Raw genomic sequence first — 57,362 nt, 5'->3', positions numbered from 1 at the left:
GCCGTCTTTCCGCGCCGCGGGGGCAGGGCGCCCGAGCTGGGCGACCCGGCCACGCTGGAATGGATCGGGCGCTTCATCGGCCGCATCCACGCGGTCGGCGCCGCGCGGCCGTTCGAACACCGCCCCGTGCTGGACGCCCAGACCTTCGGACGCGAGCCCTACGCCTGGCTGCGCAGCCACGATTTCGTGCCGCCCGAGCTGCTGGCCACGTGGTCGAGCGTGGTCGAGCAGGCCCTGGACGGCGTCGCGCGCTGCTACGAGCGGGCCGGCGACTTGCCGCTGCTGCGCCTGCACGGCGACTGCCACGGCGGCAACGTGCTGTGGACGCCCGACGGGCCGCACTTTGTCGACTTCGATGACAGCCGCATGGGCCCGGCGGTGCAGGACCTGTGGATGCTGCTGTCGGGCGATCGCCAGGAAATGGTGGGGCAAATGGCCGACGTGCTGGCCGGCTACGAGGACTTTTGCGAATTCCACCCGCGCCAGCTCTACCTGGTCGAGGCCCTGCGCACCTTGCGCCTGATCCATTACGCGTGCTGGCTGGCGATGCGCTGGGACGACCCCGCTTTCCCGGCGGCTTTCCCGTGGTTCAATACCCAGCGCTACTGGCAAGACCGCATCCTCGAGCTACGCGAGCAGGTGGCGCTGATGGACGAGCCGCCGCTGTGGCGAGCATAGGTCGAGAGAAAGTGTTGTAATTTTGTATTTTTTTTACTAATGGTAATAAAATATAAATTCTCAAAAGTATAATCACATCTCAACCATAGGAGATGTGGTCATGACACCTGTTGCCAGCAATAGCACTTCGAATAATGAGAAGCGTGCCATGGTAGCCACCATACGCTTCTTGATCGCCTGGTTATATGTCTTGGCTGGGCTGTGCCTGATACCCATGCTCGCAGTTGCATTGGTGTATATGCTGCTTGGATTCATTCCCCAAGCCCAAGAGGTCCTCTATGCGCTGACTGAAACCGGCATCGGCGCCAAGACCAACCGGGTTCGTCTAATGTGGATTGTCATCGCGCAGCTGGTTCTCGCAATGACCGTTTGGTATGCCGCCCGTCTGCTATGTACGATCGACGCGCGGCACAGTATTCCCTCCTACCTGCGCAAGCGCGAAGCGCTTGGAGCGGTCAGACTGGCTGTGACATGGGGCCCGAGACTCCTTGGGTTTGCATCGGCTGCGGCATTGTCTACGGTGTTGATTCTTGCCGCCGCGAGTGCGGTCGGGATGGACGCAATACGGCACATCTTGATTATGTTGCTCCTTGGCCCAATCCTCGTCTCGCTGAACCATTTTTTCCCTGCGCGTAAGTGGCTTACGATGTGTGTCGTGGGAGTCGTCCTCTTGCTGTTTTGCGTTTTCTTCGTCGCCAACAGTGGACGAATGGTATTTCTCCTGACGGCGGAGACTTTATTGCCGCCCTTATTACTGCTTGCGCTCGACATTCGCCGCCGCTGGTTGCGGCGATTTTCCAGAATGGAGCACCTGTCATCCATTCGCCATCGCAGCATGCGTCGCAGAGTTGTAACGCTGTTTAGCATCGGTGCCGCTGGCGCACTCGTCCTGTCCTTCATTCCTGTCGAATCTGCTAGCAAGATAGGGCCGGCTGCAGTCGTCCTGCTGACGATTAGTTTGCTCGTTTTGATGTTGACTCCGTTGACGCTGCTGATGCGTCGCTTCTTCTTCTTTACTCCTGGATGGCCTGCCTTGGCCACATTACTCATCGTTACCTTCCTGGTCTGGCGCGGGCAAATGCAATTTGGTGAGGAGACGATGGATGTACGGCCTCAGCCAGCCTCCATGGTGCCGGCTTCGCTATCCACTAACCTGCCTCAGTACCAGTTTGCCGTAAATGCGCACGGCGGCGGCTTGCGCGCAGCACTATTTACAGGGCTGGTGCTTGCCAGAATGGATGACATGACCTGCGGGCGATTCGGTGAGGGTCTTGTCGCCGCGAGCGGCGTATCGGGCGGCAGCCTTGGCATCGCCATGTACTTGGCCCTGCGCCAGGACTTCGTGGCGCGAGGTGGCTGGACCTGTACTGTTCCGGACCCCGCGAGGAACGCTCAGCTCCAGGGCCTGGTTGCGTATGCTTTAGGCAGGGATCATTTATCGCCGGTCGTTGCCAAGCTAGCCTTTCATGATCTATTTTTCCCGAACTCGACAGCCGCGCGCGGACAGGCTCTGCTCGATAGTTGGCAGGCCGGGGCGCTTGCCAGCTTCGAGCGAGATGCGCCAGATCGCCAGCCGCCCGCAGTTGGCCTTGCAAGGCGATTGACTGACCTGACTGGCGGAATAGCTGTGCCGCCGGCAGTCTATTTCAACACCACGGATGGCCTTACCGGCGAACGCGCCTGGTTCTCGACGCGCCCGGTCGCGACATTCCAGCGCATGGGTATCAAGTACGCCCGTGCAGTGTCCCGAATCACAGTGGGACAGGCCGTGTTGCACAGCGCTCGTTTTCCGTTGGTCTCGCCACCAGGGCGGTTCGTCGTAGACAACAAGGACCATGTCTTACTTGATGGGGGCTACGTCGATAATTCCGGCGCGACCACTCTTCTGGAATTCCTCGAAGCCAATACTCAGCGATTCGATTCGAAAAAGCTTTATGTACTGAACATCGACGGTAATCCACCTTCCGACGGCAGCTGCATACCATATGCCCCACCACGCCGAGAGTTGGGATTGGAGCTTTCATCGTTGTTCAAAGTCCGCAGTGCGAATGCCATGGCTGCGGCGCATGATTTACGGAGAAGCAGCTTAAAACTGAACGTCGTGGATATTCAATACAACCTTGAAAGTGCGTTCAGACAGTCGATACGTGCTGAGGTTTCCCCGGATGACCTTTGTGCGATGGTGAATCGCCAGCGCCAAGCCCCTCTCGGCTGGTTCATTTCACAGGCTGCACAGCAGGCCATGAGTCTCTCGGCCCTGAGTGGTGGCATGCAGCTATGTAGCCGACTCAACGGGCTGTGCAGCATTCCGGATGAACCGGCGTCAGCGGCAGTGCAGTAGTGTTGTCCGGGATGGATTGCACCTGATATGAGTATGGTGCGCCGGAGATGGTGTCGGCTTAGCCATGAATTGCAGGTATATCTCGGTCTAGTTCGGCGTGGCATGGTTGCGCAATTTGCCGGATAATCGAATCGATGCAGTTCAATTCGAGAATGCCTATGGAACCGACCAAGCCCCAGCCCGACGACACCGATTTCACGATCGACCTCTCCCATGCAGGGAGCGCGGTACCAGCGGCAGAGGGTGAAGCGCCGCCGGCAGCGGGACGGGCGCCCATGGAAATGCGCGAGATCCAGGAAGCCATTGCCCGCGTCGAGGCCGAGGCCAAGGCCAACGTCGCCGCCGAGAGCCGCGCCCACGCCGAGGCGCGCGCCCGTTCGCTGGCCGAGGAGCGCGCCGCCATGGACGCGGCCGCGACCGCCGCCGCCCTGGCCAGCGCCCAGGCCGCCGAACAGGCGATCGCCGCCGACCGCGACCGCCTCGAATCCCTGCGCGCCGCGGCCCAGGCCTCGAACGAGCGGGTGGAAGCGATCCGCCAGGAAACCGCCGACCTGCGCGCCCGCGTCCAGCAGGATGCCGAGACCCGCATGGCGCTCGAAACCCGCACCCGCCAGGAGGAAGAAGCGCGGCGCCGCGCAGCCGCCCAGGTCGAGGTGCAGGCCGAGATGGCGGCGCAGGCGGCGCGGGCCGCCGAGGAATTGCTGGTCCAGACCGAGCAGGCGCGCCTGCAGGCGGCCGAGCGCATGGCGGCGGTCGAGGCGGCCAAGGAAGAAGTGCTGCACAACGCCAGCGCCGATGCGCGCGTGGCGATCCTGGCGCGCGAGCGCGAACGCGCCGAACGCGCCGCCCGCCATACCGCCGAGAAGCTGGCCCAGGCCGAAGCCGAGGCCCTGGAACTGACCCAGCAGCGCGAGCGCGCCGACCAGGTCGCGCTGGCCTCGAGCTTCGCGCGCGCGGCGGCCGAGGCGCGTGCGCTGGAAGAGGCGCGCGCCCTGGCCCACATCGAACAGGAACGCGAGGCGATCGCGCTGGCCCAGGCCGAGTCCGAGCGCGTCGCCGCCCAGTCGCTGCGCATGCGCCTCGAGACCGAAAAGGAAATCCGCGACGCCGCCACCCACCGCGAGCGCCTGGAGCAGATGGCCGCCGCCAGCGCACAGGCGCGGCGCGAAGCCGAGACCCGCATCCTGGCCGCCACCGAGGCGCGCATCGAGGCCGACCGCAGGCTGCGCGAAGTGTCCGAAGAACGCGCCCTGGCCGAGGAAGAAGCGAGCCGCCAGGCCCAGGCCCGGCTGGACGCCGAGACCGCCGCGGCCGGCCATGCGCGCGAACGCGCCGCGGCCGACGACGCCGCGCGCGAAGCTGCGCTGCAGCAGGCCGAGGAAGAGCAGCGTGCGCGCGCCCTGGCCGAGGAACGCGCTGCCCTGGCGCGGGAAGCTGTCGAAGTGAAAGCGCGGGAAAACGCGGCCGACGAAGCGGCAATGTCGGCCGTGCGGGAGCAGGCCGCGCTCCAGCAGCAGGCGGACGAGGCCGCGCAGCGCCGCGCGCAAGGCGCGCAGGATCTGCTGCAGGCCGAACGCGAGCGCGCCGCCGCGGAGGAAGCGGCCCTGGCGCGCGAGCAGGAACAATTGCAGCTCGAACGCGAGCTGGCCCAGGCCGCGGAGCGCCGCGCCCATGCCGCCAGCGAGACGGCGGCCCGGCTGCGCGAACAGCTGGACGCCGAACGCCGCGCCGAAGCGGCGCAACAGTCGGCGCTGGAAGCCCAGCGCGAACAGGCGCGCCATGCCATCGAGGAAGCGGAGCAGGCCGAGGCGGCGGCCGCCGCCCAGCGCAGCCACGCGCGCAAGGCTGCCGACCTGGCCTCGCAGCAGGCCGAGCGCGCCGCGCTCGAACGCCGCCAGCTGGATTTGCTGGAGGCGTCCATCGCCTCCGAACGGACCAGCACCGAGGCGGCGCGCGAATCGCTGGCCCAGGTCGAGCGCAAGCTGGAAGCCCAGCGCCAGCAGGCGCAAGCCGATTCCCGCGCCACCGACGCCGCCGCCGCGCGCCTGGCCTCCGAACAGGCCGCCGCCCAGGCCGCGCTGGCCCGCGCCGCCGCCGAGGAAGAACAGGCACGCCTGGCGCGCGAACGCGAAGCGGCCGAGCTGGCCGGATTGCAGGCGGCGGTCGAGAAACGCGACGCCCAGCGCGCGCTGCTGGAACACGCCCAGCGCCACGCCGACATGCAGCGCAAGGCGGCGGAGGCGACGCAGCGGATGATGGAAGCGCGCAAGGAGCTGGCGGACCTGGAGGCGCAGCGTGTCGACGAGTTGGGCGCGACCGAGAAGGCGCTGGGGGAACGCAAGGCGGAGGCGGAGCACCGGGTGGCGTCGGTGAATATCACGCGCGAGGTGCTGGGAAGGTTCAAGCAGCCGGCGTCGGCGACGCAGGCGGCGACCAGGTTGGCGGATGTGATTGCTAGTCAGCGGAAGAACGAAGAGTAGGTGGTTTATTACGAAAGTCAAATTAGGCGGAACAATGCCAGTGGCATTGTTCCAGCCTGCGCCGAAAGTCGTAGGCCCCATTGGGGCGTACGACGGTCTTGGGGCTAACGCAGCGTCGCGCTCAAACTTCCATTACGTATTAACAGCAGCACGTCATCCCGGCGACGGCCGGGATCCAAGTTCCCGTGATATGCCACGCATATCAAAAGTACCTCATCAATACCTGCAGCGAATCACAACCCTTGATTCGCCCCCACCGGATTCACCGGCCCCGTCACCGCCTTCGAGGCAAAATACTCTGTCTCCCCAAAGCACGACGTCGGCACCCCCACGTGCTGTTCATACGAAATCTGCACCCGCTGCCCCATCGCATTCTGCAACTGCTTCACCACCGCCTCATCCCGCACCGTGAATGCGAAGCGCTCCGGAATCGCCCCCGGCATGCTCGACAGCAGGATCTCGCCTTCCCAGGTCTTGCACAGCCAGCCCTTCTTGGAAAACTTCTGCAGGTAGCCCGCCCGTTCGCCTTCCGAGTACGACCAGCTCAGGGTGAACCAGGTATACAGCGCGAACAGCACGATGATGGCCGCGAGGACGGACAGGAGGAGGGCGGTGGCGCGTTTCGGCATGGTCTTAGGCATGGCAGGCGGTTCGGTTAGGGTTGTCAGGATGGCAGCAGCTGCGGCCGGGCACATTCTGCCATGCCCGGCTTGATTCGCAAAATTACGCCGCCTGCCCCTCCATGCGCTTGCGATAGCGCACCGACGACCACAGCGACACCAGGATGAAGGCCAGCCCCGACAGCCCCGTGAACCATTCCGGGATGTGGTAGTGCACGCTGGCGAACATGATCAGGGCCAGGATGCCGATCGCATAGTGGGCGCCGTGTTCCAGGTAGACGAACTGCTCGAGCGTGCCCTTGTAGACCAGGAACACCGTCATCGAACGCACGAACATGGCGCCGATCGCCAGGCCGAGCATGATGATGACGACGTCGTTGGTGATGGCGAAGGCCCCGATCACGCCGTCGAAGCTGAACGAAGCGTCCAACACCTCCAGGTAGAGGAAACCGCCGATGCTGCCCTGGGAGATCATCTTGCCGACCGTCGGGTCGTGTTCCTCCTTTTCCAGCAAGCCGCTGATCCACTGCACGCCGATATACACCAGCACCCCGCTGACGCCGGCGATCAGGACCGGAAGTTTGCGGGCCGGTTCCATCAGGTACATGGCGCCGCACACGGCCGAGAGGGTCAGCAGCACGGCCAGCCCCTCGGTGCCGTACTGGCCGACCTTTTCCTCGAGCCAGCCGAGCCAGTGCAATTCCTTCTCTTCGTCGAAGAGGAAGTTCAGGAACACCAGCATCAGGAAGGCGCCGCCGAAGGCGGATACTTCGGCATGCTTCTCGGTCAGGTGGCGCGAATATTCAGTCGGGTTGTCGATCGCCATATGCCAGACCTCGACCAGGCCCAGGCTCGTCGCCGCCGAGACGATCACGAGGGGGAACAGCAGGCGCATGCCGAACACCGCCACCAGGATGCCGACCGTGAGGAATAATTTGCGCCAGAACTCGTTCCAACCGCGCAGCACCGAGGCGTTGACGACCGCATTGTCGAAAGAAAGCGACACTTCCAGCACGCCGAGGATGGCGGTGATCCACAAGGCCTGTAGCATTCCGGCGACGCCGCGGTGCTCGTACCCCCACCAGCCGGCCAGGGCCATCAGGATGACCGTGACGATGAACGACAGCCGGAAATGCCGCATACAACCCCCTTGTGATTATTTATGTGTCTTACCAACATCATAACGTTCCGGCCCCGGCCGCGGCGCGAGAATGCTTCGGAAAAAGTATCTGTATTAGCTTGCTTCTGAGATAATTCTGGCCGGCATTAAATCACCTGGAAGAGACAATGGATTTTGCGTATCTCGTCACACCCGTGCTGACCTGGATGGTGGTCGGTCCGATCAAGTTCCTGATCACCAGCGTGCGCCAGCGCCGCTGGGCCTTCAATTTGGTGGGCAACGGCGGCTTCCCCAGCAACCATAGCTCCGTCGTCAGCAGCATGGCGACCCTGATCGCCCTGCGCGAAGGCATCGGCCACCCGGCCTTCGGCGTGGCGGTCACGCTCGCCTTCATCGTCATGATCGACGCCAACAGCCTGCGCCAGCACGTCGGCCGCCAGGCCAGCGCGATCAACCGCCTGGCCAGGGAAACGACCGGCCACACGGTGCTGCGCGAGCGCATGGGCCACACCCTGGTCGAGATCGGCGGCGGCATCGCGACCGGCATCGGCATGGGCTTCCTGGTCCACGCGATTTTCGGCTGACCCATCTACATACGGAACAGGGGCGAACAAGCCGGACGTCCGCCCCGTCCGCAAGCTGTCCGGAATCGGACGCATTTCATCCATTCCGAATGCAGTTCGTCGCCCCATACCGCATTTCATCCCTCGATTTCCGCAGTATGCAGAGTCGTCAATTGACGCTCCCAGGGCACTCCTGAATACTGCGCGCTGGCTGTTCATATCTGCGTCTTTTACAAGAACTACACTGAGTCCATTCTCTGGAGAACCACATGCTGCGCAAAACACTACTCGTCCTTGCCATCGCCACGGCGCTCGCCGCCTGCAGCAAGGAGCCTGCCAAGCCGGGCGCCGATGGGGCAAAGGCCACCGCCAAGGCCGACGCGAAGGACAAGCGCCCGACGCAGCTGCAGGTCGCGCCGGAAGACGTGCTGACCATCCAGAGCGATACGCTCACCAGCGGCCCGGTGGTGACCGGTTCGATCCAGCCGGAGCGCAAGGCCGACCTGCGCGCCGAAGTCTCGGCCGTGGTGCTGCAGGTGCTGAAAGAGAATGGCGACCCGGTCAAGCGCGGCGACGTGCTGGCGCGCCTGGATGAAACCGCGATCCGCGACACCGTTTCGTCTGCCGACGAAGCCGTGCGCGCCGCCAGCCAGGCGCTGGACCAGGCCAACCGCCAGCTCGAGCGCATGAAGACCCTGCGCGCCTCCGGCATGACCTCGGCCGTCGGCCTGGACGAAGCCGAAGTGCGCCGCAACTCGCTGCAGAGCGAATTGTCGGCCGCGAAAAGCCGCGCCGCCACCGCGCGCCAGCAGCTGAACCGGACCGTGGTGCGCGCGCCCTTCGACGGCATCGTCTCGGAGCGCAAGGTCTCGGCCGGCGACACCGCCACCATCGGCAAGGAACTGGTCAAGGTCATCGATCCGAACAGCATGCGCTTCCAGGGCCGCGTCTCGGCCGACTCGATCGCCTCGGTCCGGATCGGCCAGAAAGTGAACTTCCGCGTGAACGGCTATGGCGACCAGCAGTTCGCCGGCGTCATCAAGCGCATCGACCCGGCCGCCAACGCCGTCACCCGCCAGGTCGAAGTCGTGATCGAATTCGCCGACAAGGCCCAGCCGAAAGTGGCCGGCCTGTACGCCGAAGGCCGCGTCGACGCCGCCTCGACCGACGCCCTGATGCTGCCCGAAGCCGCGCTGGTGAAAGCCGGAGACAAGGCCTATACCTGGCGCATCAAGGACAAGAAATTGAGCAAGGTCGACCTGGTGGTCGGCGCGCGCGACCCGCGCACCGGCAACGTCGAGATCAAGCAGGGCCTGGCCCAGGGCGACGTCGTGCTGCGTTCCCCGACCTCGAACCTGAAGGATGGCCAGACGGTCGAAATGGCGACCGCGCGTGTCGCCAGCGCCGCCACCGGCGCCAGCGCCGTGCAGGGCAAATAAGGAAAAACAACCATGTTCCTGTCCAATTTTAGTGTGAAGAAGCCCGTCGCCACGATCGTGCTGATCGTCGCGATGATGGCGATGGGCCTGCTGGCCCTGTCCAAGCTGAAGGTCAACCAGAACCCGGACGTCGAATTGCCGATGATTTCGGTCGACATCCCCTACCCGGGCGCCTCGCCCGAGACGGCCGAGCGCGAGATCACCAACCGCATCGAGAAGCAATTGCTGGCGGTGCAGGGCGTGACCGAAGTCAACTCGAATTCCTACGAAGGCGGCGTCTCGCTCTGGATGGAGTTCGACTTCGACCGCAACCTGATCGAAGCGTCGGATGACGTGCGCAACGCGATCGCCGCGGTGCGCTACAAGCTGCCGGTCGAGATGCGCGAGCCGATCCTGCGCCGCATCGACACCTCGGCCGAGCCGGTGATGCAGCTGGCCCTGTCGTCCAGCAAGCAGAGCCATGCGGATATTTCCCGCTACGCCGAGGACGTGCTGGCCGACCGCTTCCGCGCCATCGAAGGCGCCTCCACCGTCACGGTGAATGGCGCCCTGCGCCGTGAACTGTCGGTGCTGCTGCGCGCCGAGAAGCTGCGCGAATTCGGCGTCTCGGTGTCGGACGTGTCGAACGCCCTGCGCACCCAGAACACCAATGCGCCGGTGGGCAAGCTGCGCAGCGAACTGGACGAGAAGGGCATCCGCCTGGTCGGCCGCATCGAGCGTCCGGAAGATTTCTCGCAGGTCGTGGTCAAGCGTAACGGCGACCAGATCGTGCGCCTGAACCAGGTCGCCGAGATCAAGGACGGCTACGCCGACATCAACAGTCTCTCGATGCGCAGCGGCAAGCCGAACGTCGGCATCATGATTTCCCGCGCCCGCGACGCTTCGACCGTGTCGCTGGCCAAGAAGGTCCACAAGGTGGTTGAGGAAGTCAACAAGGAACTGCCTGAAGGCACCAAGCTGGAAGTCACCCGCGACGGCGGCGAAGACGCCCAGAGCAGCCTGAACAACGTGATCGAAGCGCTGGTGCTGGGCGCCATCCTGACCATCTTCGTCGTGTACGCCTTCCTGAATTCCTGGCGCTCGACCCTGATCACCGCGCTGTCGCTGCCGACCTCGGTGCTGGCCGCCTTCATCGCAGTCTGGCTGTGCGGCTTCACCCTGAACTTCATGACCCTGCTCGGCCTGTCGCTGGCGATCGGCGTGCTGATCGACGATGCGATCGTGGTGCGGGAAAACATCGTGCGCCACATGGAAATGGGTTCCGACCGCCGCACCGCGGCGCTGGAAGGCACCGCCGAGATCGGCATGGCGGTGGCCGCGACCACCTTCTCGATCATGGCCGTGTTCATCCCGGTCGCCTTCATGCCCGGCATCTCGGGCGAGTGGTTCGGCCCGTTCGCGCTCACGGTGACGTGCTCGGTGATCGTGTCGCTGTTCATTTCCTTCACGCTCGACCCGATGCTGTCGGCCTACTGGGGCGACCCGCCGGGCCACCACAGCGCCCCGAAGAAGGGTCTCGGTAAAATGCTGGACCGCTTCAACCACTGGTTCGACCACCAGGCCGACCGCTACGGCCGCGTGATCGCCTGGGCGCTGCACCACCGCATCTGGATGGCCGTGCTCGCCGTGCTCAGCTTCGTTGTCGCGATCGGCCTGCACATGGCGTTCGGCGGATCGAGCTTCCTGCCGAAGGCCGACAACGGCGCCATCATGGTCGAGATCCGCGTGCCGGCTTCGTCGAGCGTGGAGTATTCGCGCCGCAAGGTGGAAGCGGCGGCCGAGCTGGCGCGCCAGATCAAGGAAACCAAGGACACCAATTCCAACGTCAACCTGAGCGGCGGCCGCGTCTATGTCGACATCGGCAAGCGCCGTTCGCGTGACCGCACCGCGGCCGAAGTCGCTGCCGAGCTGCGCGACAAGGTCAGCCGCCTGGTGGGCGCCGAGTACACCGTGATCGACGACCTGAGCGGCGGCGGCAAGCCCGTGCAGGTGCAGTTCACCGGTCCGGATTCGCGCAAACTGATGGAACTGACCACCGCCTACATGGACAAGCTGCGCGAAGTGCCGGGCGCGGTCGACGTCACCCTGTCGGAGCAGGATCCGAAGAACGAGCTGCAGATCGTGCTCGACCGCGGCCTGGCCAACGCCATGGGCATCTCGATCAACGACGCCGCCCAGTCGCTGCGCGTGGCCTTCGCCGGCATCGAAGTGGGCGACTGGGTCGACCCGAGCAACGAGACCCGCGACGTCGCCGTGCGCCTGCACCCGGACGACCGCGTCAGCACCGAAAGCATCGAGCGCCTGCCGATTTCGGTCAGCGGCACCGGCATGATGGTGCCGCTCGAGCAGATCGCCACCATCACCATGGGCAAGGGTCCGGCCGGCATCCGCCACCGCGACGGCGAGCGCATGATCACGGTGTCGGCGAATGCCCAGGGCCGTTCGGCGGGCGAAGTGACGTCCGACGCCATGAAGCTGGCCAAGACCTTCGACTTCCCGCCGGGCTATGGCCTGAAGCTGGGCGGCGCTGGCCAGGACCAGCAGGAAGTGTTCACCGCGATGGGCATCTCGCTGCTGTCGGGCATTGGCCTGATGTACCTGATCCTGGTGATGCAGTTCGGTTCCTTCACGGCGCCGCTGGGCGTGATGCTGTCGCTGCCGCTGTCGCTGATCGGCGTGGTGCTGGCGCTGCTGCTGACCAAGAACACCCTCAACCTGATGAGCCTGATCGGCGTCATCATGCTGATGGGCCTGGTGGCGAAGAATGCGATCCTGCTGCTGGATGCGGCGCGTGAGCTGGAGAAGGAGGGCGTGGACCGCGAGGAAGCGCTGATGGCGGCCGGCCGCAAGCGCCTGCGTCCGATCCTGATGACGACCTTCGCGCTGATCGCCGGCATGCTGCCGGTGGCGCTGGCCCTGGGCGACTCGGGCGAGTTCTACCAGCCGCTGGCGATCGCCATCATCGGCGGGACGATCACCTCGACCTTCCTGACCCTGCTGGTGGTGCCGACCTTCTACGACAGCATCGAGATCGCCCGCGACCGCATGTTCGCGAAGTTCAACCGCCGCGCCGAGCGCTACAACGTGGCGCTGGCCTTCCTGATGACCTTCGTCGAAGCGATCCTGACGATCATCCTGGTGCGCTTCGTGTTCCGCATGGTCGTGCTGCTGCTCGGCTTCGCCACCGGCCGCCGTCGTGGCGGCAAGGGCAAGGCAGTGCCGGTCTGAGCGGAGGGGCCGCGGCCCCGCTTGCAAGTTCGAACGGCCAGCTGACGCTGGCCGTTTTTCTTTATGGAAATGCCGATCGTTGCATATGCACGATAATTTGCCGGATTTGAGGCGGATAGCATGCGTTTCCCATACAATACGGCTGGGTCAATTCCCGTTCGTCAACATCTCATTCCTTCATGCCCCATTCCCGCCACCTTCCCGCCGCCCCTGCATCCGACCTGAACTGGCTCTCCGGCGGCGGCGAGATGGGCGCCCTGATCCGCTCGATGGACTGGTCCGCCACGCCGCTGGGGCCGCTCGACACCTGGCCGCAGAGCCTGCGCACCACGGTCAGCCTGTGCCTGTCCTCGACCTTCCCGATCCTGGTGTGCTGGGGCGAGAACGACATCCAGATCTACAACGACGCCTACCGTCCGATCTGCGGCGACCTGCACCCGGCCTCGATGGGCGGGGCCTTCAAGGAAGTCTGGGCCAGCGCGCTGCCGGTGGTCGGCGCCGCTTTTGACCCCGCCCACGAGGGCGAGGGCGTGTACATCAAGGACCAGCGCATGTTCCTCGACCGCTACGGCTATCTCGAGGAAGCTTTCATGACCTTCTCGTTCTCGCCGATCCGCGACGAGTCGGGCGAGGTCGGCGGTGTGTTCCACCCGATCACCGAAACCACCGGCCTGGTGCTGAGCGCGCGCCGCACCCAGTGCCTGCGCGACTTGACGGCAAGCCTGGCCGACGCCCGCACCATGGACGAGATCGGGCGCGACCTGGAATTCCACGGCGAGCAGATGGGCCTGGACGTTCCCTATACGCTGTTTTACCAGGCCACGGAAGAGGGCGAGCTGGTGCTGCGCGGCCGCGCCGGCATCGGCGCCGACAGCGCACTGGCGCCGGCCCGCGTGGCCCTGGGCGATGCGTCCTGGCCCTTTGCCGCGGTGGCGGCCAGTGGCCAGGCGCAGCCGGTGACCGGCCTCGCCGGCCGTATCGGCGCCGGCTGTTGCGGACCGTATGAAGAGCAGCCGGATGCGGCGGTGGTGCTGCCGATCCTGCTGCCCGGGCAGCCGGAGGCCTTCGGCTACCTGGTGGCCGGCGTCAGCGCGCGGCGCGCGCTGGATGCGGCCTACCTGGATTTCTACGACCGCCTGGGCGCGGCGGTGGCCACCGCGGCCGGCAACGTGCTCGCTTACGAGCTTGAGCAGCAACGCGCCGAGGAACTGGCGCGCATCGACCGCGCCAAGACCGCCTTCTTCTCCAATGTCTCGCACGAGTTCCGCACCCCGCTGACCCTGATCCTGGGGCCGCTCGACGACGCCCTGAACGACACCGCGGAGGCGCTCGGCCCGCAGCAGCGGCGCCGCCTCGACCTCACGCACCGCAACGCGCTGCGCCTGCTCAAGCTGGTCAACTCGCTGCTCGACTTCTCGCGCATCGAAGCGGGCCGGGTGCAGGCCAGCTACGCGCCGGCCGACCTGGCGCGCCTGACACTCGACCTGGCCGGCGTGTTCGAGTCGACCATGGCCAAGGGCGGCCTGTCCTATGAGGTGGAAGCCGAGGACCTGGGCGAGCCGGTCTGGGTCGACCGCGACATGTGGGAAAAGATCGTCTTCAACCTGCTGTCGAACGCTTTCAAGTTCACCCTCGAGGGCGGTGTCACGGTGCGCCTCGAACGGGTCGGCGACATGGCCCGCCTGACGGTGTGCGACACTGGCTCCGGCATCCCGGAAAGCGAGCTGCCGCGCGTGTTCGAGCGCTTCCACCGGGTCGAGGGCGCAACCGGGCGCAGCTACGAGGGCACCGGCATCGGCCTGGCCCTGATCCAGGAACTGGTTCGCCTGCACGGCGGCAGCATCGCGGTCAGCAGCACCGTGGGCGAGGGCACCCGTTTCGAGGTCAGGCTGCCCTTCGGCCACGCCCATCTGCCGCTGGAACGCATCGCCGCCGGGGACGAGGACTCGGCGGCGCCGGCCACGCGCACCGGCGCCGCTTTCGTCGAGGAAGCGCTGCGCTGGCTGCCGGAGGCCGGCGAGGCGCCTGCGGCGCCGCAGCCGGTGCCGGCCCAAGCCTCGGCGCCGGCGCTCCCGCCGCTCGCCGACCGGCGCGCGCCGCGTCCGCGCATCCTGGTCGCGGACGACAACAACGACATGCGCGCTTACCTGAAAAGCCTGCTCGAGCCGCATGCCGACGTCACCGTCTGCGCCGACGGCGCGGCGGCCTTGGCGCTGATCGAACAGAACGTGCCCGACCTGCTGCTCACCGACGTCATGATGCCGGTGCTGGACGGCTTCGGCCTGCTGGCGCGGATCCGCGCCGACGAGGCGCTGCGCGGCCTGCCGGTGATGCTGCTGTCGGCGCGCGCGGGCGAAGAGGCCAAGGTCGAGGGCCTGCAGGCCGGCGCCGACGACTACATGGTCAAGCCTTTCGCCGCGGGCGAGCTGCTGGCGCGGGTGCGCAGCCAACTGGCGCAGGCCGATGAACGGCGCCGCCAGGCCCTGGAGGCGGTCTCGCGCGAGCAGTACTTCCGCGCCCTGGTCGACGCCTCGCCGGTGATGCTGTGGACCACCGACGCCGACGAGCAGTGCACCTACCTGAGCCAGCGCTGGTACGACTTCACCGGCCGCCGGCCGGAGCAGGACCTGGGCCGCGGCTGGCTCGAGAACGTCCACCCCGACGACCTGGAACGCACCGTGCGCGCCTACCTGGAGGCGGCCGAGGCGCGCTCCCCGGTGGCGCTCGACTTCCGCCTGCGCCGCCACGACGGCAGCTACCGTTGGGTGATCGACAACGGCCTGCCGCGCGTCGACGAACAGGGCCGGCATGCCGGATACGTCGGCACCGTGATCGACGTGCACGAGCGGCGCCTGCTGCAGGAGCGCTTCGAGGGCGTGGCGCGCGCCGGCGACATCGGGGTCTGGTACGCCGATGCGCCGTTCAAGCGCTTCCAGCTCAACGTCGAGATGGCGCGCCACCTGGGCGTGGGGAGCAGCGGCCATGCGGACATCCGGGAACTGCTGGGGGCGATCGAGCCCGCCGACCGGGCGCGGGTGGAGGACAGCATGCGCCGCGCACTGGCCGAGGGCAGCGGCCTGGACGTCGAATTCCGCACCGGCCCCGCGCACGGCGGGCGCTGGCTGCGCGCAATCGGCTGGTACGCCAGGGGCGAAGCGCGCGACGGTCACGGGCAGCGCTTCGACGGCGTCACCCTCGACGTCGGCACCCACAAGGAGGCCGAGCAGGAACTGCGCCGCCTGGCCGAGGAGCTGCGCGAAAAGAACCGCCAGCAGAGCGACTTCCTGTCGACGCTCGCCCACGAGCTGCGCAATCCGCTGGCGCCGATCCGCGCCGGCATCGAGCTGATGCAGGCCGGCGGCACGGCGGCCCGCCAGCGCGACGTGCAAGGCATGATGCGGCGCCAGGTCGAGCACATGGTGCGCCTGGTCGACGACCTGCTCGACATGGCGCGCCTGTCCGAAGGCAAGGTCACGCTGCGCCTGGAAGCGGTGCGGCTGGACGCGGTGGTGGACGAGGCCGTCGCCATGTGCATGCCGCTGGTAACGGCGCGCGGCCACCGCCTGGCGCTGCGCCTGCCGCCCGCGCCGCTGACCCTGGTGGCCGACCGCCACCGCCTGGCCCAGGTGCTCAGCAACCTGGTCAACAACGCGGCCAAGTACACGCCGCACGGCGGCGACATCACGGTCGAGGCGCGGCTGGAGGCGGGCGAGCTGCGCATCGACGTGGCCGACACCGGCATCGGCATCGCGCCCGAGGTGCTGCCGACCGTGTTCGACATGTACGCGCAGGGCAGCGCCAGCGAGGCGATGGGCGACGGCGGCCTGGGCGTGGGCCTGAACCTGGTCCAGCGCCTGGTCGGGCTGCACGGCGGCCGGGTGGCGGCGGCCAGCGCCGGCGAAGGGCAGGGCAGTTGCTTCACGGTCTGGCTGCCACTGCCGGATGCGGCGCCCGCGCTTGAGCCCGCGCCGCTGCCCGCCCTGGACGCGCAGCGCGATACGCCCGCACAGGGGCTGCGCGTGCTGGTCGTCGACGACAACCACGACGCCGCCGACATCCTCGCCTCGCTGCTCGAGATCGGCGGCCACACGGTGCAGGTCGCGCACGACGCCGCCGGCGCGCTGGCCGCCGTCCGCCGCGAAGCGCCGCAGGTGGTGTTCCTCGACATCGGCCTGCCTGACATGAGCGGCCACGACGCCGCGCGCCTGCTGCGCCGGGCCGAGGGCATGGGCGCGGCGATGCTGGTCGCCCTGACCGGCTGGGGCGCCGAGGAAGACCGCCGCAAGTCGCGCGAGGCGGGCTTCGACCACCATCTCACCAAGCCGGCGGAGTTCGACGCGGTGGAGCGCCTGCTCGCGGAAGCGCAAGCGCGCGCACTGGCGATGGCCAGCTCCCGAGAATAGCCGCGCACCGTACGGATCCTGGTGGGCAAGCTGTCCGACTGGCTGCGCGCGCGAATGGCCGCGGATCATACGTGCCACCAAAAACAAAAGCCAGCACGAAGGCTGGCAATCGCTGCATCCCGGACGGAATGCGAGAGTACTGCGGCGGGAAGCCGTCTTCCGGCCGGGCTGGAAGTCCCGGAGCCCGCGTGACGGGCTCCGTTTCTTGCCATGCGGACGGCTTATTGGCCGGTGGTGCCGGTACCGGTGGTGCCGGTGGTGCCCGAGGTGCCAGAGGTGCCGGTGCCGGTGGTGCCGGTGGTACCGGTGCCGGTGGTGCCGGTTGCGCCCGTGCCCATGGTGCCGGTAGCTGCCGGATCGGTGGTGGTGGTGCCGGTCGGCGGGGTGGTGGTGGCCGGATCGGTCATGGTGCCGGTGGTGCCGGTGGTGCCGGTGCCGGTCGCGCCGGTGCCGGTGTCACCCGTGGTGCCGGTGGCGCCCGAGGTGCTGCTCGGGGTGGTCGCCGAGGTGTCCGGCGTGGTGGTCGTGGTGTCGGTCGCCGGCTCGTTCTTGCGGCAGGCGCCCAGCAGGGAGGCCAACACGGCAGCAGTCAGCAGGATTTTCGGTGCTTTGGTCAGTGCGTTCATTGTTTAAACTCCTCGTTTCACGTCTATCTTGTGCCACAGGTTCCAGTGAGGCGGTGGAATGCCCGTGACGCCAGGGTTAGGTCCTCCGAGGGTTCGTAAACCCAGCAGTGGAACCATCAGGGAACCGACGCAATACGCGGCCCCGGTTCGGTACATGAATCAGGCGAACCTTGGACCGTCATCCGGCCGGCCAGTTCACAAGATTCAGTTACCGCGTACTCCTTTCCGCTCTATGACTATGTGCAAAATTCTCCTTTTTTCACACCCTCGCCGTTGCGGAAATCGCTGAGAAACAGGTACTACACACCCATTCCCCAACCCACCGGCGCAGGCCGGATGGTTTCCTGCTCGCCGGCACGTTCGCCGGCGATGTGTTCCAAAAGCGCTGGAATCTCCTGGGAGATTTCGCGCGCCAGATAGCCGAGTGCGCCCATCCGTTGGGCCAGCCGTTCGCCGGAGCGCGCATGCAGCGCCACGCCCCAGCACGCGGCCTGGTCGAGCGCGGCGCCGCGCGCTGCGAGACCGGCGATGACGCCTGCCAGCACGTCTCCCGAACCGGAGATCGCGAGGCCCACATTGCCGCCCTCATGCTGATACAACGTTCCATCCGGCGTTGCGATGACAGTGCGCGCGCCTTTCAGTACGACCACCGCATTCCAGGCCTGCGCCGCATCCAGCGCGCACGGGTCGGGCTCGGCGCAGATGGCGTCCTTGCCGACGCCGGTCAGGTGCGCCATCTCGCCCGCGTGCGGGGTCAGGATCACCGGGCGCTCGAAACGCCAGGCGCGGTCTTGCGGCCAATCGGCCGGCGGGTGCAGCAGGGCGCCCATGGCGCAGGCGTCCAGCACCACGGTGGATCCCGCGGCCTCGAAGCGCGGCAGCAGCGCGTGCACCAGCTCGGCGGTCAGCGGCTCGTCGCGCATGCCGGGCCCGATCAGGATGGCATCCACGCGCTCGGCCAGGGGGTCGAGCGCCGCCACGGCGTCGAGCGTGATGCCGGCGCTGTCATGTTCCTGCAGCCCGATCACGCGCGCCTCGGGCATGGCCAGCGCCACCAGCTGGGCCACGCTCTGCCCGGTGGCGATGGTCAGCTTGCCGGCGCCCGCACGCAGCGCCGCGGTGGCCGCCAGGATGATGGCGCCCGGCATCTCGCACGAGCCGCCCAGCACCAGCACGTGGCCGCGGATTTCCTTGTCGCCCTCGACGGCCGGCATCGGCACCGCCCAGCTGCGCAGCAGAGCGGTATCGACGTCGTGCACGGCGGTGGCGCGGGTTGGCGTGTCCATGGTGTCGGTGGCGTACTCGGTTAGGCCTTGGGCGCGGCGGGCAGGTCCTTGCTCGCGGTGACCGGCGTGCCGGTCGCTTCGAGCGGCGCCACGAAGTTCACCAGGCGCAGCGCCAGGTGCCCGCCCTTGCCGAGGCTGGGGTCGAATTCGTAGGAGGTGACCGAGCAGTTCGGCACGTCGCCGGCGCGGTCGAACTCGAGGATGGTTTTCTCGCTGAGGCGTTCGAACAGGTAGCGGAAGCAATTGACCGTGACTTGATGTGCGACGATCAGCACGCGCTCGCCGCAGTACTCGCGGGTGAGGGTATCGATCACGTTGCGCAGGCGCAGGATCACGTCGCACCAGCTCTCGCCGCCGGGCGGGCGGAAGTAGAACTTGCCGACGTGCTGGCGCTGTTCGTACAGCTCGGGATGATAGTGGGCGATGCCGTGGGTGGTGAGGCGGTCGAGGATGCCGAATTCCTTCTCGCGCAGGCGCTCGTCGGATTCGACCACGAGGCGCGAGCGGTCCAGGCGCTGCATCATGATGTTGGCGGTTTCAAAAGCGCGCACGTAGGGCGAGTGCAGGACCACGGTCGGCTGCAGTTCCGGCGGCAGCGCCGCGAACCAGGAGCCGAGCGCCTGCGCTTGCCGTTCGCCGAGTTCCGACAGCGGCACGTCGACGTCGCGGTCGGCGATGTCGATGCGGTGTCCGGCGGCTGCTTCCGCCAGATCGCGTGCGACATTGCCTGCGCTCTGTCCGTGCCTGACCAGCCAGACTTCCTGCGGCCACTTTTGTTCCATCACCAGTCCGTCGTCGATGTTGACATGGCGTCATCATAGACGGATTCCGCAGCCGCAAAGCGCACGATTGCGGCCCTTCCGGACCGGCTCGCCATAGCGTCGGAAGGGTCTTACAAGCCCACGTTTTTCTCTTCCATTTAGTGGAAGTTCCCGCGTGGGAGGGCGCTTACACGGCGCGTTCTTCGGCATCCAGGTTGATCTCGGCGTCGCTCTCGAATACCCGCATGTCCTGCTGGCCGAGCACGCGGCCGGTAACGGTGCCGGCGGCGATCGAGCCGCTCACGTTGAGCGCGGTGCGGCCCATGTCGATCAGTGGCTCGACCGAGATCAGGAGGCCCGCCAGCGCCACCGGCAAGTCCATCGCCGACAGCACGATCAGCGCCGCGAAGGTGGCGCCCCCGCCGACCCCGGCCACGCCGATCGAGCCGAAGGCGATGATCGCCAGCAGCGGCAGCAGGAAGGACGCCGTCATCGGATCGATGCCGACGGTTGGCGCGATCATCACCGCCAGCATCGCCGGATAGATGCCGGCGCAGCCGTTCTGGCCGATGGTGGCGCCGAAGGAGGCGGCGAAGTTGGCGATGCCTTCCGGCGTGCCCAGGCGCGCGGTCTGGGTCGCCACGCTCATCGGAATGCTGCCGGCGCTGGTGCGCGAGGTGAAGGCGAAGGCCAGCACCGGGAAGATTTTCTTCGCATAGCGCAAGGGGTTCAAGCCGCTGCCGGTCACCATCAGCAAGTGCACGCAGAACATCAGCGCCAGTGCGCAATAGGAGGCGGCGACGAAGCTGGCCAGGCCGAGGATGTCCTGCAGGCTCGAGCTCGACACCACCATCGCCATCAGGGCGAACACACCGAACGGCGTCAGGCGCAGCACCAGGGTCACCATGCGCATGATGATGACGTGGGCCACGTGCACGAAACCGCTGAAGGACTCGAACACTTCCGGCTTCTTGCCGGCGATGCCGGTGGCCGAGATGCCGATGAAGATCGAGAACACCACCACCGCGATGGTCGAGGTCTTGCGCGCCCCCGTCATGTCGAGGAAGGGATTGGCCGGAATAAAGGAGAGGATCATGCTCGGCAGCGAGATTTCCTTGGCCGTCGCCAGATTGCCCTGCAGGTATTCACCGCGCGCCACTTCCGCGGCCGAGGCGGTGAGGCCCACGGCGGTGAGACCGAAGACCTTGGCCATCAGGATGCCGATCGCTGCGGCGATGACCGTGGTGACGAGCAGGATGCCGATGGTCAGGGTGCTGATGGCGCCGAGCGAGGAGGCATTGCGCAGCTTGAGGATGGCCTGCACGATCGAGACCATGATCAGGGGAATGACAATCATCTGCAGTAGCTTCACGTAGCCGCTGCCGAGCACGTCGAGCCAGGCATTGGTGGAGACGACCGCGGGCGCGCCGGCGCCGTAGAAGGCCTGCATCGCCGCACCCAGCACCACGCCCACGCCGAGGCCGGTGAAGACGCGCTTGGTGAAGGAGACGTGGTTCGCCTGCAAGCGGTAGAGCAGCACGCAGACGGCCAGGGCGACGGCCAGGTTGAGTATCACGGGGAGATTCATTGGAGCCTTTTCTTAGCAGCTCATGCGCTGCGGAAATCAATGAGACATTTTATAGGCAAACCGGCATCGCCGTGGATGGTGGGTTTGGCATATGAACATGCCAAAAATGTATTGGAAAATATCGGCGTGCTAATGCTTTGTGGCAATTGAACGACGCCAGCTTATGGCCGGGCGCAATCCTGCTGGTCAATCCGCCCCATGCGTGACAAGCTTGATCAAGATGTTTGTTTCCAGCCATTCTTATAAGAGCCTTCATGTTCAAGCACATCACCATCAAGACGCGGCTGATCTTCGTGATCGCCTTCCTCGCAGCTGAACTCATCATCGGCGCCACCGTCGGCATCGTCAATCTCGGCACCGCCAATGCGGAGCTGAAGAACCTGTACGACAATCGCCTGGTCGCGCTTGGCCAGATCAGCCGTGTGGTGCAACTGATCACGACCAACCAGATGAATGTGGCCAAAGCCGTCAGCGCAACCGATGCGGCGCAGCGCGACGCGCTGCTGGCGGAAGTCGACAGCAATATCGGCGTCGTGACGACGACCTGGAAAGCCTACGAGGCCACCGAGCTCACCGCCGAGGAAGCAGCGCTGGCGTCCAAGTTCGTCGAAGCGCGCAAGGCCTTCCTGGAGAAGGGCCTGAACCCGGCGCTTGCCGCCGTGCGTGCCGGCGACACCGCGCGCGCCGTCGAACTGCTCACGGGCGAGATGTCGCGCCTGTTCCAGCCAGTCAGTAGCCTCGGCAACCAGCTGATCGACCTGCAGAACCGCGTGGCGAAAGCCGACTACGAGCACTCGCAGTCGACCTATGAGCTGGTGCGCCTGGTCTGCCTGGCGGGCCTGGCCTTCGGCCTGGTGATGGCAGCCCTGGTCGGCTGGCTGCTGGTGCGCGCCATCGTGCGTCCGATCGAGCGCGCCGTGGAAATCGCCGGCGAGGTAGCGAGCGGCGACCTGACCCAGAAGATCGAGGTCGACTCGCGCGACGAGACCGGCCGCCTGCTGCAGGCGCTGAAGGACATGAATGCGTCGCTGGTCAAGATCGTCACGCAAGTGCGCGGTGGCACCGACACCATCGCTACCGCCTCCGGCGAGATCGCAGCGGGCAACCTCGACCTGTCGAGCCGCACCGAGCAGCAGGCCGGTTCGCTGGAAGAGACCGCCTCGTCGATGGAAGAACTGACCTCGACCGTCAAGCAGAACGCCGACAACGCGCGCCAGGCCAATGTGCTGGCGGCCTCGGCCCAGCAAGTGGCGGGCAAGGGCGGCGAAGTGGTGGAGCAGGTGGTCAAGACCATGGGCGCCATCAACAGCTCGGCGACCCGGATCGTCGACATCATCGCCGTCATCGACGGCATCGCCTTCCAGACCAATATCCTGGCGCTGAACGCGGCGGTGGAAGCCGCCCGCGCCGGCGAGCAGGGCCGCGGCTTCGCAGTGGTGGCGGGCGAGGTGCGCAACCTGGCCCAGCGTTCGGCCGCGGCAGCCAAGGAAATCAAGGAGCTGATCGACGACTCGGTCGAGAAAGTGCACCACGGCTCGGAACTGGTGGACCAGGCCGGCGCCACCATGGCCGAGATCGTCCAGAGCGTGGGCCGGGTGACCGACATCATCAGCGAGATCAGCGCCGCCAGCCAGGAACAGACCGCCGGCATCGAGCAGATCAACAGCGCCGTGACCCAGATGGACCAAGTGACGCAGCAGAACGCGGCGCTGGTCGAGGAAGCCTCGGCGGCAGCCCAGGCGCTGCAGGAAGAAGCGCGCGCGCTGGCGCAGGCGGTGGGCACTTTCCGTCTCGACGTTTCTGGCGCCCCGGCAGTGCCGGCGGCCGTCGCCAAGCTGGCCAAGCCGCAGGCGCGCATCGCCACAAGCCCGGCAGCCAAGCCTGCTGCAAAGAAGGCCGTAAAGCCAGCCACCAAAGCTGCGCAGTCAGCATCCTCGGCAGCGAAAGGCCAGGCACGCGGCGCCAAGCAGGCGCAGCCGGTCGATGCGACGGAAGGGTGGGAAGAGTTCTGACGCTACGTAGCGTCATGAAAAAGGGCGCGGCGCTGGAAGGCGCCGCGCCCTTTTTTGCGCCCCGGGGATGGGGCGGCGAACTTATTCGAAGGCGATGACCAGGGCGGCCAGGCCGAGGCACAGGCCGAGCGCGACGCTGACGCGCTGGCGCAGGCGGTTCGACACGATGCTCTTGGCAAATGTACGTTTCGGCGCCGACGGCGTGCTGCGGTCGACGGTGGCCGAATGGATGGTCGGATGCGAATGCTCGGTATTCATGAAAAGTCTCCTTGTTGCCGTCTCCATTGGAGACAGGCGTCCTATGGTCGATGCTCGTGAGAGCGGAATTCTGAATGGGGCTCGGCGGGGCCTGTGAATGGCTCGCCGAGCTCAGGCAAGCCGGACGGATGGGAAGCTGGGATCGCACTGCGGGATCGCCGCGCAGTGCCTGCGTGCGATGGGGAAGTGCGGAAGAGTTGTTCTGGACATGCTGTCTATGTACCCAAGCTTCGACTTCAATGATCCGCCAATGTTGCGCAAGCCTGCTCGGCTCATGCATGATGACTTGCACGGGACGTTATTCATTTTACATGCTGGGACGGTGCGCACAAGGCCGCACACGTTTCCTTACATTTCAATGGATTGCCGTGAGACAACGTATTACATCAATATCTCGCCCGGGCGGAAGAATGTCAAGTAACCCGCGCTCAACGTAGGTGGAAACCAACAGTATCGCCGCCCATGACCTCGCTGGATGGATGCGGAACTTGCAGACATGGTGACGCGTCCTAGCTGATAGCCCCGGCGCCGGCATGACCGGCATCGGTCATCTCCAGTCTGTTTCGCGAGGAACGATCATGCGTATCCACTCCCTGGCACTGTCTGCCACCCTGGTGTTATCGGCGGCCCCCGCTGCCGCCCAATCCGGTGCGTCCGACTATCCCGCCACCGGCCAGTCCGCCGTGTCCAGCGTGCAGGTCACCGCGCCACCGCGCGGCGGACGCGTGCTCGACGCCGATCCGGACGCGGTCAGCGGCCAGTACCGGCTGTCGAATGGCTGGCGGCTGCAGGTGGAACCCGGCTACAGCGGCATCTGGACCCGCATCGATCGCCAGCGGCCGATGCGCTTGTCCGCGGTCTCGGACGATACCTATGTGTCGCACGACGGCAAGGTCCTGATGCGCTTTGACTTGAAGAATGACGAGATGCTGATGCGCTATGTGCCGCAGTCGCGCTTGGCGGAAGTCATCGAGGTGAGGGCGACGCTGGCGCGGCGCTGATGCGCGGCATTTGCGCCGTAGCGAGCACAACCGTAACCCTGCAAAGCAAAAAGCCCACGAACCGAAATTCGTGGGCTTCCTGTGTATTCGTGGTAGGCCGTGCGGGATTCGAACCTGCGACCAACGGATTAAAAGTCCGCTGCTCTACCAGCTGAGCTAACGACCCGAAAGAAGCGAGATTATAGGGGGAGACAGCGATGCTGTCAAATCCCCATCACGCAAGCCAGGCTTACTTGAGCGAGGCCAGGCGGTCCTTGGCCGTCTTGGCGGCGCTCGACTCCGGGTATTTGGAGACCAGCTGCTGCAGCGCCTTCTTGGCGTTCTTGCTGTCCTTCAGCAGGGCGTAGCTGCTGGCGATGTTCAGCATGGCGTCCGGCACCTTGGCGCTCTCGCCGTAGGTGGAGGTGACGACTTCCTGGGCAGCGATCGCCTTCTTGTAGTCGCCCAGCGCGTACCAGGCGTTGCCGAGCCAGTACTGGGCGTTCGAGGCGTAGGCCGAATCCGGATAGCGCCGCACGAATTCCTGCAGCGCGGTGGCGGCGCCCTTGTAGTCGCCGGACTGGAACAGCGCGGTGGCGTTCTCATAGGTGGTCTTTTCCGCCGGCAGCACTTGGGCGGTCTGGCCGTCCACGGTTTCCTCGCGCGGCTCGAGCTTCTTGATGCGCGAATCGAGGTCGGCGTAGAGCTGCTTCTGGCCTTCCTGGGCGCGGCTGATCTGGTTGGCCAGGACTTCGATCTGGCCGCGCAGGCGCGCGATTTCCTGCATGGTCTGTTCGTGCTGGTTCAGCATGTCGAGCTGGACGGTCTTGTCCGACTTGGTCTCGATGCGGGCGTTCAGGTCGCGGGCGATGGCGTCGACCTTGGCGCGCAGGTCGAGGATGGCCTTGCGGGCTTCGTCGTCGTCGAGCAGGCCGGCGTGAGCCTGCAGCGGCAGCCAGGCTGCCAGGACCAGGCAGGCGAGACGGGACGGGGACAGTTTCATCATGGCAGTCAATCTTTCCGGTTGCAGAGTAAAAACGGGGCGGATGCAGTCTGACTGCCATCCGCCCCGCTGTCAATGCGCCCACGCTTAAGGCGCATCAGCCGACTTAAGGTTTAGCCAATGAACTATTATTGGTAGACGATGTCGGCACGACGGTTTTCAGCCCAGGCGGCTTCGTCGCTGCCGGTGGCTTTCGGCTTTTCTTCGCCCAGCGAGACGGCTTCCATCTGGTTGTCCGACACGCCCAGGGCGCCCATGGCGCGACGGACGGCTTCGGCACGCTTCTGGCCCAGGGCCAGGTTGTACTCGGTGCCGCCGCGTTCGTCGGTGTTACCTTGGATCAGGATCTTGCGACCGGTGTTCTTGGTCAGGTAGCCCGAGTGGTTGGCGACGACCGGCTTGCCGTCTTCGCGCACGACGAAGCTGTCGTAGTCGAAGTAGACGCTGCGGTTGGCCAGCACGCCTTTCGGATCGTTCAGCGGATCGACGCTGCCGGTCTCGACTGGACGGACTTCACGGGTGTCCGGCTGTGCCGGCGGAGCTGCTTCCGGGGTCGGGGTCTTTTCGACGACCGGGGTTTCCTGCAGCTTGGTCGACGAGCAGGCGGTCAGCAGGGCGGCCGAAGCGATGAGGGCGAGTTTCTGGAAGTTGCGCACGGTTTTTCTCCTTGTCTATTAAAAGTTTTTACTTCTTTACTTCATGAAGGGACCCCAGCTGGGCTCCCGAATGTTTCCCGCATTGGTGCTCAAGCGCTGCTTGACCCGTCCATCTACCGATACCACGGCGAGCGAGGCACGCCCGCCGCCCTTGATCGCATACATGATGTACTTGCCGTTAGGCGAAAAACTCGGTTCGGTGGCCCCATCGGCCAGGCGCAGTTCCTGGCCGCTCGCCAGGTCCATCGCATAAAGGGAGAAACCGCCGTTGCGCTGGGAAATCCAGGCCAGGGTCTTGCCGTCGGAAGACACGCGCGGGCTGATGTTGTAATTGCCGTTGAAGGTCAGGCGGGTGGCGTTGCCGCCCGCGACACTCATCTTGTAGATCTGCGGGCCGCCGCTGCGGTCGCTCATGAAATAGATGCTCTGGCCGTCGCTGGAAAACTGCGGCTCGCTGTCGATGGCCGGATTGTTGGTCAGGCGGCGGTGGCCGCTGCCGTCCGGACGCACGGTATAGATTTCGGTGTTGCCGTCCTTCGACAGGGCTACGGCCAGCAGGCTCCCGTCCGGCGACCACGACGGCGCCGAGTTGTTGCCCTTGACGTTAGAGATCACGTTGCGGCGGCCGGTCATCAGGTCTTGCAGGTAGACCACCGGTTTGCGGTCTTCCATTGAGACGTAGGCGACCTTGGTGCCGTCCGGCGACCAGGCAGGCGAGATGATCGGCTCGCGACCGCGCGCGGCCACCACTTCGTTCTCGCCGTCGGCATCCGACACCACCAGGCTGTAGTTGCGGCCGGCCTTGTCTTCCTTCACATAGGCGATGCGGGTCGAAAAGATGCCGCGCACGCCGGTCAGTTTTTCGTAGACGTCGTCGGCGATGCGGTGCGCCTGCAGGCGGGTGTATTTCGGCTGGACTTCGCCGCCCAGCTGCGAGATGGCGGCGCCCTTGACCGTGTCGTGCAATTTGTAGCGGACCGCGATGCGGCCGTCGGCCTGGCGCGCCACGCTGCCGACCACCAGGGCGTCGGCGCCCTTGGCCTTGAAGGCGGCGAGATCGATGCTGGCGCTGTCGCTGATGACCTGGCCGGCGTCGATGACCTTGAATACGCCACTGCGCTCGAGGTCGGCGCGGATGATGGCGGAGATCTGCGCTGGCGCGATCGATTCGTCGGCAAAGGCCGCGACCGCGACCGGGATCTGGTTGCTGCCGACACCGGCGATCTCGACCTTGATCTGGGCATTGGTCGCCGTGCCCATCAGGAGGGTGGCGCTGAACAGCAGGTAATGGAGTTTTTTCATAATCTGTCTTGAACCGTATCCATCGAATGAATCAGTCGTAATCCTTCATCGAGAAATTGACGTCGAGCGTGCGTTCCACCGTGCCGTCCTTTTTCTTGGGCAGCGGCGATGCCTTTTTAATACCATTTTCCACTGCTCTGTCAAACTCAGGCACACCGCTGCTTTTTACCAGGCGCACCGACATGATTTCGCCGGTCGGAAGCTGCTCGACCTTGAAGATCGCCTTCGGGTTGCCGGGCATCGTCGTGCTGCCGCCGTAGGCGGTATTGCTCTTGATCGCGGCGGTGATCGCGGCGACGTAGCCCGAGTCTGCTTTCGGCGCGGTCGACTTGGCGGCGGTGCCGGTGCTGCCCATGGCGCCGGCGATGCGCTTGAGTTCGTCCTGGCGGAATTTTTCAAGCTTGGCCGCTTCGGCCTTGGCTGCTTTCTCTGCCTTTTCCTTCGCTGCCTTTTCGGCGGCAAGTTTCTCCGCCTTCTTTCTGTCGGCTTCTTTTTTCGCTTCTTCCTTCTTGGCGAGCTCCTTCTTGCGCTCGTCGTCCTCTTTCTTCTTCTGCTCGGCAAGTTCCTTCTTGCGTTGCTCCGCTTCGCGCGCTTCCTCTTCCTTGCGCAGGCGTTCCTTCTTCTCGGCCTCTTCGCGTTTCGCCAGTTCCTTGCGCTCTTTCTCGCGCTGCAGATTGATGTCCGGCGGCGTCGGCGCAGGACGCTCGACCGGCGGCGGCTCGACCGGACGCGGCGGCGGAGCAGGCTCCGGTTCCGGCTGCGGCTCGGGTTCCGGCGCGGGCGGCGGCGGCAATTCCGGCGCGGCGGCGGTCTGCACCGACATGTCCCATACCTCGGCCTCGACCGCGACCGGCTCGCTGGTCTGCCAGCTGATGCCGAACCACAGGAAGCCCAGCAGCACGGCGTGCACGGCCACCGCCAGCATGAATGCGGGCAGGCGGCTCGGTTCTGGCGGCACGCGGTAGGGCGCGCCGGCGGTGACAGGCTTCATTGCTGACATAAATTGCTTACTTGGTCGCGAGACCGACCCGGTTGATGCCCATCTTCTTCGCTTCGGAGATCAGATTGATCACGTCCTCGTACTTGCTCTCGCGGTCGCCCTCGATCAGGACCGGGTAATCCGGATTCTCTTCATGCAGGGCGCGCAGGCGCTCGAGCAGGGCGGTGCGGTCGGCCACGTCTTCCATGGCGATCTTCTGCTTGCCGCCGACGCCGATCGATAGCTGCTTGTCCGGCTGGACCGCGACGCGGATATAGGTGTCCGGCGGTAGCGCCGATTTTTCGGCGCTCGGCAGGTTCACCGCGCTCGGCGCCTCGTTGGCCGGCACCGCCATGAAGATGATGAGCAGCACCAGCATCACGTCGATGTACGGGACAACGTTGATCTCGGACTTGAATTTGCGTTTGCGTCCGCCGCGCAGGCTGCTGCTGGAAAAAGCCATCGGGATCTTTCCTCCTTAACGCGCCTGGCGCTGCAGGATGTTCGAGAATTCTTCGACGAAGCTCTCGAAGCGGATCGCCAGGCGGTCGATGTCGTGGGTGAAGCGGTTGTACGCGACCACCGCCGGAATCGCGGCGAACAGGCCGATCGCGGTGGCGATCAGCGCTTCGGCGATGCCGGGCGCGACCACAGCAAGGGTCGCCTGCTGGACATTGGCCAGGCCACGGAAGGCGTTCATGATGCCCCACACGGTGCCGAGCAGGCCGATGTAAGGCGAGACCGAGCCGACCGAGGCCAGGAAGTTCAGGTGCAGGTCGAGGGCGTCGAGTTCGCGCTGGAAGGAAGCGCGCATGGCGCGGCGCGAACCGTCCAGCACCGGGCCCATGTCGTTGACGTCGCGCGCCGCCTGCTTGCCCTTGATGAATTCACCCATGCCGGCTTCGAAGATGCGGGCCAGCGGGCCGCTCTGGTCGCGCTGGGCGCTGGCGCTCTGGTGCAGGGTGTGCAGGTTGCCGCCGGCCCAGAAGCTGCGTTCGAACTGCTCCGTCTGGCTACGGGCGGCGCGCAGGGCGAAGACCTTGCGGAAGATGTAGGTCCAGCTCACGATCGACAGGATCAGCAGCAAGGCCATGATCAGCTGCACCAGGATGTGCGCGTTGCTGATCAGGTGAATGAACGAAAGGTCTTGGGATGCGGTCATCGGGTCTGGTCTGTTGTCTGATTGTTTAGATTCGTTATGCGGCGCGCATTTTATCAGCAGCACTGGCCGGGAGCGAGCGCGGACGCATCGTCGCCAGGTCGACGCAGCCGACCTTGACGCTGGCGCTGGTCAGCAGCAGCTCGCCTTTCCAGGCTTGCTGGACGAAGCGGACCGAGGCGGCGCCGAGCTTGTCCACCACGGTGCGGATGGTCAGCACGTCGTCGAGGCGGGCCGGGGCGTGATAGTCGAGCGCGGCGCTGCGGACGACGAAGGCGGCGCCCTCGGCATCGAGCAATTCCTGCTGGCCGACGCCGAGCGCGCGCAGCCATTCGGTGCGGGCGCGCTCGAAGAATTTCAGGTAATTAGCGTAAAACACGATGCCACCGGCGTCGGTATCCTCGTAATAGACCCTGACTGTCCAGTCAAAAGCTGAAGGCATTTCCCCTGCCATTAAATGAAAATAGGAAACATTTTACGCGATATTTACCCTTTCTATGTACGCTTGCGTACATAAAGCCGGGAAAGGATGGTGCATGCCTCTCGGATAAGGCAGAGCAGTGCGGCGATAGTAGACGTGAAACATAGCCGAAAGGCCAATTACTGTAACACTTTCTAACATTTGCCCAGCGCCCGATACGATTAGTTACGCGGGCTAAAACGCTTGTCGTTCCGCTCACGGATACATTTGGTAGCGCTCGTTACCGGGCCGCTTCACCTGCCCGGCCCGGTTCGCGGTTCAATGGACCCATCGCAAAACACACCGCGTCAACAGGAGAGTGACATGAAATCGAAAATCATCGCATCGGCACTGATTACCCTGACCCTGGCCGCCAGCGGCAGCGCATTGGCTCAACGCGGCGACCATGGCCATGACCGTGACAACCGCTACGGCCATTCGCAATACGACGGCCGCCGCGACTACGACCGCCACGACGACCGCCGCGGCTATGACAACGACCGCCGCGGCGGCGACCGCTATTACGACGCCCGCAACTTCCGTCGCGACGACTACCGCGGCGGCGGACCGCGCCACGACCTGCGCCGGGGCCATCGCCTGAGCCACGAATATCGCGGGAACCGCTACGTCGTCAGCGACTGGCGCGCACGCCACCTGAGCGCGCCGCCGCGCGGCCATCACTGGGTCCGCGCCGGCAATGACTATGTGCTGGCAGCCATTGCAACCGGCCTGATTGCGCAGGTCTTGCTGAGCAACTGAGCCGATCGCTCCGACAAAAGCCGCGCCGTGCAATACGGTGCGGTTTTTTTTATGTCTTAGCTGCGCTTGATCGCGAACGGCGAGAAGCCCTGGCAGGTCGGCATCAGCTCGATGCTGTTGACGTTCACGTGCGGGGGCAGGGTGGCGATCCAGTAGGCGGTGTTGGCGATATCCTCGGCCGTGAGCGGCACGGTGCCCTCGTAGACCTTGGCCGCGGCCGCGTCGTCGCCCTTGAAGCGCACGTTCGAGAACTCGGTGCCGCCGCACAGGCCCGGCGCCAGGTTGGTGGCGCGCACGCCGGTGCCGACCAGGTCGGCGCGCAGGTTGAGCGTGAACTGTTCGACGAAGGCCTTGGTGGCACCGTAGACGTTGCCGCCCGGGTAGGGGTAGTGGCCCGCCACCGAACCCAGGTTGATCACCAGGCCGCTCGAGCGTGCAACCATGGACGGCAGGAGCGCGCGGGTCATGGTCACCAGGCCCTGGCAATTGGTGGCGATCATGGTGTCCCAGTCTTCCAGCGGCACCTCGTGGGCCGGCTTGGTGTTCAGGGCCAGGCCGGCATTGTTGATGAGCACGTCGATATCGCGCCAGCCTTCCGGCAGGCCATTCAGTGCCGCCTCGATCGAGGCGCGGCTGGTGACGTCCAGCGTCACCGGCAGGGCGCTGTCGCCCAGCTCGCGCGCGAGCTCGTCCAGGCGCTCGGTGCGGCGCGCGGCCAGGATGGCGCGGTGGCCATGGCTCACAAAAGTGCGCGCCATCGCGGCGCCGAAGCCGGCCGAGGCGCCGGTAATCAAGACGATCATGGGTGGGTCCTTGAGGAATGGTCCGAAAATTGTAGCCGAAACGGCTACATCTCCGCTGGCGAGCGGCTCAGCGCCTGCGGCTTGTTAGGAAGACAGCAGTTTCCTTGCCCTAAGGAGCGTAGATCACATACAATTTGGTGAATCACCGTCTCACGTAACTGGCGAAATGCCGGGCGCGTCCAAATCGCGACGTCCGGCCAAGGTGGACATCCACCGGGGAACGTGAGGCATCACCGCCGTTCGCCTGGGCAGCCATCAACGGAACGCTGTAGAGACGCGTTCGGCAGGCGCTTGTCCCGGGCCCCGCCAACACGCTGCCGACGCGATCCGTTGCCTGGTATTTCTCTCGATTGGAGTTTTACATGTTTGCAAAAGACCATACGCTTGCCAATGTCGACCCGGAACTGTGGGATGCCATTCAGAAGGAAAACGTTCGCCAGCAAGACCACATTGAACTCATCGCTTCCGAAAACTACACCTCGCCGGCCGTGATGGAAGCGCAGGGCTCGCAGCTGACCAACAAGTATGCCGAAGGCTATCCGGGCAAGCGTTACTATGGCGGCTGCGAATACGTCGACGTCGCCGAGCAGCTGGCGATCGACCGCCTGAAGCAATTGTTCGGCGCGGAAGCTGCCAACGTGCAGCCGAACTCGGGTTCGCAAGCCAACCAAGGCGTGTTCTTCGCCATGCTCAAACCCGGCGACACCATCATGGGCATGTCGCTGGCCGAAGGCGGCCACCTGACCCACGGCATGGCCCTGAACATGTCCGGTAAATGGTTCAACGTCATTTCCTACGGCCTGACCGAGCAGGAAGACATCGACTACGAGAAAATGGAAGCGCTGGCGCGCGAGCACAAGCCGAAGATGATCATCGCCGGCGCCTCGGCCTTCGCCCTGCGCATCGACTTCGAGCGTTTCGCCCGCATCGCCAAGGAAGTCGGCGCCTTCTTCATGGTCGACATGGCCCACTACGCCGGCCTGATCGCCGCGGGCGAATATCCGAACCCGGTGCCGCACGCCGACTTCGTCACCTCGACCACCCACAAATCGCTGCGCGGCCCGCGTGGCGGCATCATCCTGATGAAGGCCGAGCACGAGAAGGCCATCAACTCGGCGATCTTCCCGGGCATCCAGGGCGGTCCGCTGATGCACGTGATCGCCGGTAAGGCGGTGGCGTTCAAGGAAGCGCTGTCGCCGGAGTTCAAGGCATACCAGAAGCAGGTGGTCAAGAATGCCGCCGCCCTGGCCAACACCCTGACCGAGCGCGGCCTGCGCATCGTCTCGGGCCGAACCGAGTCGCACGTGATGCTGGTGGACCTGCGTTCGAAGGGCCTGACCGGCAAGGAAGCGGAAGCCATCCTGGGCCAGGCGCACATGACCTGCAATAAGAACGGCATCCCGAACGACCCGCAGAAGCCTTTCGTCACCTCCGGCATCCGCCTGGGCAGCCCGGCCTTCACTACCCGCGGCTTCAAGGAAGAAGACGCGGTCAAGGTCGGCCACCTGATCGCCGACGTGCTGGACAACCCGCACGACGCCGCGACCATCGAGCGCGTGAAGGCGGAAGTGAAGCAGCTGACCGACAAGTATCCGGTCTACGCGAAGTAAGCAACCAGGGGCCGCGTCCATGCGGCCCCGTTTTGGGCACCCGGCGCCATGAAATGTCCTTTCTGCCAGAATGAAGATACCCAAGTCCTCGACACGCGCGTGTCCGAGGAGGGGGACGCCATTCGCCGGCGCCGGCGCTGCTCGAAGTGCGACAAGCGCTTCACCACGTATGAACGCATCGAATTGTCGATGCCGATCCTGGTCAAGAAGAACGGCAGCCGCATGGAATATGCGCCCGCCAAGCTGCGCGGCAGCCTGATGCTGGCCCTGCGCAAGCGCCCGGTCGCGGCCGAGGCGATCGACGCCGCCGTGGCCACCATCGAGGAAAAGCTCCTGACCAGCGGCCGCCGCGAAGTCGATACCGGCTACGTTGGCGAACTGGTGATGCAGGAACTCAAGCGCCTCGATAAGATCGCCTACATCCGCTTCGCCTCGGTCTACAAGAACTTCGAAGACCTGGCCGAGTTCCAGGAAGCCCTGGCCGAAGTCGGCCACCCTCGCAAGTAAAGCTGTTCGTAGGGTGGGCGCCCCCCCCCCCCCGCCCACGCGTCCAACTCCCCGTCGCACCGTGGCAGAGCGCGTCTCCGCCCAACAGTTCCCCAATCCCGATTAGTCCAACTCATGGCCGGCTCTGTCTCGCCTGATATCGTCACAGCTCGCCACCGGCACGCCATCTTGCGCATGCCGGCCCATCGATGCTCCAGCGCTTTCGGGAGAACACCGTGCAGTCGCACGAACAAGGCTTCACACTGGTCGAAGTGCTGGTCGCACTCTTCGTGCTGGCCGTCGGCATCGTCGGCGCCGGCGCCGTGCAGATCACGGCCGAACGCACCCGCCAGCAAGCCAGCCTGAGATCCGACGCCGCGCAGCTGGTCAATGCCCTGTCCGCCCGCATGCGCGTCAACCCCGCCATCGCCGCGCTGCCGGACGGCGCCAATCCCTATCTCTCCTTCCACTACGACGCGGCCGATGGTTTGCCCGCCGCACCCGCCTCCTGCTTCGGCGGCAGCAGCTGCGCTCCAGGCGCACTGGCCCAGTTCGACCTGCACGAGATGCGCCAGGCCTTGTTCACCCAATTCCCGCATGGCCGGCTGACCGTGTGCCGGGACGGCGCGCCATGGGACGCCACGCGCAAGGCATACCGATGGAACTGCGATGGCGCCGCCGATGCGCTGCCGGTGGTGAAGCTCGGCTGGCAGGGCACGGGCGACGGCCCTGGATATGTGATGGTGCTCCGATGAGACGCCTCGAACGCGGCATGACCATGGCCGAGCTCCTGGTCGCCATGAGCATCGGACTGGTGGTCCTACTGGCCGCCGGCAGCCTGTTCGTCTGGGCCAACCGCGCCTTCGCGGCCCAGCTGGAAACGGCGGCCATGGACGATGCGGGCCGCTACGCGCTCGAAGTCGTTGCCCGCGCGGTGCGCCAGTCGGCCGCCGCCGATTGGGAGCGCGCGAGCGGCGGCCCCGATCCGGCCGCACCCGCCGCGCTGAGCGGACTCGACGCACACAGCGTGCCGCGCACCGGCTTCGCCATCGACAATGCGTCGCCGCTCGCCATCAACGGCAGCGACGTGCTGGCGATACGCTTCCCCGGCAGCGGCGCGCCGCCCGCTGGCGACGGCGGCAGCCTGGACTGCGCCGGCTTCGGCGTCCACGGCGACGAGGAGGGCTGGAGCATCTTCTACGTGGCGCGCAACGCCCAGGACGAGGCCGAGCTGCGCTGCAAGTACCGCGGCGCCAGCAATTGGTCGTCCGACGCCGTGGTCGGCGCGGTCGACAGCTTCCAGTTGCTGTACGGCGTCGACCTCGACGGCGATGGCGCGCCCGAACGCTACCTGAACGCCAGCTCCCTGGCCGAGCTCGACGCCGGCCTCGCATTGGCGGGCGCGACGGCCGCCCAGCGCGAAGCCGACCTGCGGCGGCGCACGCACTGGAAGAAGATCGCCAGCGTGCGCGTGGCGCTGCTGCTGCATGGTCCGGTCAGCAAGCTGGACAGCACGCGCCAGGTCGTCCATGCGCTGTTCGGGCCGGACTACGGCGCGGCGCATGGCCAAGCGGATGCCGGCACGTGGCTGCCGGAAGCGGAGTTGGCCAGGCTCGGCGATCCGGGCCGGCCTGCGCGCGACGGCGGCAATGGCGAACCGCGTTACCGCAAGGTGTTCGCCACCACTGTCGCTGTGCCGGCGCGGGCAAGGTGAGGGCGCGATGACAATCCTGCCTTTTTCGATGAGTCGGCATGCGCCCCATGAGCGGCAGGCGCGGCAGCGCGGCATTGCGCTCCTGACCGCCTTGCTCCTGATGCTCGCGGTCTTGATGACCGGCATCGCCGCCGCGCGCGCCGCGATCGGCTCCGCCCGTATCTCGGGACACGAACGCGACCGCATGCTGGCATTGCACGGCGCCATGGCGGGACTGCTCGATGCCGAGCACGATATCGAGGGCGGCGCGGATCCCGGCTCGGCCCGCGCAATGGCGCTGGCGAACGCGGACCCGGATGCTTTTGCAGAAGGGTGCCGGGGCAGCGCATCGTACGAGGGGCTGTGCCGCCACGGCGGCGCCGACGACATTCACGACGCCCTGTCCGACCCGGACGGCCCCGGTGTCACCCTCGGCGCCTACAGCGGCGCCCGCATGCCGCTCGGCGGCGGCGCGCTCGCCGTACAGCCGCCGCGCTACCTGATCGAGCTGATGCCATCGGGGCCGGAAGCCGTGCTGTACCGCATCACCGCGCTCGGCTTCGGCAGCGTGGACACGACGCAGGCGGCGGTGCAGGCGTATTACCGCAAGCTGCGGCCACCTGGTCCGCCCGGGCCGGGAGCCGGTCCGCCGTCCGGGCCGGACCCGGCTTCACCGGATACGCCGGGCGCGCCTGGTATGCCTGGTGTGCCCAGTGTGCCGGACGCGCCTGGTGGCCCGGACCCTTCGGCGCCCGAAGGCGCTGGCGGTCCGGCAGCGCCTTCCGGACCTCCCGGGCCGGACACGCCGCCCGGCACACCCGACCCGCCCGGGCCCGACGCACCCCCGGGTGCGCCCGGCACGCCCGGCGGACCGGGCATCCGTGTCGGCTGGCGCGAGATCGGCAACTGGCAGGACACCATGGTGGCGGCATCGGTACGAACGGAGCGACGATGAAAAGGCGATACGGTTTTACCCTGGTCGAGGTGTTGATCGTGGTGGCGATCCTGTCGATCCTGACGGCGATCGCCTGGCCCGGCTATGCCCGGCACGCCGTCAAGGCGCGCCGCACCGAGGCGCAGCTGGCGCTGGTCGACGCCATGCAGCGCCAGGAGCAATACCGCGCCCAGCACCACAGCTACGTCGCCTTTTCCGCCAGCGATAGCGAGCCGGCCGGGCGCGACTTCCGCTGGCATCTCGGCGCGCAGCCGGAGAGCAGCGCCTACGAGATCGACGGCTACGCCTGCGACGGCCAGGACATCCGCCACTGCATTGTGCTGCGCGCCCGCCCTGGGACCGGCCGGGTCGACACGCGCTTTCGCGACCCCGACTGCGGCGTCCTGACCTTCGACAGCACCGGCGCCCAGGACGCGAGCGGGGCCGCGCCGCGCTGCTGGCCATGAGCGGTGGGCGAAAGCGACACCCGCGAACGCGCGGCGCCAGCCTGGTCGAGCTGGCGGTGGTCGTCGCCATCGCCTCGGTCATGATGGCGGTGGCGGCGCCCGACCTGCATGCACTGGTGACGGCCCAGCAGCTGCGCACGACTTCCGGCGAACTGCTGGGCGCGATCGCCCAGACCCGGGCCCAGGCGGTCGCCCGCAATGCGCGCGTCAAGCTGGCCCCGCGCGACGCCCTCGGCGCGGACTGGACCCGCGGCTGGGTCGTGTTCGTCGACCACGACGGCGACCGCCATCCCGGCCCCGGCGACGAGATCCTGCAGGTGCACGGTCCGGTGCCGGACGGCGTGCGGATCGACTTTTCCTTCACCCAGTCAGCGCCGCCGCAGTACATCGCCTACAATGGCGCCGGGCGCAGCTGCAGCGATGCGGGCGGCAACGCGTCCCGGCTCGGTACGCTGTCGCTGTTCCACGGCGAGCATATCCGCCGTATTAAAATCAATATGCTCGGACGCGTACGCGTCTGCAATCCGGCGCGCGACGATGCCTGCGAGGGCGCGGAAGCGCCGGGCTAGCGGGTAGGGGCTGGAGCTGATTCCGGCTCGCATGGACAGGAAAGCGGAACGACACGTGGCACAGGACAGGGTAGAGATTCGCGACGACACCGAAGGCATGGCGCTGGCCCTGAACTGGGCCGCGAAGGCAATGTTCATCACCGCGCCGAACCCGCGGGTCGGCTGCGTGATCGTGCGCGACGGCGTCGTGATCGGCGCCGGCCACACCCAGCCGGCCGGGCAGGCGCATGCCGAAATCCAGGCGCTGCGCGATGCGGCGGCGCGCGGCAACGACGTGCGCGGCGCCACCGCCTATGTGACCCTGGAGCCGTGCAGCCACTACGGCCGCACCCCGCCGTGCTCGAACGCCCTGGTGCAGGCCGGCATCGGGCGCGTGGTCGCCGCCATGCTCGACCCGAATCCCCTGGTCGCCGGACGCGGCCTGGCCCAGCTGGAAGCTGCCGGCATCGCCGTCACCGCGAACCTGCTGGCCGACGCCGCCCACGAACTCAATATCGGCTTCTTCTCGCGCATGCGGCGCGGCCTGCCGTGGATGCGCCTGAAGGTCGCCGCCAGCCTGGACGGCGCCACCGCTCTCGACAATGGCGAAAGCCAGTGGATCACCGGCCCGGACGCGCGCGCCGACGGCCACGCCTGGCGCGCCCGCGCGCAGGCGATCCTGACCGGCATCGGCACCGTCAAGGCCGACGACCCGCAGCTCACCGTACGCGGCATCGACACGCCCCTGCCGCCGCGTCGCGTCATCGTCGACAGCCGGCTCGAGATCGGCCTGGACGCGCGCATCCTGCAAGGCGAACCGTGCTGGATCGTTGCGGCAGTGGATGCGCCTGAAAAAAGCGCCGCCTTGCGCGCCGCCGGCCACGAGGTCATCCTGCTGCCGAACCAGCATGGCAAGGTCGACCTCCCGGCCCTGGTGCGCGAGCTCGGCCGCCGTGAGATCAATGAAGTGCACGTCGAGGCCGGCTCCAAACTGAACGCCTCGCTGGTGCGCGAAGGCTGCGTCGACGAACTGCTGGTCTACCTGGCCCCGAGCCTGATCGGGCCGGGGCAGGGCATGTTCGAGCTGCCGCCGCTGGCCAGTCTGGCCGGCAAGCGCCTGCTGCGCTTCCATGACGTGGCGCGGGTCGGCGACGACATCCGCATCCTGGCCAGGTTCGCGCCCACCAATACCGACATCACAACGAAGGAATAAGCAGCATGTTTACTGGAATCGTCGCCGCCGTCGGCAACATCACCTCCGTCACCCCGCTCGAAGGCGGCTCCTTCGCCGGCGTGCGCCTGCAGATCGACGCCGGCCCGCTGCCGCTCGCCGACGTGATTCTCGGCGACTCGATCGCCATCAACGGCGCCTGCATGACCGTGGTCGACAAGACCGAACGCAGCTTCGCCGTGGACGTCTCGCGCGAAAGCCTGAGCAAGACCGTCGGGCTGGACGCGGCGGGCGAAGTGAACCTGGAAAAGGCGCTGACCCTGGCCGAGCGCCTCGGCGGCCACCTGGTCTCCGGCCACGTCGACGGCCTCGGCACCGTGCACAGCTTCGAGCCGGTCGGTGAATCGCGCGAGCTGGTAATCGATGCGCCATGGGAGCTGGCCAAGTTCCTGGCCTACAAGGGCTCGATCGTCGTGAATGGCGTGTCCCTGACCGTGAACCGGGTCGAGGATGTGGAAGGGGAGAGCGGGAAAGTGTGCCGCTTCTCGATCAACCTGATCCCGCACACGATCGAGGTGACTACCCTCAAGCACCTGAAGGCCGGTTCGCAGGTTAACCTGGAGATCGACCTGATTGCGCGCTACGTCGAGCGCATGCTGTCCGCAAAGTAAGGTGCACCGGGCCAGGAAAGGCGGGTTCCCCGTCCGCGCGTTCAAATCACATGTGAAATCGCGCGGCGCGATTGTTCCGCGTGTGCTTGAACGCGTGGGCGGCAAAGCCGCCCACCCTACAAAAGCTTAACCGCCGGGCGTCGGCGCGCTTGATGCCGCTACTTGCGCCGCCGCTGGCGTCTCCGGATTCAACACCACCTGCACATAATTGCGCTCGTTGAAATACCGCCGCGCCGCCGTCCGGATATCGTCCGCCGTTAACGCCTGCACCTGCTGCTCCACCTGCAGGATCGCCCCCGGATCGGTCCCTTCACTGAGCGCCGACTGCAGGTAGCCGAGCCAGTAGCCATTCTCGCGCAGCGAGCGGCGATGATTCTGGATCCAGTTGCTCTTGACCTTGTCCAGGTCCGCCGCATCCGGCCCCTGCGTCTGCAGGCGCTTGATCTCGGCGAAGGTGGTCGCCAGCACCTTGTCGACGTTCTCCGGCCCGGTCGGCAAGGTCACGCCAATCGAGTAATTCCCGTACGGGATCTTGCTCAAGGCCCCGCTGGCGCCGCCGCCATAGATCAGCGACATCTGCTCGCGCAGCACGTCGATGATGCGGATGTTCGTCACTTCCAGCAGCGCCGACAGGCGCAGCTGCTCGGCTTCCGTGAATTCCGCCGGCCCGGTGAAGGTCAGCGAGATCGTGCTCTTCGGCTCGGTGCCGCTCTTGACCTCGCGCTTGATCACGCCGGTGGCCGGGCGCAGGCCGACGTCGCGGTAGGCGACCGGGATCTCGGGCGTCGGCAGGCTGCCGAGCCAGGTCGCCAGCAGCGGCTTGATCGCCACCGGGTCGAAACTGCCGACCAGGATGAAGGTCAGGTCGCGGGCAGACGAGAAGCGCTGCTTGAAGATCTCGATGCTGCGGTCGAGGTCGATCTTCTCGTACTCTTCCGGCGCCAGGCTGCGCGGCGCGCGCGGGTGGTTGTTGTAGAGCGCCGCCATCACCGCGTCGCCGAAGCGCGTGCCGGGCTGGGCGGTCTGGTTGCGCGCCTGCTCGGCCTGCTTGCCGACGTAGGAGCGGAACAAAGCCTCGTCGCGGCGCACGCCGCTGAACTTCAGCCAGGTCAGCTGCAGCATGGTCTCGATATCGGTCGCGCCCGAGGCGCCGACCACCACGTCGGTATAGTTGGCCAGCCCGACGTTTACCTGGGCCGCCTTGCCCGCCAGGATCTTGCGCATGTCCAGGGGCGTGAAATCCTTCACGCCCATGCTGGCCACGATGGCGTTGGCGAAGCGCGCATTCAGGATGTCCTGGTCGCCGAACAGGCTCTGGCCGCCAAAGCGGGCCGCGCTCATCATGACCTGGTCGTTCCGGAAATCGGTGGGTTTCAGGATCACCTTGACGCCGTTCGACAGCTCCAGGCGGGTCAGGCCGAGGGCCTTGTCCTGGGTCTGCGAGACGATCGTGCCGGCCCTGGGCGGCTTGTCCATCAGGCGCGCCGCCACCGCCTTCTCGTCGTGCCGGCTCACCTCGGCGCGCTGGGCCGCGGACACGGCGGCCAGCAATTGCTCGCCCTGCGGCGTGTCGGGACGGGTCACGCCGGTGTACAGCACCAGCTTGCCCGAATCCGCCGGGATGGTGCGGCGGGCGTAGGCATTCATTTCCTCGAGCGTGATGCCCGGCACCAGTTCCTTCACGTAGCGGTACTCCGTGTCGATGCCGGGGATCGCTTCCTGCTGCAGGAAGTTGCGGATGTACTCGGCGGCGTAGGTGCCGGAGTCGCTCTTGGCGCGCTCGTTCCAGACCTGCTCGTAGCTGCGCATCAGGTTCTTCTTCATGCGCTCGAGTTCGGCGGCGCCGAAGCCGTAGCGGCGCGCGCGCTCGTTTTCCTCGACCAGGGCCGACAGGGCGACCTCGGCGCCGCGCGGTCCCAGCGCCGCCGACGCGTTGTACGAGCGGTAGCGCGGCGTCAGCTTGCCCAGCGAGCTGGACGCACCCATGAAGGGCGGCTCCGGCAGCTGCGCCAGTTCCTGCAAGCGCTGGTTCAGCATGGCCGAGAACAGCGACTGCACCAGGTCGTCGCGGTAGGCGCGGATGGTGCCGGCTTCCTGCACCGGCTGCACCGGATAGCGGATCAGCACGGCGTTGCCGGTGGCTTCCTGGTCGGTGACGACCAGCGCCTGGGTCGCCTGGCGCGCCGGGATCTCGGCATAGGCGCGCGGGCGCGCCGGCTGCGGATTCTTCAGGTGGGCGAAGTGCGACTTCACCAGCTTCTCGGCCTGGCCTGGCTCGATGTCGCCGACCACCACCACGGCCATCAGGTCGGGGCGGTACCAGTCGCGGTAGAAGCGCGTCAATGCCTCGGGCGTGAAGCTGCGCAGCACCTCTTCGGTGCCGATCGGCAGGCGCTCGGCATATTTCGAACCGTTGAAGATGGCGGGCATGATCTGCTTGCTCATGCGGTCCGAAGCGCCTTTTCCCAGGCGCAGCTCTTCCAGCACGATGCCGCGTTCCTTGTCGATGGTCTCCGGGTCGAGGGTCAGGCCGTGGGCCCAGTCTTCCAGCACCTGGAAGGCCTTGGTGACGTTCTCCGGCTTGTCGGTCGGGATCGGCAGGATGTAGACGGTTTCGTCGAACGAGGTGTAGGCGTTCAGGTCGGCGCCGAAGCCGACGCCGATCGACTGCAGGTAGGACACCAGCTCGTGCTTGCGGAAATTGGTCGAGCCATTGAAAGCCATGTGCTCGATGAAGTGGGCCAGGCCGCGCTGGTCCTCGTCCTCGAGGATGGAGCCGGCCTTGACCACCAGGCGCAGCTCGAGCTTGCGTTCCGGACGGGCGTTCTTCTGGATGTAATACGTCAGGCCATTGGCCAGCTTGCCGACCTTGACTTGCGGGCCGACCGGAATCGGGGCGTCGAGCCGCAGCGGCGCGGCGGTCGCCGCGGGCGCAACGGTGGCGGCAGCAGCAGCCCCCTTGGCCGCGATGGCGCCAGTTGCGGCATTCGCCGGCAGCTGCGCGCACAGCAGCGCGGCCAGGCAAAGGCCGCGCGTGAAATTCTTGCTCATTGATGATTCCTGGTTGGTGAACGAGCGGACGAGCTGGCATTCTACCGTGCGTGTCCGCTGCGCACTGTTGCGTTTAGGCAGGACCCCGGGACAGACGGCTTACAAGGCCACGCGCCCCTTCGCCAGCAGCTGCGCCATCTCGTGCGCCGGGACCGGACGGCTGTACAGATAGCCCTGCATCACGTCGCAGCCGATCAGGCCCAGGAAGTCGCGCTGCCCGGTGGTTTCCACGCCCTCGGCCACGACCGACAGCGACAGGCCCTGGGCCAGGGCAATGGTGGCCTGGGCGATGGCGGCGCTGCGCTGCTCGGTGGTGATGTTGCGGACAAAGGTCTGGTCGATCTTCAGTTTGTCGAGCGGGAAGCGCGACAGGTAGCCGAGCGAGGAGTAGCCGGTGCCGAAGTCGTCCAGCGACAGCGAGATGCCCATGGCGCGCAGTTCCGCCATCTGGGCCTCGGCCGCGGCGCTGTCGCCCAGCATCACGCTTTCGGTCAGTTCCACTTCCAGGTAGCGCGGCGCCAGGCCGCTATCGAGCAGGGCCTTGGCGACCATGCCGCTCACCGAGCCGGCCTTGAACTGGGTGGCGGAAACGTTGACCGCCACCTTCACCGGCGGCAGGCCGGCGTTTTGCCAGGCCTTGTTCTGGAAGCAGGCCTGGCGGATCACCCATTCGCCGATGGGGTGGATCAGGCCGGTGTCCTCGGCGAGCGGGATGAAGTCGCCCGGCGACACCACCCCGATCTCCTCGCTGCGCCAGCGCAGCAGCGCTTCCATGCCCACCACGCTGCCGTCGATGCGCGAGATCTGCGGCTGGTAGTGCAGGGCCAGCTCGCCGCGTTCGATGGCGCGCCGCAGCCGCGTTTCCAGCGCCAGCCAGCGCAGCGCCTCGGCGTTCATTTCACCCTTGAAGAAGCGGAAACCGTTGCGCCCCGATTTCTTCATGTCGCCCAGCGCCGCGTCGGCCGCCTTGAGCAGGTCGCCGGGCGCGCCGCCGTCGCGCGGGAAGATGGCGATGCCGACGCTGCCGGTGACCACCACGTCGTGCCCGCCCACCGTGTGCGGCTGGGCGATGGCGTCGATCAGGCGGCGCGCGGCCAGGATGATGTCCTCGTTGTCGTGGCAATTGGTGAGCAGCAGTACGAATTCGTCGCCCGACAGCCGCGCCAGGGTATCGGTGGGCCCGGCGATGCGGCTGACCCGCTCGGCCACCTCGACCAGCACAGCGTCGCCGGCCGCGTGCCCGAGGCTGTCGTTGATGCGCGAGAGCCGGTCGACGTTGAACAGCAGCAGCGCCAGTTCGCCGTCGCCCTGGCGCGCCGCCGCGATCGCCTGCTGCAGGCGGTCGTTGAACAGCGAGCGGTTCGGCAGCAGGGTGAGAGCGTCGTGGTTGGCGAGGAAGTCGAGCTGGTGGTGGGCCGCCTTGAGCGCCGACAGGTCGGTCGACACCGAAACGTAGGCGGTGAGCTTGCCGCACTCGTCGCGTACCGCACTGATGCTGGTGCGCTCCGGATAGATCTCGCCGTTCTTGCGGCGGTTCCAGATCTCGCCGCGCCACTGGCCATCGCTTTCCAGGCAATTCCACATGTCGCGGTAGAAGCTGGCGTCGTGCCGGCCCGAGCACAGGATGCGCGGGTTCAGCCCCATCACTTCACTTTCGCGGTAGCCGGTGATCTGCTCGAAGGCCGGGTTCACCGCCACGATATTCGCGTCGGCATCGGTCATCAGGATGCCTTCCTGCGTGCTGTCGAACACCTGGCGGGCGAGTTCCAGCCGGTGCTCGCTGTCGCGCAGGGCGGCGTCGGCGTCGGCGCGCGCCAGCGCTTCGAGCTGCAGCTGGGAGGCGTGGCGCTGCACCACGCCGTACAGGTTCAGGTTTTCGTAGGCGACCGCGAGCTGGGCCGCCAGCGCCGTGCCCCAGCGCTCTTCCTCCTCGCTGAAGGCCGCGGCGCCGGGATGGCGCGCGCAATACAGCCAGCCGAGCGGGTGCTGCAGGTCGTGCACCTGCAGGCCGAGGAAGCTGCCGATGCCGGGGTGGCCGGGCGGCAGGGTGGACAGCAGGGTGTCGCCTTCGCTCAGGCGCATGGGAGCGCGGGCGCGCATCAGGACGCCCGGCAGGCGCATGTCGTTGCGCGCGCTGCTCTCGAACAGGCAGGTGTCGAGGCCCACGGTGTCGAGGTGGCGCACATTGCGCTCGTCGCGGTCGATCAGGCACAGCGCGGCGTAGTCGGCGTGCAGCACGCGGCGCGCGGTGTCGAGGAAGGCGGCGGCCAGGGCCTCGACGCGGCGCTCGCCGATCAGGGACAGGCAGATGCGTTCGAGTTCGTCGAGGCGGGCGCACAGGTCGGCGGGGAGGGCGCGCTCCGGCTCCGGCTCGTCCGCCGGTGGCGGCGCCAGCGGTTCGGACAGGCCCAGTTCGGCGTTGACGGCGTCCAGGATCTGGTGCGCGTCGGCCGGCTTGGGCAGCACGGTGGCAACCCCGCAGCGCGCCGCCATCGCCTGCGTTTCGCGCTCGGCATAGACTGCCGAGAAAAAGATGACGCGGGTGGCGCGGATGGCGGGGTCGTTGCGGATCTGCTGGACCAGCTCGTAGCCATCCATCACCGGCATCAGGATGTCGGTGATCACCAGTTCCGGGCGCTCGCTGCGCACCAGCGCCAGCGCCTGGGCGCCGTCCTCCGCTTCCAGCAGGCGGTGGCCGGTATAGCCGAGCAATGCGTTCAGGAAGACGCGGTTGCTGGGCCGATCGTCGACGATCAGGATCGTGGCCATCAGCCGCGCCTTCCCGGATCAACGTCGGGATGTCGAACCACCATCGTGGCAACTCCAGGAATAGGCCGGCGCTTGCCGGGCAAAAAGCCCGGCAGCCACGCCGGAAGCGTTGTCTTCATCATAATCGAGTCGTGGGTAAACACGTGCTTGCTTGCGTGCGAGAAATGAATAGCTTAGCAAGTATGTGGCCACGAATACACGCAAAATGTTGCACGTTGCATGGCGCCAACGACCGTTGACGAAATCGCAGCGCCGTGCATGGCGGCGAATGCAGCAGCTTTCGCTTGAAGAGCGGTAAATCCTTTAAAATAACGGATTACGCAAAACCGAAGGAATCCGTATGTCTATTTCCAGCACCGAGGAAATCGTTGCCGAACTGCGCGCAGGGCGCATGGTCATCCTCGTCGACGAGGAAGACCGCGAAAACGAAGGCGACCTGGTGCTTGCCGCTGACTTCGTCACGCCGGAGGCGATCAACTTCATGATCCGCCACGCGCGTGGCCTGGTCTGCCTGACGCTCACCGAAGAGCGCTGCGACCAGCTGGCGCTGCCGATGATGACCTCGAAAAACGGCACTTCCTTCGGCACCAACTTCACGGTCTCGATCGAGGCGGCCGAGGGCGTCACCACCGGCATCTCGGCGGCCGACCGCGCGCGCACCATCCAGGTGGCCGTGAACAAGGGCAGCACCCCGGACGACCTGGTGCAGCCGGGCCACATCTTCCCGCTGCGCGCCCAGGACGGCGGCGTCCTGATGCGCGCCGGCCATACCGAAGCCGGCTGCGATCTCACCGCGATGGCCGGCCTGACCCCGGCCTCCGTCATCTGCGAGATCATCAAGGAAGACGGCACCATGGCGCGCCTGCCGGACCTGATCGAATTCGGGAAAGAGCACAACATCAAGATCGGCACCATCGCCGACCTGATCCACTACCGCAGCCAGAACGAAAGCCTGGTCGAGCGCGTGGCCGAGCGCCAATTGCATACGGTGCACGGCGAGTTCCGCCTGGTGGCCTTCCGCGACAAGCCGAGCGGCTCGGCCCACCTGGCCCTGGTGCATGGCGAGCCGGCGGCCGACAAGGAAGCGCTGGTGCGCGTGCACCAGCCGGTGTCCCTGCTCGACGTGCTGGGTAATTGCGCCAGCACCCACTCCTGGGACCTGGCCTCGGCCATGAAGGCGATCCAGGCCGCGGACAATGGCGTGATCGTGCTGCTCAATGCCGGCGAGACCGCGGACCAGCTGTTCGCCCAGTTCGCCCCGCGCGACACCAGCCCACGCAGTGCGCGCGCAGCCTCGATGGACCTGCGCACCTATGGCATCGGCGCCCAGATCCTGCGCAACCTGGGCGTAGGGAAGATGCAGCTGCTGGCGAATCCGCGCAAGATGCCGTCGATGACGGGCTTCGACCTGGAAGTCACGGGCTACCTGCCGCAGCCGGCGGCCTGAGTTCGCGCGCCGCCTGAACAATCCACCTTAATCTATATACGCTATATACACACATACAAAGAAGAGGCCAGCCATGACGGTACCAACTTTTGAAAGCAATCTGGCGGGCGAAGGCCTGCGCATCGGGATCGTGCAGGCCCGCTTCAACGCCGACGTCGGCCACGGCCTGCTGTCGTCCTGCCTGGCGGAACTCAAGCGCCTGGGCGTGGCCGACGAGGACATCCTCCACATCACGGTGCCGGGCGCCCTGGAAGCGCCGCTGGCGCTGCAGAAGCTGGCCGAAACCCAGCAGTTCGATGCGCTGATCGCGCTCGGCGCGGTGATCCGCGGCGAGACTTACCACTTTGAGCTGGTCTCGAACGAATCCGGCGCCGGCATCACCCGCATCGGCCTCGACTACGGTATGCCGATCGCCAATGCGATCCTGACCACCGAGAACGACGAGCAGGCCGAAGTGCGCATGGCCGAGAAGGGCGCCGACGCGGCCCGCGTGGCGGTCGAGATGGCGAACCTGCTGTTCGCGCTGGAAGAACTGCAGGCCGAAGAAGAATAAAGGAAAGCATAGAATGACCGACAAGACCACCCACGCCAACCCGAGCAAGAACCGCACGCCGCGCCACCGCGCGCGCGAGTTCGCGCTGCAAGGACTCTACCAATGGCTGCTCAACAATGAGCCGGCCCGCACCGTCGTCACCAACATCCGAGGCGCGCATGGCTTCGACAAGGCCGACGGCGAATTCTTCAGCGACCTGCTGAACGGCGCCATCGCCACCTCGGTCGAGCTGCGCGAAGCGATCGCCCCGCTGATCGACCGCGGCATCGCCGAACTGTCGCCGATCGAACACGGCGTACTGCTGCTGGGTGCCTATGAGCTCAAGAACCACCCGGAAATCCCGTATCGCGTCGTGATCAACGAGGCGGTCGAGCTGACCAAGTCCTTCGGCGGCATCGACGGCCACAAGTACGTCAACGGCGTGCTGGACAAGCTGGCCGGCAGCCTGCGTCCGGACGAAGTGGGGGCGGACGCGAAGCGCTGATTCGCATTCCCTCTCTATATATAGAAGTAGAAAAGCCACCGTGGTATGCGCCCGGTGGCTTTTTTGCAGCCACGCCATCCTGCCGCGCGATCAGGAAATACCCCGACGGCGGCATCAGTTCTTCCGGATTGGCCGACACGCTCGCCGCCGGATCGAAGCCGCGATCGAACCGCGCCTGCAATTACTCGACATAGCGGGTGAGGCAGGCGTGCGCCTCGGCGCCGGCCGGGTCGGCGATCGCGATCGTCAAACGTATTTGGTCAAGCATGTGGTGGAGCATAAAAGAAAAAGCCACCGCATGCGGTGGCCGTGAGGAGTGTTTTCTGCCGGCTTACAGGGTAGCCAGCGTTTCCGGGCCGTGGCTGTCCGCCGGGGCCGGAGCCGCTGCCGGCGCCTGGGTTTCGGCCGGCTTGGCTGCCGGGGCCTGCTTGACCACGATCGGCGCAGAGGCTGCCGGCGCATTCGTGGTCGGCACCTTCTGGCCGCGCGCCACCTGTTTCAGGCGCTTGTACTCGGCCAGCACCTTGGCGCCGTAGCCGGAGTCGCTTTCCATGTCGGCGGCGCCGACGTAGGTTTTCAGGCCGCCCTCGACCGAGCCGGTGCGCTTGACGTAATCCTTGAGGATCAGGGCGCCGACCTTGATGTTGGCAACCGGGTTCAGGGCCGCCTGCTGGCCGCCGACTTCCTCGAACTTGTCATGGTGAACCTTGGCCATGACCTGCATCAAACCCTTCGCGCCCATCGGGCTTTCGGCGAAGGGGTTCAGACCCGACTCGATCGCCATCACGGCGAGGATCAGGAGCGGATCCAGCTTGACCTCGTGCGCCGTCATGTAGGCGGTCGAGACCAGCATGTTGGCGGCGTCGCTGGCGACGCGGTAGCGCTTGCTCAGCCAGGAAGTGACCCATTGCTGCTGCCTGGTGTTGCCAAGGTGCTGCACACTGCTGTGACTCGTTTCCTCCGCCTCGGTAAAGGCGACCGGCTTGATCGCGGCTGCCGGCGCGCTCGGGGCGACGGCGACGATCTGGGGCTGGGGATCCAGCACGTCCGAGACGCGCTTGGCGACGTCTTCGTTGGTGTACAGCAGGGCCAGCATGGCGACTGCGGAAAGACCGAATACGGTCAGGGTGTTGCGTGCGGTATTCACGAAACCGCGTGCCGCTTTGCCCATGGAAGACCATGTGACTGGCTGGCTGGCCATGGATTGCACGAACCTTGCGTTCGTGATGAAACGATGGATCATCGAATTCCCCTTGTCGCGGCAAAAAGAGCTCCTGTCACAGCGCCTAAGCGCGGTGTCGGACTGTGCCGTGCATCAGAAATATCGTAGGTCGCCGCGTCGCGGCCGACTAACGCCGTCATTGCTTTGCTTCAGCTGGCTGCTTAAAACCCGGGCGGGTGGAACCAGTGGCTCAACAACTGTCTCGGGGGTTAGGGCAGACGCCCTGTGAAAACACTCCTCAAAATGTCATGTGGGGCCCCGACCCCGTGAATGCATGAGAACAGATAAAATCGTGTCAGAAAGACTCGCCTGCCTCATCAAGTAGGACGGATTCTAGTGGCGCTTTTATATCAAGTCAACCCTAGCACAATCCGCTCTTATTACTTTTAGTTCTGATTGCCGAGCCGAAATTTTGAAAAAGCTCAACGAATCAGTTACTTGGCATGGTGCCTTTAACAAGCTTCTACTGATGAGATTTACATCAAAACTTAATGAAATATACAGATTTGCGGGATTTCATGGCTCAGCTCGAACGAATGGGCGAGCTCAAGCATGTCGGCGTACCGGTGTCGCCCAACCTCGAAATGACGGAAATTTGCGACCGCACGCTGCGCGCCGGCGGGCCTGCTCTGCTGTTCGACAAGCCGACCGGTCATCAGATTCCCGTGCTCGGCAATTTGTTCGGCACCCCGCGCCGGGTGGCGCTGGGCATGGGCGCGGATAAGCTGGGCGAGCTGCGCAATATCGGCCACGTGCTGGCGCGCCTGAAAGAGCCGGAGCCGCCCAAGGGCTTCAAGGACATCATGGGCATGGGTTCGCTCGTGAAAGCGGTGTGGGACATGGCGCCGAAAGAAGTGCGCGGCGCGCCGTGCCAGGAAATCGTGTGGGAAGGGCAGGACGTCGACCTGGCCAAGTTGCCGATCCAGCACTGCTGGCCGGGGGACATCGCACCCCTGATCACCTGGGGCCTGGTGATCACCAAGGGGCCGAACAAGAAGCGCCAGAACCTGGGCATCTACCGCCAGCAGGTGCTGGGACCGAACAAGGTGATCATGCGCTGGCTGGCCCACCGCGGCGGCGCGCTCGACTTCCGCGAGCACGCACTTAGCAATCCGGGCAAACCGTATCCGGTGGCGGTGGCGCTGGGCGCCGACCCGGCCACCATTCTGGGGGCGGTCACCCCGGTGCCGGACGCCCTGTCCGAATACCAGTTTGCGGGCCTGTTGCGCGGCTCGCGCACCGTGCTGACCAAGGCGTTGGGGAGCGAACTGCGGGTGCCGGCGTCCGCCGAGATCGTGCTGGAAGGGCATATCTATCCGGACGAGAACCACCCGTCCGGCTTCGAGCACGCGCTCGAAGGGCCGTATGGCGACCACACCGGCTATTACAATGAGCAGGACAGCTTCCCGGTGTTCACGGTCGACCGCATCACGATGCGGCGCGACCCGATCTATCACTCCACCTATACCGGCAAGCCGCCCGACGAGCCGGCCGTGCTGGGCGTGGCGCTGAACGAGGTCTTCATCCCGCTGCTGCAGAAGCAGTTCAGCGAGATCACCGACTTCTACCTGCCGCCCGAGGGCTGCAGCTATCGCATGGCGGTGGTGCAGATGAAGAAACAGTATGCCGGTCATGCCAAGCGCGTGATGTTTGGCGTGTGGAGTTTCCTGCGCCAGTTCATGTATACCAAGTTCATCGTGGTGGTGGACGAGGACGTCAACGTGCGCGACTGGAAAGAGGTGATCTGGGCGATCACGACGCGGGTGGATCCGACGCGCGATACGGTCATGGTCGATAACACGCCGATCGATTACCTGGACTTCGCTTCGCCGGTCAGCGGGCTGGGAAGCAAGATGGGGATCGATGCGACCAACAAGTGGCCGGGGGAGACCAATCGGGAGTGGGGGACGCCGATCGAGATGACGCCGGAAGTCAAGGCGCGGATCGATGGCTTGTGGGGGGAGCTCGGGATTTAACTGTGTGCACCGAACTCGGGTCCCGGCCTTCGCCGGGACCCGAGTTTCGTAGCGCAGAGTTAGCGTCAGCCACACCATTTCCCACAACGCCCGCCATACGGTATAATCACCGCTGGCGGGCCCCTGCGCATTGTGGCATGGTTTACCTGGTCAGGTCGGGAACGAAGCAGCCAAAGCCGTTCACCGCAAGTGCCGCAGATCAGGCTCGCCTCCTTGCTCTCCTTCCTGTTTCACCCTCTCCATTTCTCAATACCCCCATCGGCGCGTCGTCACGTCCGTCGTTTCCGCATTGTTGACAGGCATGCCCCGGATTGTTCGCCCCGGCCGCCATCTGCGGTAAAATCCGGGTATGTCCTATCAAGTCCTCGCCCGCAAATACCGTCCCAAGAACTTCGAAACGCTGGTCGGCCAGGAGCACGTCGTCCGTGCGCTGACCCATGCGTTGAAAACGGGCCGCCTGCACCACGCCTACCTGTTCACGGGCACGCGCGGGGTCGGCAAGACGACCTTGTCGCGCATCCTGGCCAAGTCGCTCAACTGCGTCGGCCCGGACGGGCAGGGCGGGATCACGGCCGAGCCCTGCGGCGTGTGCGAAGCCTGCCGCGCGATCGATGCCGGGCGTTTCGTCGACTACATCGAGATGGACGCGGCCTCGAACCGCGGCGTCGACGAGATGGCCCAGCTGCTGGAACAGGCGGTGTACGCGCCGAGCAATGCGCGCTTCAAGGTCTACATGATCGACGAGGTGCACATGCTCACCAACCACGCCTTCAACGCCATGCTGAAGACGCTGGAAGAACCGCCGCCGCACGTGAAATTCATTCTCGCGACCACCGATCCGCAGAAGATCCCGGTGACCGTGCTGTCGCGCTGCCTCCAGTTCAACCTGAAGCAGATGCCGCCCGGCCATATCGTGGGCCACCTCGAGAACATCCTCGGCCAGGAAGGCGTGACGTATGAACAGCCGGCCCTGCGCCTGCTGGCGCAGGGCGCCCACGGTTCGATGCGCGACGCGCTGTCGCTGACCGACCAGGCGATCGCCTATGCCGCCGGCCAGGTGACGCTCGACGCGGTGCAGGGCATGCTGGGCGCGCTCGACCAGTCCTACCTGGTGCGCCTGCTGGACGCTTTGCTGGCCCAGGACGGCGCCGACCTGATGGCGGTGGCCGACGAGATGGCCAGCCGCAGCCTGTCGTACAACGGCGCGCTGCAGGACCTCGGCACCCTGCTGCACCGGATCGCGCTGGCGCAATCGGTGCCCTCGGCGGTGCCGCAAGACCTGCCGGAACTCGCCGACATCCTGCGCCTGGCCCAGGCTTTCGATGCGCAGGAAGTGCAGCTGTATTACCAGATCGCCGTGCACGGCCGTAACGAGATCGGCCTGGCGCCGGACGAGTACGCCGGCTTCACCATGACCCTGCTGCGTATGCTGGCCTTCCGTCCGGGACAGGGCGGCGCCGAGCAGCCGGCCGCGGCGCCTGCACCGGCGATGGCCGCCGGTCCGGGCCCGGGCGCACGCGCCGCCGCGGTGGCCGCGGCCAGCCATGCGGCGGTCGCGCCGGCACGCCAGGCGCCGCCGCCTCCGGCCGCGCAAGCCGCACCCGCAGCGCAAGCCGCCCAGGCGGCGCCTGCGGCGCCGGCGCCCGCCATGACCTCGGCCCGCGCGGCGATCAACGCGGCGCTGGAAGCGGCCCGTGCGGCATCGGGCCGTTCGGGTGGCGGCGCCAAGCCGCGTCCCGAAGCGCCGCCGCCGCAGGCCGCCGCGCCTGCACCTGCGCCGGCGCCGGTCGCACCGCCTCCGGCGCCCGGTCCCGCGGCCGCCATGCAGCCGAGCCGTCCGGCGCCCGGCGCGACGCCACCGTGGGAACAGTCGCAGCCGCAAGCCGTCCAGCAGCCTCAGCAACAGCAGCCGCAGGCGCGCATGCAGCAGGCCTCGGCGGACGACGAGCCGCCGTCCTGGGTCACCGAGTTTTCCGACGACACGGCGGTCGCCGCCGATGCCCCGGCCGTGGTGACGGCGCCCGCGCCGGCGCAGCAGCGCGCCCCGGCCGCGCCGCCGCATGCCTACGTGGTCACGCCGGTCCCGGCGATCGGCTGGGACGGCAACTGGCCGGCCCTGGCCGCCGGCCTGCCGCTGCGCGGGGTGGCCCAGCAGCTGGCGCTGCAGACCGAACTCATCGAATGCCTGGCGCACGAGCAGGCCGCGACCTTCAAGCTGCGGGTGCCGGTCGATACCTTGCGCGCCAGCGGCAACAGCGAAAAGCTGACCGCCGCGCTGCAGGAGCACTTCCCGCAAGTGCGGATCTCGCTCGACACCGAGATCGGCCCGACCTGGTACACGGCCGCCGCCGAAGCCAAGGCCGCGCGCGAAGAGCGCCAGCGCCAGGCCGAAGCCCTGGTGGCGGCCGACCCCTTCGTGCAGGCCATGGAACACACCTTCGGCGCCTTCGTCGTGCCCGGCTCGGTGAAGCCGGCCGCCGTTTGATCACAATATAAATAACCCATCAGAACTTCTGGAGAAACGACCATGATGAAAAACCAGCTCGCAGGCTTGATGAAACAGGCGCAAGCCATGCAGGACAATATGAAGAAGGCGCAGGAGCAGCTGGCCACGATCGAAGTCGAAGGCCAGTCGGGCGCCGGCCTGGTCAAGGTCGTCATGACCTGCAAGAACGACGTCAAGCGCGTCACCATCGACCCGTCGCTGCTGGGCGACGACCGCGACATGCTGGAAGACCTGGTCGCGGCCGCCTTCAACGACGCCGTGCGCAAGGCCGAAGCTACCGCCAGCGAAAAGATGAGCGGCCTGACCGCCGGCATGCCGCTGCCGCCGGGCTTCAAGATGCCGTTCTGATCGGGCCTGAAACATGTCCCGCTCGCTCGACTTCCTGACCGAAGCGCTGCGGCGCCTGCCCGGCGTCGGTCCGAAGTCGGCGCAGCGCATGGCCTTCCACCTGCTGCAGCATGACCGCGAAGGCGCGGCCATGCTGTCGCGCGCGCTGTACCAGGCGGTGGACACGGTCCACCACTGCGCCATGTGCAATACCTTCGCCGACACCGAGGTGTGCGATCTGTGCGCCGACGCGTCGCGCGACCGCGCCCTGCTGTGCGTGGTCGAAACCCCTGCCGACCAGATGATGATCGAGCAGACCCTGACCTATAAAGGCCTGTACTTCGTGCTGATGGGACGGCTCTCGCCGCTCGACGGCATCGGCCCGCGCGACCTGCACCTCGACAAGCTGCTCGGGCGTGCGGCGGACGGCGCCGTGAACGAAGTGGTGTTGGCCACCAATTTCACCAACGAGGGCGAGGCGACTGCCCACTACATCAGCGAGATGCTCAAGGCGCGCGGCCTGAAAGTGAGCCGGCTGGCGCGCGGCGTGCCCGTCGGTGGCGAGCTCGAGTATGTCGACGCGGGCACGATCGCGCGCGCCATGCTGGATCGCCGCAGCGCATAATCGGCGGCATGACGGCTCGGTAGCCGCCCGCTGTCGCCCGCTGTTACCGCTATCCGCGCACCTGTGCGCGTGCGCAAGCCCGGTGCGCGGACGACTGCTATGGTGGCGCTTTCAACGGACCGCACATGCACCTCGTCGACATCACGATGTTCTACGCCGCCGAAGGTGGCGGCGTCAGCACCTACCTGAATGCGAAGGCGCGCTGGCTCGCCGGTCTCGGCTGGGCGCGCCACACCATCTTCAGTCCCAACGTCCGTGACGACGCGGCCGACGCCGGCGACGGCGCAGGCATGCCGGCCCTGGTGCGGGTGCCGGCGGTGACCCTGCCGGGCATCCACGGCTACCGCATGCCGCTGTCGGTCGGGGCGGCGGTGCGCCTGCTGCGCGCGGCCCAGCCCGACCTGGTCGAGGCGGGCGACGCCGGCCATTGCGCCTGGGCCGCGCTGCGGCTGCGGCGCCGGCTCGGCATTCCCGCCGTCGCCTTCTACCACTCCGACCTGCCGCGCCTGGTGGCGAACCGCTTCGGGCACACGATCTCCCAAGGCAGCTGCAAATACCTGGCCCATCTCTACCGCGAGTTCGACCTGGTGCTGGCGCCCAGCCGGCTGATGGTCGGGCAACTGGAGCAGATGGGCGTGACGCAAGCCCTGCACCAGCCGCTCGGCATCGACAGCGAGGTGTTCCACCCGAGCCGGCGGCGCGCCACCCTCCGCCCCGAGCTCGGCCTGCCGGAAGACGCGCGCCTGCTGGTGTACGCCGGGCGCTTCACCGCGGAAAAGAAGCTGCCGCTCCTGATCGAGGCGGTGCGCAAGCTGGGGCCGCCCTACCACCTGCTGCTGGTCGGCGCCGGCGACCCCATGCCGCGGCATCCGCAAGTCAGTTTCCTGCCGTTCGAGCGCGACCAGCGCGCGCTGGCGGCGGTGCTGGCCAGCTGCGACCTGCTGGTGCATCCGGGCGATTGCGAGACCTTCGGCTTGATCGTGCTGGAGGCGATGGCTTGCGGCCTGCCGGTGGTGGCCACCAGCGGCGGCGGGGTGGCGGAACTGGTCGACGAGGGGACCGGCATCCTGGCGCGGCCCAACAAGGTCGACAGCCTGGCCGGCGCCATCGAGGCGGTCTACGCGCGCGACATGGCGCGCATGGGGGCGCAGGCGCGGCGCAAGGCGCAGGAACAGTACGACTGGCGCCAGATTTTTCCGCAGCTCATGCACCGTTACGGGAGTCTGCTGTCGGCACGGGCGGGGGCGTCAGGTTCGCTGGACCGGGTTTGTGTCAGTGATTAGGCGGTCAGGAACGAATGCGAGTCAAGGAGCAGGTCGGGACGTGATTGTCGTAGCGTGGGCAAAGGATTTGCCCACGCTACGACAAGCTATCGCTGGCCACGAGGCATGAAAGCTTGCGTACCTGGCAATGTCTTACCAGTAGGGGCCCCAGAAACCGCCGCCGCGCCAGCCGCGCGGGCCGTAGCCGCCGTAATAGGACGGGCCATAGCGCCGGGCTTCGTCGCGGTTGCTGAGCTGCAGCACGCATTCGCGCCAGGGGTCGCTGTTCGGCGTGTAGCCGAGCTGGCTGCAGGCCGGTCCGAAGGTCACGACGGCCTCGGCCATTTCGGCCTGCATGCGCTCGGCGCGCTGCTGTGGCGTGGCGCAGGCGGCCAGCAGGAGGGGAAGAGCAAGGATGGGAAGGACTCGGATGCGCATGATGTTCTCCAGTATTCGCCGTCATGGCGATCGGGTTTCATGATTTGCTTTCAGTATAGGCCGCACGTTCATGATCTGCCTTGCCTATCCCAATCGTGCGACTGCAAAACCTGGTCACACGCCTGCCGTCCACGCGCCGCTCTCCCTCTGTCACTCCCTTCCTGTAGGTAAAACCTGACAAAACAAAGCGCCAAGCGCCGCCATGGCGGCCACCCTCATTGCCGCCCTGGTTGCTGCCATCGGCCGCCATCGGCGCGGCCACCGCCGCTGCTGCCGCTACGGCCGCCACGCCCCGTGGCGCCACCCCATGTGATAACCCGACATATCGTCCAGTTCCGCCTGCGAACTGCGCTCGATGACACAGTGGCGCCAGGTATCGGTATGGGGCGCGTTGCCGAGCCGGGCGCAGGCGGGCCCGTGCAACGCCATGCGCTGTTCCATGGCGGCCTGCGCCCGCGCGGCGTGCCGTTCCGGCGTACTGCACGCGGCAGCGGCCAGCGCCAGCGTGAGTATGGTTACCATCCGCATCATGTCCTCCCGGGCCGCCGTCCTGGCGGCACAATCCAGCATAGTGGCCCGACCCGCAGCATCCATGAGGTATATCAATCGTGGTAGGAAGGTGACCTCAAGTCTCTTCGCCCAGGAAATGATTTTTCTGGCAAGATACGCCCCCTAAAAACAAGGAGGAGAGATGCGACAGCCCCGTTGGAAGACCTGGACCCTGCGGGGATTGCTGGCCTTGCTCTGCCTGCTGCTGCTCGCGGCGCTGGGCGCCTGGCTCTACCTGCGCGCCAGCCTGGCCCAGCTGGACGGCGAGCGCCGCGTCCCCGGCCTGTCGGCGGCGGTGACGGTCGAGCGCGACGCCGCCGGCGTGCCCCTGATCAGCGGCAACGATCGCTTCGACGTCGCCTATGCCACCGGCTTCGTCCACGCCCAGGAACGCTTCTTCCAGATGGACTTGTTGCGCCGCACCGCCGCCGGCGAGCTGGCCGAGCTCTTCGGACCGCGCGCGCTGCCGCTGGACCGCTCGCGCCGCCTGCACCGCTTCCGCGCCCGCGCCGAACGCACCCTGGCGCGCCTGACAGTGGCTGAACGCGCCTTGCTGGACCGCTATGTGGCCGGGGCCAACGATGGCCTGAACGCACTCTCCACCAAACCCTTCGAATACGCGCTGACCGGCACCGCGGCGCGTCCCTGGACCGCAACCGACTCGCTACTGGTGGTCTGGGCCATGTACATCGACCTGCAGGGCATGCAGGAAGGCCGCGACCTGGCGCGCGGCTGGCTGCGCGAGCACAGCGACGCGCAGCAGCTGGCCTTCCTGCTGCCGGAAGCGAGCGGCTGGGACGCTACCCTCGACGGCGCAGACGCGCCCCTGGCAGCGCCGATTCCGGCCCGCGCGCCGGGCTGGTGGGGCGGTGCGCCCGACACCCCCGGCAAGCAGGTGGCGCTGCTGCGCGGCGCCGACTTCGTCGACAGCGTCGGCAGCAACAACTGGGTGGTGGCCGGCAGCCGCAGCGCGAGCGGCGCGGCGATCGTCTCGGACGACATGCACCTCGGCTTGCAGCTGCCCAACATCTGGTACCGGCTGGCGCTGCGCTTCCCGGACGGGAAGGGC

At 66.4% G+C, this 57,362-nt stretch carries 48 protein-coding genes, 1 tRNA gene, 1 other RNA gene and 1 riboswitch (2 of these 51 running past the window's edge); of the genes, 29 read left to right on the top strand and 21 right to left on the bottom strand.

Going from position 1 to position 57,362, the window contains the following annotated elements:
- From LQ564_RS23330 to LQ564_RS23320, 3 genes are all read left to right on the top strand, one after another.
- Positions 1–678, top strand: partial view of a serine/threonine protein kinase gene (locus LQ564_RS23330; RefSeq protein ID WP_231060513.1) — the 3' portion only. Its footprint begins 315 nt before the window's first position; the window shows 678 of its 993 coding nt (coding positions 316–993); the start codon falls outside the window, past its left edge; it ends in the stop codon at positions 676–678.
- Between the two features lie 100 nt (positions 679–778).
- Positions 779–3,019 (top strand): hypothetical protein, encoded by a 2,241-nt coding sequence (locus LQ564_RS23325; protein ID WP_231060512.1) that lies wholly within the window; start codon positions 779–781, stop codon positions 3,017–3,019.
- A 158-nt stretch (positions 3,020–3,177) separates the two neighbouring features.
- Positions 3,178–5,499: a coiled-coil domain-containing protein gene (locus tag LQ564_RS23320; protein ID WP_231060511.1), complete on the top strand. Its 2,322-nt coding sequence runs from the start codon at positions 3,178–3,180 to the stop codon at positions 5,497–5,499.
- 233 nt (positions 5,500–5,732) lie between these two features.
- On the opposite strand, the gene LQ564_RS23315 is transcribed toward LQ564_RS23320, so the two are convergent.
- Positions 5,733–6,140, bottom strand: a complete 408-nt coding sequence (locus LQ564_RS23315) for a DUF8785 domain-containing protein (RefSeq protein ID WP_231060510.1) — start codon at positions 6,138–6,140, stop codon at positions 5,733–5,735.
- Positions 6,141–6,222: 82 nt separating this feature from the next.
- Entirely contained in the window at positions 6,223–7,260 is a 1,038-nt protein-coding gene (locus LQ564_RS23310; protein ID WP_231060509.1) for a DUF475 domain-containing protein, read from the bottom strand.
- 146 nt (positions 7,261–7,406) lie between these two features.
- Here LQ564_RS23310 and LQ564_RS23305 point away from each other — a divergent pair, with 146 nt between their 5' ends.
- The 4 genes from LQ564_RS23305 to LQ564_RS23290 all read left to right on the top strand — a co-directional run bounded on the left by LQ564_RS23305 (position 7,407) and on the right by LQ564_RS23290 (position 16,872).
- Entirely contained in the window at positions 7,407–7,823 is a 417-nt protein-coding gene (locus LQ564_RS23305) for a divergent PAP2 family protein (RefSeq protein WP_231060508.1), read from the top strand.
- Between the two features lie 248 nt (positions 7,824–8,071).
- Complete coding sequence (locus tag LQ564_RS23300; protein WP_231060507.1) at positions 8,072–9,241, top strand: efflux RND transporter periplasmic adaptor subunit; 1,170 nt, start codon at positions 8,072–8,074, stop codon at positions 9,239–9,241.
- A gap of 12 nt (positions 9,242–9,253) precedes the next feature.
- Complete coding sequence (locus tag LQ564_RS23295) at positions 9,254–12,469, top strand: efflux RND transporter permease subunit (RefSeq protein WP_231060506.1); 3,216 nt, start codon at positions 9,254–9,256, stop codon at positions 12,467–12,469.
- A 179-nt stretch (positions 12,470–12,648) separates the two neighbouring features.
- A complete protein-coding gene (locus LQ564_RS23290; protein WP_231060505.1) occupies positions 12,649–16,872 on the top strand; it encodes an ATP-binding protein in 4,224 nt (1,407 codons plus the stop codon).
- 221 nt (positions 16,873–17,093) lie between these two features.
- Here LQ564_RS23290 and LQ564_RS23285 read toward each other — a convergent pair whose 3' ends face one another.
- From LQ564_RS23285 to LQ564_RS23270, 4 genes are all read right to left on the bottom strand, one after another.
- Complete coding sequence (locus LQ564_RS23285; protein WP_231060504.1) at positions 17,094–17,498, bottom strand: hypothetical protein; 405 nt, start codon at positions 17,496–17,498, stop codon at positions 17,094–17,096.
- A 299-nt stretch (positions 17,499–17,797) separates the two neighbouring features.
- Positions 17,798–18,784 carry an NAD(P)H-hydrate dehydratase gene (locus tag LQ564_RS23280; RefSeq protein ID WP_231060503.1) on the bottom strand — a complete coding sequence of 329 codons (987 nt, stop codon included), beginning with the start codon at positions 18,782–18,784 and terminating at the stop codon, positions 17,798–17,800.
- A 20-nt stretch (positions 18,785–18,804) separates the two neighbouring features.
- On the bottom strand, positions 18,805–19,566 hold the full coding sequence (locus tag LQ564_RS23275) for a histidine phosphatase family protein (protein WP_231060502.1): 762 nt from the start codon (positions 19,564–19,566) through the stop codon (positions 18,805–18,807).
- A 166-nt stretch (positions 19,567–19,732) separates the two neighbouring features.
- Positions 19,733–21,133, bottom strand: a complete 1,401-nt coding sequence (locus tag LQ564_RS23270) for an L-cystine transporter (RefSeq protein WP_231060501.1) — start codon at positions 21,131–21,133, stop codon at positions 19,733–19,735.
- A 254-nt stretch (positions 21,134–21,387) separates the two neighbouring features.
- Here LQ564_RS23270 and LQ564_RS23265 point away from each other — a divergent pair, with 254 nt between their 5' ends.
- Positions 21,388–23,145 (top strand): methyl-accepting chemotaxis protein, encoded by a 1,758-nt coding sequence (locus LQ564_RS23265; RefSeq protein ID WP_231060500.1) that lies wholly within the window; start codon positions 21,388–21,390, stop codon positions 23,143–23,145.
- Positions 23,146–23,226: 81 nt separating this feature from the next.
- Here LQ564_RS23265 and LQ564_RS23260 read toward each other — a convergent pair whose 3' ends face one another.
- The gene (locus LQ564_RS23260; protein ID WP_231060499.1) at positions 23,227–23,403 is read right to left on the bottom strand and encodes a hypothetical protein; all 177 of its coding nucleotides are present in this window, start codon (positions 23,401–23,403) and stop codon (positions 23,227–23,229) included.
- A gap of 578 nt (positions 23,404–23,981) precedes the next feature.
- Between LQ564_RS23260 and LQ564_RS23255 the strand changes: the two genes are divergently transcribed.
- Positions 23,982–24,404 carry a hypothetical protein gene (locus LQ564_RS23255; protein ID WP_231060498.1) on the top strand — a complete coding sequence of 141 codons (423 nt, stop codon included), beginning with the start codon at positions 23,982–23,984 and terminating at the stop codon, positions 24,402–24,404.
- A 90-nt stretch (positions 24,405–24,494) separates the two neighbouring features.
- Here the strand turns inward: LQ564_RS23255 and LQ564_RS23250 are convergent.
- From LQ564_RS23250 to ybgC, 8 genes are all read right to left on the bottom strand, one after another.
- Positions 24,495–24,570 (bottom strand) — tRNA-Lys (locus tag LQ564_RS23250).
- Positions 24,571–24,633: 63 nt separating this feature from the next.
- Positions 24,634–25,389, bottom strand: a complete 756-nt coding sequence (ybgF, locus tag LQ564_RS23245; protein ID WP_231060497.1) for a tol-pal system protein YbgF — start codon at positions 25,387–25,389, stop codon at positions 24,634–24,636.
- A gap of 125 nt (positions 25,390–25,514) precedes the next feature.
- Entirely contained in the window at positions 25,515–26,042 is a 528-nt protein-coding gene (gene pal / locus LQ564_RS23240) for a peptidoglycan-associated lipoprotein Pal (protein WP_231060496.1), read from the bottom strand.
- A 36-nt stretch (positions 26,043–26,078) separates the two neighbouring features.
- Entirely contained in the window at positions 26,079–27,344 is a 1,266-nt protein-coding gene (gene tolB / locus LQ564_RS23235) for a Tol-Pal system beta propeller repeat protein TolB (RefSeq protein WP_231060495.1), read from the bottom strand.
- A gap of 31 nt (positions 27,345–27,375) precedes the next feature.
- Positions 27,376–28,335, bottom strand: a complete 960-nt coding sequence (gene tolA / locus LQ564_RS23230; RefSeq protein ID WP_231060494.1) for a cell envelope integrity protein TolA — start codon at positions 28,333–28,335, stop codon at positions 27,376–27,378.
- Positions 28,336–28,351: 16 nt separating this feature from the next.
- Complete coding sequence (locus tag LQ564_RS23225) at positions 28,352–28,786, bottom strand: biopolymer transporter ExbD (protein ID WP_231060493.1); 435 nt, start codon at positions 28,784–28,786, stop codon at positions 28,352–28,354.
- 15 nt (positions 28,787–28,801) lie between these two features.
- Positions 28,802–29,485 carry a protein TolQ gene (gene tolQ / locus LQ564_RS23220; protein ID WP_231060492.1) on the bottom strand — a complete coding sequence of 228 codons (684 nt, stop codon included), beginning with the start codon at positions 29,483–29,485 and terminating at the stop codon, positions 28,802–28,804.
- A 34-nt stretch (positions 29,486–29,519) separates the two neighbouring features.
- Positions 29,520–29,924, bottom strand: a complete 405-nt coding sequence (gene ybgC, locus LQ564_RS23215) for a tol-pal system-associated acyl-CoA thioesterase (protein WP_231060491.1) — start codon at positions 29,922–29,924, stop codon at positions 29,520–29,522.
- A 342-nt stretch (positions 29,925–30,266) separates the two neighbouring features.
- On the opposite strand from ybgC, the gene LQ564_RS23210 reads away from it, so the two are divergent.
- Positions 30,267–30,701: an RcnB family protein gene (locus tag LQ564_RS23210; protein WP_231060490.1), complete on the top strand. Its 435-nt coding sequence runs from the start codon at positions 30,267–30,269 to the stop codon at positions 30,699–30,701.
- A gap of 56 nt (positions 30,702–30,757) precedes the next feature.
- Here LQ564_RS23210 and LQ564_RS23205 read toward each other — a convergent pair whose 3' ends face one another.
- Complete coding sequence (locus tag LQ564_RS23205; RefSeq protein WP_231060489.1) at positions 30,758–31,504, bottom strand: SDR family oxidoreductase; 747 nt, start codon at positions 31,502–31,504, stop codon at positions 30,758–30,760.
- A 144-nt stretch (positions 31,505–31,648) separates the two neighbouring features.
- Positions 31,649–31,761: riboswitch (ZMP/ZTP riboswitch) on the top strand.
- Between the two features lie 105 nt (positions 31,762–31,866).
- Here LQ564_RS23205 and glyA point away from each other — a divergent pair.
- The 9 genes from glyA to LQ564_RS23160 all read left to right on the top strand — a co-directional run bounded on the left by glyA (position 31,867) and on the right by LQ564_RS23160 (position 39,084).
- The gene (gene glyA / locus LQ564_RS23200; RefSeq protein ID WP_231060488.1) at positions 31,867–33,114 is read left to right on the top strand and encodes a serine hydroxymethyltransferase; all 1,248 of its coding nucleotides are present in this window, start codon (positions 31,867–31,869) and stop codon (positions 33,112–33,114) included.
- 48 nt (positions 33,115–33,162) lie between these two features.
- Positions 33,163–33,621: a transcriptional regulator NrdR gene (gene nrdR / locus LQ564_RS23195; protein WP_231060487.1), complete on the top strand. Its 459-nt coding sequence runs from the start codon at positions 33,163–33,165 to the stop codon at positions 33,619–33,621.
- 215 nt (positions 33,622–33,836) lie between these two features.
- Entirely contained in the window at positions 33,837–34,355 is a 519-nt protein-coding gene (pilV, locus tag LQ564_RS23190; RefSeq protein WP_231060486.1) for a type IV pilus modification protein PilV, read from the top strand.
- A complete protein-coding gene (locus tag LQ564_RS23185) occupies positions 34,352–35,314 on the top strand; it encodes a PilW family protein (RefSeq protein WP_231060485.1) in 963 nt (320 codons plus the stop codon). The genes pilV and LQ564_RS23185 overlap by 4 nt, the downstream gene beginning before the upstream one ends.
- Positions 35,315–35,321: 7 nt before the next feature.
- Positions 35,322–36,248 carry a pilus assembly protein gene (locus tag LQ564_RS23180; RefSeq protein ID WP_231060484.1) on the top strand — a complete coding sequence of 309 codons (927 nt, stop codon included), beginning with the start codon at positions 35,322–35,324 and terminating at the stop codon, positions 36,246–36,248.
- Positions 36,245–36,694 (top strand): type IV pilin protein, encoded by a 450-nt coding sequence (locus tag LQ564_RS23175; protein WP_231060483.1) that lies wholly within the window; start codon positions 36,245–36,247, stop codon positions 36,692–36,694. The genes LQ564_RS23180 and LQ564_RS23175 overlap by 4 nt, the downstream gene beginning before the upstream one ends.
- Entirely contained in the window at positions 36,691–37,263 is a 573-nt protein-coding gene (locus LQ564_RS23170) for a GspH/FimT family pseudopilin (protein ID WP_231060482.1), read from the top strand. Before LQ564_RS23175 ends, LQ564_RS23170 begins: the two co-directional genes overlap by 4 nt.
- 55 nt (positions 37,264–37,318) lie before the next feature.
- Positions 37,319–38,455 carry a bifunctional diaminohydroxyphosphoribosylaminopyrimidine deaminase/5-amino-6-(5-phosphoribosylamino)uracil reductase RibD gene (gene ribD, locus LQ564_RS23165; RefSeq protein ID WP_371873540.1) on the top strand — a complete coding sequence of 379 codons (1,137 nt, stop codon included), beginning with the start codon at positions 37,319–37,321 and terminating at the stop codon, positions 38,453–38,455.
- Positions 38,456–38,460: 5 nt separating this feature from the next.
- The gene (locus tag LQ564_RS23160) at positions 38,461–39,084 is read left to right on the top strand and encodes a riboflavin synthase (RefSeq protein ID WP_231060481.1); all 624 of its coding nucleotides are present in this window, start codon (positions 38,461–38,463) and stop codon (positions 39,082–39,084) included.
- A gap of 126 nt (positions 39,085–39,210) precedes the next feature.
- On the opposite strand, the gene LQ564_RS23155 is transcribed toward LQ564_RS23160, so the two are convergent.
- Complete coding sequence (locus LQ564_RS23155; RefSeq protein ID WP_231060480.1) at positions 39,211–42,135, bottom strand: M16 family metallopeptidase; 2,925 nt, start codon at positions 42,133–42,135, stop codon at positions 39,211–39,213.
- A 99-nt stretch (positions 42,136–42,234) separates the two neighbouring features.
- On the bottom strand, positions 42,235–44,904 hold the full coding sequence (locus LQ564_RS23150; protein WP_231060479.1) for a two-component system response regulator: 2,670 nt from the start codon (positions 44,902–44,904) through the stop codon (positions 42,235–42,237).
- Positions 44,905–45,244: 340 nt separating this feature from the next.
- Between LQ564_RS23150 and ribBA the strand changes: the two genes are divergently transcribed.
- The 3 genes from ribBA (at position 45,245) to nusB (ending at position 47,388) form a co-directional block, all read left to right on the top strand.
- Positions 45,245–46,351 carry a bifunctional 3,4-dihydroxy-2-butanone-4-phosphate synthase/GTP cyclohydrolase II gene (gene ribBA, locus LQ564_RS23145; RefSeq protein WP_231060478.1) on the top strand — a complete coding sequence of 369 codons (1,107 nt, stop codon included), beginning with the start codon at positions 45,245–45,247 and terminating at the stop codon, positions 46,349–46,351.
- Positions 46,352–46,424: 73 nt separating this feature from the next.
- A complete protein-coding gene (ribH, locus tag LQ564_RS23140) occupies positions 46,425–46,904 on the top strand; it encodes a 6,7-dimethyl-8-ribityllumazine synthase (protein ID WP_231060477.1) in 480 nt (159 codons plus the stop codon).
- Between the two features lie 13 nt (positions 46,905–46,917).
- Positions 46,918–47,388, top strand: coding sequence for a transcription antitermination factor NusB (gene nusB, locus LQ564_RS23135; protein ID WP_231060476.1), 471 nt, complete (start codon positions 46,918–46,920; stop codon positions 47,386–47,388).
- A 331-nt stretch (positions 47,389–47,719) separates the two neighbouring features.
- On the opposite strand, the gene LQ564_RS23130 is transcribed toward nusB, so the two are convergent.
- On the bottom strand, positions 47,720–48,589 hold the full coding sequence (locus tag LQ564_RS23130; RefSeq protein WP_371873539.1) for a transglycosylase SLT domain-containing protein: 870 nt from the start codon (positions 48,587–48,589) through the stop codon (positions 47,720–47,722).
- A 512-nt stretch (positions 48,590–49,101) separates the two neighbouring features.
- Here LQ564_RS23130 and ubiD point away from each other — a divergent pair.
- The 6 genes from ubiD (at position 49,102) to LQ564_RS23100 (ending at position 55,327) form a co-directional block, all read left to right on the top strand.
- Positions 49,102–50,586, top strand: coding sequence for a 4-hydroxy-3-polyprenylbenzoate decarboxylase (ubiD, locus tag LQ564_RS23125; RefSeq protein WP_231060474.1), 1,485 nt, complete (start codon positions 49,102–49,104; stop codon positions 50,584–50,586).
- A gap of 114 nt (positions 50,587–50,700) precedes the next feature.
- Positions 50,701–50,799: signal recognition particle sRNA small type (gene ffs / locus LQ564_RS23120), an RNA gene on the top strand.
- 136 nt (positions 50,800–50,935) lie between these two features.
- Positions 50,936–53,071 carry a DNA polymerase III subunit gamma/tau gene (locus LQ564_RS23115; protein WP_231060473.1) on the top strand — a complete coding sequence of 712 codons (2,136 nt, stop codon included), beginning with the start codon at positions 50,936–50,938 and terminating at the stop codon, positions 53,069–53,071.
- Positions 53,072–53,113: 42 nt separating this feature from the next.
- On the top strand, positions 53,114–53,440 hold the full coding sequence (locus tag LQ564_RS23110; protein ID WP_231060472.1) for a YbaB/EbfC family nucleoid-associated protein: 327 nt from the start codon (positions 53,114–53,116) through the stop codon (positions 53,438–53,440).
- A gap of 13 nt (positions 53,441–53,453) precedes the next feature.
- Positions 53,454–54,044, top strand: coding sequence for a recombination mediator RecR (gene recR, locus LQ564_RS23105; RefSeq protein WP_231060471.1), 591 nt, complete (start codon positions 53,454–53,456; stop codon positions 54,042–54,044).
- A gap of 125 nt (positions 54,045–54,169) precedes the next feature.
- On the top strand, positions 54,170–55,327 hold the full coding sequence (locus tag LQ564_RS23100) for a glycosyltransferase family 4 protein (protein WP_231060470.1): 1,158 nt from the start codon (positions 54,170–54,172) through the stop codon (positions 55,325–55,327).
- 132 nt (positions 55,328–55,459) lie between these two features.
- Here LQ564_RS23100 and LQ564_RS23095 read toward each other — a convergent pair whose 3' ends face one another.
- On the bottom strand, positions 55,460–55,744 hold the full coding sequence (locus LQ564_RS23095; RefSeq protein WP_231060469.1) for a hypothetical protein: 285 nt from the start codon (positions 55,742–55,744) through the stop codon (positions 55,460–55,462).
- Positions 55,745–56,020: 276 nt separating this feature from the next.
- Positions 56,021–56,266, bottom strand: coding sequence for a hypothetical protein (locus tag LQ564_RS23090; RefSeq protein ID WP_231060468.1), 246 nt, complete (start codon positions 56,264–56,266; stop codon positions 56,021–56,023).
- Positions 56,267–56,435: 169 nt separating this feature from the next.
- On the opposite strand from LQ564_RS23090, the gene LQ564_RS23085 reads away from it, so the two are divergent.
- Positions 56,436–57,362, top strand: partial view of a penicillin acylase family protein gene (locus LQ564_RS23085; RefSeq protein WP_231060467.1) — the 5' portion only. The gene runs 1,473 nt beyond the window's last position; 927 of the gene's 2,400 nt are visible here — the first part of the coding sequence; the start codon lies at positions 56,436–56,438; the stop codon falls past the right edge of the window.

Source organism: Massilia phyllostachyos, from assembly GCF_021044825.1.
Lineage (GTDB): Bacteria > Pseudomonadota > Gammaproteobacteria > Burkholderiales > Burkholderiaceae_D > Telluria > Telluria phyllostachyos.
This window is presented reverse-complemented; position numbering and strand designations above follow the sequence as displayed.

Coding starts and splice junctions, on each gene's coding strand:
- LQ564_RS23325 (WP_231060512.1), top strand. CDS start 779: ATGACACCTGTTGCCAGCAATAGCACTTCGAATAATGAGAAGCGTGCC.
- LQ564_RS23320 (WP_231060511.1), top strand. CDS start 3,178: ATGGAACCGACCAAGCCCCAGCCCGACGACACCGATTTCACGATCGAC.
- LQ564_RS23315 (WP_231060510.1), bottom strand. CDS start 6,140: ATGCCTAAGACCATGCCGAAACGCGCCACCGCCCTCCTCCTGTCCGTC.
- LQ564_RS23310 (WP_231060509.1), bottom strand. CDS start 7,260: ATGCGGCATTTCCGGCTGTCGTTCATCGTCACGGTCATCCTGATGGCC.
- LQ564_RS23305 (WP_231060508.1), top strand. CDS start 7,407: ATGGATTTTGCGTATCTCGTCACACCCGTGCTGACCTGGATGGTGGTC.
- LQ564_RS23300 (WP_231060507.1), top strand. CDS start 8,072: ATGCTGCGCAAAACACTACTCGTCCTTGCCATCGCCACGGCGCTCGCC.
- LQ564_RS23295 (WP_231060506.1), top strand. CDS start 9,254: ATGTTCCTGTCCAATTTTAGTGTGAAGAAGCCCGTCGCCACGATCGTG.
- LQ564_RS23290 (WP_231060505.1), top strand. CDS start 12,649: ATGCCCCATTCCCGCCACCTTCCCGCCGCCCCTGCATCCGACCTGAAC.
- LQ564_RS23285 (WP_231060504.1), bottom strand. CDS start 17,498: ATGAACGCACTGACCAAAGCACCGAAAATCCTGCTGACTGCTGCCGTG.
- LQ564_RS23280 (WP_231060503.1), bottom strand. CDS start 18,784: ATGGACACGCCAACCCGCGCCACCGCCGTGCACGACGTCGATACCGCT.
- LQ564_RS23275 (WP_231060502.1), bottom strand. CDS start 19,566: ATGGAACAAAAGTGGCCGCAGGAAGTCTGGCTGGTCAGGCACGGACAG.
- LQ564_RS23270 (WP_231060501.1), bottom strand. CDS start 21,133: ATGAATCTCCCCGTGATACTCAACCTGGCCGTCGCCCTGGCCGTCTGC.
- LQ564_RS23265 (WP_231060500.1), top strand. CDS start 21,388: ATGTTCAAGCACATCACCATCAAGACGCGGCTGATCTTCGTGATCGCC.
- LQ564_RS23260 (WP_231060499.1), bottom strand. CDS start 23,403: ATGAATACCGAGCATTCGCATCCGACCATCCATTCGGCCACCGTCGAC.
- LQ564_RS23255 (WP_231060498.1), top strand. CDS start 23,982: ATGCGTATCCACTCCCTGGCACTGTCTGCCACCCTGGTGTTATCGGCG.
- ybgF (WP_231060497.1), bottom strand. CDS start 25,389: ATGATGAAACTGTCCCCGTCCCGTCTCGCCTGCCTGGTCCTGGCAGCC.
- tolB (WP_231060495.1), bottom strand. CDS start 27,344: ATGAAAAAACTCCATTACCTGCTGTTCAGCGCCACCCTCCTGATGGGC.
- tolA (WP_231060494.1), bottom strand. CDS start 28,335: ATGAAGCCTGTCACCGCCGGCGCGCCCTACCGCGTGCCGCCAGAACCG.
- LQ564_RS23225 (WP_231060493.1), bottom strand. CDS start 28,786: ATGGCTTTTTCCAGCAGCAGCCTGCGCGGCGGACGCAAACGCAAATTC.
- tolQ (WP_231060492.1), bottom strand. CDS start 29,485: ATGACCGCATCCCAAGACCTTTCGTTCATTCACCTGATCAGCAACGCG.
- ybgC (WP_231060491.1), bottom strand. CDS start 29,924: ATGCCTTCAGCTTTTGACTGGACAGTCAGGGTCTATTACGAGGATACC.
- LQ564_RS23210 (WP_231060490.1), top strand. CDS start 30,267: ATGAAATCGAAAATCATCGCATCGGCACTGATTACCCTGACCCTGGCC.
- LQ564_RS23205 (WP_231060489.1), bottom strand. CDS start 31,504: ATGATCGTCTTGATTACCGGCGCCTCGGCCGGCTTCGGCGCCGCGATG.
- glyA (WP_231060488.1), top strand. CDS start 31,867: ATGTTTGCAAAAGACCATACGCTTGCCAATGTCGACCCGGAACTGTGG.
- nrdR (WP_231060487.1), top strand. CDS start 33,163: ATGAAATGTCCTTTCTGCCAGAATGAAGATACCCAAGTCCTCGACACG.
- LQ564_RS23185 (WP_231060485.1), top strand. CDS start 34,352: ATGAGACGCCTCGAACGCGGCATGACCATGGCCGAGCTCCTGGTCGCC.
- LQ564_RS23180 (WP_231060484.1), top strand. CDS start 35,322: ATGACAATCCTGCCTTTTTCGATGAGTCGGCATGCGCCCCATGAGCGG.
- LQ564_RS23175 (WP_231060483.1), top strand. CDS start 36,245: ATGAAAAGGCGATACGGTTTTACCCTGGTCGAGGTGTTGATCGTGGTG.
- LQ564_RS23170 (WP_231060482.1), top strand. CDS start 36,691: ATGAGCGGTGGGCGAAAGCGACACCCGCGAACGCGCGGCGCCAGCCTG.
- LQ564_RS23160 (WP_231060481.1), top strand. CDS start 38,461: ATGTTTACTGGAATCGTCGCCGCCGTCGGCAACATCACCTCCGTCACC.
- LQ564_RS23155 (WP_231060480.1), bottom strand. CDS start 42,135: ATGAGCAAGAATTTCACGCGCGGCCTTTGCCTGGCCGCGCTGCTGTGC.
- LQ564_RS23150 (WP_231060479.1), bottom strand. CDS start 44,904: ATGGCCACGATCCTGATCGTCGACGATCGGCCCAGCAACCGCGTCTTC.
- ribBA (WP_231060478.1), top strand. CDS start 45,245: ATGTCTATTTCCAGCACCGAGGAAATCGTTGCCGAACTGCGCGCAGGG.
- ribH (WP_231060477.1), top strand. CDS start 46,425: ATGACGGTACCAACTTTTGAAAGCAATCTGGCGGGCGAAGGCCTGCGC.
- nusB (WP_231060476.1), top strand. CDS start 46,918: ATGACCGACAAGACCACCCACGCCAACCCGAGCAAGAACCGCACGCCG.
- LQ564_RS23130 (WP_371873539.1), bottom strand. CDS start 48,589: ATGGCCAGCCAGCCAGTCACATGGTCTTCCATGGGCAAAGCGGCACGC.
- ubiD (WP_231060474.1), top strand. CDS start 49,102: ATGAAATATACAGATTTGCGGGATTTCATGGCTCAGCTCGAACGAATG.
- LQ564_RS23115 (WP_231060473.1), top strand. CDS start 50,936: ATGTCCTATCAAGTCCTCGCCCGCAAATACCGTCCCAAGAACTTCGAA.
- LQ564_RS23110 (WP_231060472.1), top strand. CDS start 53,114: ATGATGAAAAACCAGCTCGCAGGCTTGATGAAACAGGCGCAAGCCATG.
- recR (WP_231060471.1), top strand. CDS start 53,454: ATGTCCCGCTCGCTCGACTTCCTGACCGAAGCGCTGCGGCGCCTGCCC.
- LQ564_RS23100 (WP_231060470.1), top strand. CDS start 54,170: ATGCACCTCGTCGACATCACGATGTTCTACGCCGCCGAAGGTGGCGGC.
- LQ564_RS23095 (WP_231060469.1), bottom strand. CDS start 55,744: ATGCGCATCCGAGTCCTTCCCATCCTTGCTCTTCCCCTCCTGCTGGCC.
- LQ564_RS23090 (WP_231060468.1), bottom strand. CDS start 56,266: ATGGTAACCATACTCACGCTGGCGCTGGCCGCTGCCGCGTGCAGTACG.